The organism is Acidisoma sp. S159 (assembly GCF_009766125.1).
Lineage (GTDB): Bacteria > Pseudomonadota > Alphaproteobacteria > Acetobacterales > Acetobacteraceae > Acidisoma.
The window spans coordinates 412,530-470,200 of the sequence record NZ_LMUG01000067.1; the positions used below are offsets into that span (position 1 = coordinate 412,530).

General features: G+C 61.5%; 53 protein-coding genes (2 of these 53 cut by a window edge). 33 read left to right on the forward strand and 20 right to left on the reverse strand.

Annotated elements, in window-relative coordinates; genetic code table 11:
* From GSQ92_RS24600 to GSQ92_RS24615, 4 genes are all read right to left on the reverse strand, one after another.
* A protein-coding gene (locus GSQ92_RS24600) for an ABC transporter permease (protein ID WP_158802446.1) crosses the window boundary here: on the reverse strand, window positions 1-529 show its 5' portion. It extends 431 nt beyond the left edge of the window; 529 of the gene's 960 nt are visible here — the first part of the coding sequence; it begins with the start codon at window positions 527-529; the stop codon falls past the left edge of the window.
* Window positions 513-2,015: a sugar ABC transporter ATP-binding protein gene (locus tag GSQ92_RS24605; RefSeq protein ID WP_158802445.1), complete on the reverse strand. Its 1,503-nt coding sequence runs from the start codon at window positions 2,013-2,015 to the stop codon at window positions 513-515. The genes GSQ92_RS24600 and GSQ92_RS24605 overlap by 17 nt, the downstream gene beginning before the upstream one ends.
* A gap of 46 nt (window positions 2,016-2,061) precedes the next feature.
* On the reverse strand, window positions 2,062-3,105 hold the full coding sequence (locus GSQ92_RS24610; protein WP_158802444.1) for a sugar ABC transporter substrate-binding protein: 1,044 nt from the start codon (window positions 3,103-3,105) through the stop codon (window positions 2,062-2,064).
* Window positions 3,106-3,197: 92 nt separating this feature from the next.
* Entirely contained in the window at window positions 3,198-3,893 is a 696-nt protein-coding gene (locus GSQ92_RS24615; protein WP_158802443.1) for a GntR family transcriptional regulator, read from the reverse strand.
* A 196-nt stretch (window positions 3,894-4,089) separates the two neighbouring features.
* Between GSQ92_RS24615 and GSQ92_RS24620 the strand changes: the two genes are divergently transcribed.
* On the forward strand, window positions 4,090-4,497 hold the full coding sequence (locus GSQ92_RS24620) for a hypothetical protein (RefSeq protein WP_158802442.1): 408 nt from the start codon (window positions 4,090-4,092) through the stop codon (window positions 4,495-4,497).
* 668 nt (window positions 4,498-5,165) lie between these two features.
* Here the strand turns inward: GSQ92_RS24620 and GSQ92_RS24625 are convergent.
* The gene (locus GSQ92_RS24625) at window positions 5,166-5,876 is read right to left on the reverse strand and encodes a M24 family metallopeptidase (protein ID WP_158802441.1); all 711 of its coding nucleotides are present in this window, start codon (window positions 5,874-5,876) and stop codon (window positions 5,166-5,168) included.
* Window positions 5,877-6,308: 432 nt separating this feature from the next.
* Between GSQ92_RS24625 and GSQ92_RS24630 the strand changes: the two genes are divergently transcribed.
* The 8 genes from GSQ92_RS24630 to GSQ92_RS24665 all read left to right on the forward strand — a co-directional run bounded on the left by GSQ92_RS24630 (window position 6,309) and on the right by GSQ92_RS24665 (window position 16,056).
* Window positions 6,309-7,370 carry an agmatinase family protein gene (locus tag GSQ92_RS24630; RefSeq protein WP_158802440.1) on the forward strand — a complete coding sequence of 354 codons (1,062 nt, stop codon included), beginning with the start codon at window positions 6,309-6,311 and terminating at the stop codon, window positions 7,368-7,370.
* 73 nt (window positions 7,371-7,443) lie between these two features.
* Entirely contained in the window at window positions 7,444-9,024 is a 1,581-nt protein-coding gene (locus tag GSQ92_RS24635) for an ABC transporter substrate-binding protein (protein ID WP_159014174.1), read from the forward strand.
* A 5-nt stretch (window positions 9,025-9,029) separates the two neighbouring features.
* Window positions 9,030-9,902, forward strand: a complete 873-nt coding sequence (locus tag GSQ92_RS24640) for an ABC transporter permease (RefSeq protein WP_158802438.1) — start codon at window positions 9,030-9,032, stop codon at window positions 9,900-9,902.
* 1 nt (window position 9,903) lies between these two features.
* Window positions 9,904-10,893: an ABC transporter permease gene (locus GSQ92_RS24645; RefSeq protein WP_158802437.1), complete on the forward strand. Its 990-nt coding sequence runs from the start codon at window positions 9,904-9,906 to the stop codon at window positions 10,891-10,893.
* 86 nt (window positions 10,894-10,979) lie between these two features.
* Window positions 10,980-13,007 carry an ABC transporter ATP-binding protein gene (locus GSQ92_RS24650; RefSeq protein ID WP_216856930.1) on the forward strand — a complete coding sequence of 676 codons (2,028 nt, stop codon included), beginning with the start codon at window positions 10,980-10,982 and terminating at the stop codon, window positions 13,005-13,007.
* Between the two features lie 38 nt (window positions 13,008-13,045).
* Window positions 13,046-13,822, forward strand: a complete 777-nt coding sequence (locus GSQ92_RS24655) for a glutamine amidotransferase (RefSeq protein WP_158802436.1) — start codon at window positions 13,046-13,048, stop codon at window positions 13,820-13,822.
* Between the two features lie 98 nt (window positions 13,823-13,920).
* Entirely contained in the window at window positions 13,921-14,703 is a 783-nt protein-coding gene (locus GSQ92_RS24660) for a glutamine amidotransferase (RefSeq protein WP_158802435.1), read from the forward strand.
* Window positions 14,704-14,847: 144 nt separating this feature from the next.
* Complete coding sequence (locus GSQ92_RS24665) at window positions 14,848-16,056, forward strand: PfkB family carbohydrate kinase (RefSeq protein WP_159014176.1); 1,209 nt, start codon at window positions 14,848-14,850, stop codon at window positions 16,054-16,056.
* Window positions 16,057-16,759: 703 nt separating this feature from the next.
* Here the strand turns inward: GSQ92_RS24665 and GSQ92_RS24670 are convergent.
* Entirely contained in the window at window positions 16,760-17,827 is a 1,068-nt protein-coding gene (locus GSQ92_RS24670; protein ID WP_159014178.1) for a hypothetical protein, read from the reverse strand.
* Window positions 17,828-18,026: 199 nt separating this feature from the next.
* Between GSQ92_RS24670 and GSQ92_RS24675 the strand changes: the two genes are divergently transcribed.
* The 6 genes from GSQ92_RS24675 (at window position 18,027) to GSQ92_RS24700 (ending at window position 22,985) form a co-directional block, all read left to right on the forward strand.
* Entirely contained in the window at window positions 18,027-18,620 is a 594-nt protein-coding gene (locus GSQ92_RS24675; protein WP_158802432.1) for a sigma-70 family RNA polymerase sigma factor, read from the forward strand.
* Window positions 18,617-19,327, forward strand: coding sequence for an anti-sigma factor domain-containing protein (locus tag GSQ92_RS24680; protein ID WP_158802431.1), 711 nt, complete (start codon window positions 18,617-18,619; stop codon window positions 19,325-19,327). Before GSQ92_RS24675 ends, GSQ92_RS24680 begins: the two co-directional genes overlap by 4 nt.
* Before the next feature lie 282 nt (window positions 19,328-19,609).
* The gene (locus GSQ92_RS31870; RefSeq protein WP_371418588.1) at window positions 19,610-19,915 is read left to right on the forward strand and encodes a response regulator; all 306 of its coding nucleotides are present in this window, start codon (window positions 19,610-19,612) and stop codon (window positions 19,913-19,915) included.
* Between the two features lie 237 nt (window positions 19,916-20,152).
* On the forward strand, window positions 20,153-21,079 hold the full coding sequence (locus tag GSQ92_RS24690; RefSeq protein ID WP_216849893.1) for a class I SAM-dependent methyltransferase: 927 nt from the start codon (window positions 20,153-20,155) through the stop codon (window positions 21,077-21,079).
* Between the two features lie 233 nt (window positions 21,080-21,312).
* Entirely contained in the window at window positions 21,313-22,365 is a 1,053-nt protein-coding gene (locus tag GSQ92_RS24695; protein ID WP_158801464.1) for a dipeptidase, read from the forward strand.
* 188 nt (window positions 22,366-22,553) lie between these two features.
* Window positions 22,554-22,985, forward strand: coding sequence for a VOC family protein (locus GSQ92_RS24700; protein WP_216849892.1), 432 nt, complete (start codon window positions 22,554-22,556; stop codon window positions 22,983-22,985).
* 430 nt (window positions 22,986-23,415) lie between these two features.
* Here GSQ92_RS24700 and GSQ92_RS24705 read toward each other — a convergent pair whose 3' ends face one another.
* Genes GSQ92_RS24705 through GSQ92_RS24725 form a run of 5 tightly spaced genes read right to left on the reverse strand, consistent with a single transcriptional unit; the run spans window position 23,416 to window position 29,027 of the window.
* Window positions 23,416-24,786 (reverse strand): aminotransferase, encoded by a 1,371-nt coding sequence (locus GSQ92_RS24705; protein WP_158801460.1) that lies wholly within the window; start codon window positions 24,784-24,786, stop codon window positions 23,416-23,418.
* Window positions 24,787-24,824: 38 nt separating this feature from the next.
* Window positions 24,825-25,910, reverse strand: a complete 1,086-nt coding sequence (locus tag GSQ92_RS24710; RefSeq protein WP_158801458.1) for an ABC transporter ATP-binding protein — start codon at window positions 25,908-25,910, stop codon at window positions 24,825-24,827.
* Between the two features lie 5 nt (window positions 25,911-25,915).
* Window positions 25,916-26,764, reverse strand: a complete 849-nt coding sequence (locus tag GSQ92_RS24715) for a carbohydrate ABC transporter permease (RefSeq protein WP_158801456.1) — start codon at window positions 26,762-26,764, stop codon at window positions 25,916-25,918.
* Entirely contained in the window at window positions 26,761-27,732 is a 972-nt protein-coding gene (locus GSQ92_RS24720; protein WP_216849891.1) for a carbohydrate ABC transporter permease, read from the reverse strand. Before GSQ92_RS24720 ends, GSQ92_RS24715 begins: the two co-directional genes overlap by 4 nt.
* Window positions 27,729-29,027 (reverse strand): extracellular solute-binding protein, encoded by a 1,299-nt coding sequence (locus GSQ92_RS24725; RefSeq protein ID WP_158801454.1) that lies wholly within the window; start codon window positions 29,025-29,027, stop codon window positions 27,729-27,731. Before GSQ92_RS24725 ends, GSQ92_RS24720 begins: the two co-directional genes overlap by 4 nt.
* 417 nt (window positions 29,028-29,444) lie before the next feature.
* On the opposite strand from GSQ92_RS24725, the gene GSQ92_RS24730 reads away from it, so the two are divergent.
* Entirely contained in the window at window positions 29,445-30,350 is a 906-nt protein-coding gene (locus tag GSQ92_RS24730) for an ROK family protein (protein ID WP_159014180.1), read from the forward strand.
* Between the two features lie 143 nt (window positions 30,351-30,493).
* Here the strand turns inward: GSQ92_RS24730 and GSQ92_RS24735 are convergent, their stop codons facing one another.
* Together GSQ92_RS24735 and GSQ92_RS24740 are read right to left on the reverse strand one after the other, a co-directional pair.
* Window positions 30,494-31,759, reverse strand: a complete 1,266-nt coding sequence (locus tag GSQ92_RS24735; RefSeq protein WP_158801450.1) for a serine protease — start codon at window positions 31,757-31,759, stop codon at window positions 30,494-30,496.
* A 136-nt stretch (window positions 31,760-31,895) separates the two neighbouring features.
* Window positions 31,896-32,462, reverse strand: coding sequence for a TetR/AcrR family transcriptional regulator (locus GSQ92_RS24740; protein WP_254065472.1), 567 nt, complete (start codon window positions 32,460-32,462; stop codon window positions 31,896-31,898).
* A gap of 171 nt (window positions 32,463-32,633) precedes the next feature.
* Here GSQ92_RS24740 and GSQ92_RS24745 point away from each other — a divergent pair, with 171 nt between their 5' ends.
* A complete protein-coding gene (locus GSQ92_RS24745) occupies window positions 32,634-33,962 on the forward strand; it encodes an amidase (protein ID WP_254065471.1) in 1,329 nt (442 codons plus the stop codon).
* 301 nt (window positions 33,963-34,263) lie between these two features.
* On the forward strand, window positions 34,264-34,824 hold the full coding sequence (locus GSQ92_RS24750) for a cytochrome b (protein WP_174246615.1): 561 nt from the start codon (window positions 34,264-34,266) through the stop codon (window positions 34,822-34,824).
* Window positions 34,825-34,959: 135 nt separating this feature from the next.
* Here the strand turns inward: GSQ92_RS24750 and GSQ92_RS24755 are convergent, their stop codons facing one another.
* Window positions 34,960-35,334 (reverse strand): LysR substrate-binding domain-containing protein, encoded by a 375-nt coding sequence (locus GSQ92_RS24755; RefSeq protein WP_158801446.1) that lies wholly within the window; start codon window positions 35,332-35,334, stop codon window positions 34,960-34,962.
* A gap of 19 nt (window positions 35,335-35,353) precedes the next feature.
* On the opposite strand from GSQ92_RS24755, the gene GSQ92_RS24760 reads away from it, so the two are divergent.
* Complete coding sequence (locus GSQ92_RS24760; protein ID WP_158801444.1) at window positions 35,354-35,512, forward strand: hypothetical protein; 159 nt, start codon at window positions 35,354-35,356, stop codon at window positions 35,510-35,512.
* Window positions 35,513-36,178: 666 nt separating this feature from the next.
* Here GSQ92_RS24760 and GSQ92_RS24765 read toward each other — a convergent pair.
* Window positions 36,179-36,994 (reverse strand): hypothetical protein, encoded by an 816-nt coding sequence (locus GSQ92_RS24765; protein WP_158801440.1) that lies wholly within the window; start codon window positions 36,992-36,994, stop codon window positions 36,179-36,181.
* 126 nt (window positions 36,995-37,120) lie between these two features.
* Between GSQ92_RS24765 and GSQ92_RS24770 the strand changes: the two genes are divergently transcribed.
* The 4 genes from GSQ92_RS24770 to GSQ92_RS24785 all read left to right on the forward strand — a co-directional run bounded on the left by GSQ92_RS24770 (window position 37,121) and on the right by GSQ92_RS24785 (window position 41,676).
* Complete coding sequence (locus GSQ92_RS24770; RefSeq protein ID WP_159014182.1) at window positions 37,121-37,939, forward strand: IclR family transcriptional regulator; 819 nt, start codon at window positions 37,121-37,123, stop codon at window positions 37,937-37,939.
* 76 nt (window positions 37,940-38,015) lie between these two features.
* The gene (locus GSQ92_RS24775; RefSeq protein WP_158801436.1) at window positions 38,016-39,743 is read left to right on the forward strand and encodes a thiamine pyrophosphate-binding protein; all 1,728 of its coding nucleotides are present in this window, start codon (window positions 38,016-38,018) and stop codon (window positions 39,741-39,743) included.
* A gap of 58 nt (window positions 39,744-39,801) precedes the next feature.
* Complete coding sequence (locus tag GSQ92_RS24780) at window positions 39,802-40,716, forward strand: SMP-30/gluconolactonase/LRE family protein (protein ID WP_158801434.1); 915 nt, start codon at window positions 39,802-39,804, stop codon at window positions 40,714-40,716.
* A 42-nt stretch (window positions 40,717-40,758) separates the two neighbouring features.
* Window positions 40,759-41,676 carry a cyclase family protein gene (locus GSQ92_RS24785; protein WP_159014184.1) on the forward strand — a complete coding sequence of 306 codons (918 nt, stop codon included), beginning with the start codon at window positions 40,759-40,761 and terminating at the stop codon, window positions 41,674-41,676.
* Window positions 41,677-41,826: 150 nt separating this feature from the next.
* Here the strand turns inward: GSQ92_RS24785 and GSQ92_RS24790 are convergent, their stop codons facing one another.
* The gene (locus GSQ92_RS24790) at window positions 41,827-42,564 is read right to left on the reverse strand and encodes an IclR family transcriptional regulator (protein ID WP_158801430.1); all 738 of its coding nucleotides are present in this window, start codon (window positions 42,562-42,564) and stop codon (window positions 41,827-41,829) included.
* Between the two features lie 235 nt (window positions 42,565-42,799).
* Here GSQ92_RS24790 and GSQ92_RS24795 point away from each other — a divergent pair, with 235 nt between their 5' ends.
* Genes GSQ92_RS24795 through GSQ92_RS24835 form a run of 9 tightly spaced genes read left to right on the forward strand, consistent with a single transcriptional unit; the run spans window position 42,800 to window position 51,559 of the window.
* A complete protein-coding gene (locus tag GSQ92_RS24795; protein ID WP_158801428.1) occupies window positions 42,800-44,518 on the forward strand; it encodes an ABC transporter substrate-binding protein in 1,719 nt (572 codons plus the stop codon).
* Between the two features lie 21 nt (window positions 44,519-44,539).
* Window positions 44,540-45,493: an ABC transporter permease gene (locus GSQ92_RS24800; protein WP_158801426.1), complete on the forward strand. Its 954-nt coding sequence runs from the start codon at window positions 44,540-44,542 to the stop codon at window positions 45,491-45,493.
* A complete protein-coding gene (locus GSQ92_RS24805) occupies window positions 45,490-46,383 on the forward strand; it encodes an ABC transporter permease (RefSeq protein WP_158801424.1) in 894 nt (297 codons plus the stop codon). The genes GSQ92_RS24800 and GSQ92_RS24805 overlap by 4 nt, the downstream gene beginning before the upstream one ends.
* Window positions 46,380-47,357, forward strand: coding sequence for an ABC transporter ATP-binding protein (locus tag GSQ92_RS24810; RefSeq protein ID WP_158801422.1), 978 nt, complete (start codon window positions 46,380-46,382; stop codon window positions 47,355-47,357). The genes GSQ92_RS24805 and GSQ92_RS24810 overlap by 4 nt, the downstream gene beginning before the upstream one ends.
* The gene (locus GSQ92_RS24815) at window positions 47,350-48,336 is read left to right on the forward strand and encodes an oligopeptide/dipeptide ABC transporter ATP-binding protein (protein ID WP_158801420.1); all 987 of its coding nucleotides are present in this window, start codon (window positions 47,350-47,352) and stop codon (window positions 48,334-48,336) included. Before GSQ92_RS24810 ends, GSQ92_RS24815 begins: the two co-directional genes overlap by 8 nt.
* Entirely contained in the window at window positions 48,333-48,530 is a 198-nt protein-coding gene (locus GSQ92_RS24820) for a hypothetical protein (RefSeq protein ID WP_158801418.1), read from the forward strand. Before GSQ92_RS24815 ends, GSQ92_RS24820 begins: the two co-directional genes overlap by 4 nt.
* A gap of 7 nt (window positions 48,531-48,537) precedes the next feature.
* Window positions 48,538-49,956, forward strand: coding sequence for an amidase (locus tag GSQ92_RS24825; RefSeq protein WP_158801416.1), 1,419 nt, complete (start codon window positions 48,538-48,540; stop codon window positions 49,954-49,956).
* Entirely contained in the window at window positions 49,953-50,867 is a 915-nt protein-coding gene (locus tag GSQ92_RS24830; RefSeq protein ID WP_158801414.1) for an NAD(P)-dependent oxidoreductase, read from the forward strand. Before GSQ92_RS24825 ends, GSQ92_RS24830 begins: the two co-directional genes overlap by 4 nt.
* Window positions 50,864-51,559 (forward strand): HpcH/HpaI aldolase/citrate lyase family protein, encoded by a 696-nt coding sequence (locus GSQ92_RS24835; RefSeq protein ID WP_158801412.1) that lies wholly within the window; start codon window positions 50,864-50,866, stop codon window positions 51,557-51,559. The genes GSQ92_RS24830 and GSQ92_RS24835 overlap by 4 nt, the downstream gene beginning before the upstream one ends.
* A gap of 240 nt (window positions 51,560-51,799) precedes the next feature.
* On the opposite strand, the gene GSQ92_RS24840 is transcribed toward GSQ92_RS24835, so the two are convergent.
* Both GSQ92_RS24840 and GSQ92_RS24845 read right to left on the reverse strand, forming a co-directional pair.
* On the reverse strand, window positions 51,800-52,108 hold the full coding sequence (locus GSQ92_RS24840) for an MFS transporter (protein ID WP_216849890.1): 309 nt from the start codon (window positions 52,106-52,108) through the stop codon (window positions 51,800-51,802).
* 245 nt (window positions 52,109-52,353) lie between these two features.
* Window positions 52,354-53,052: an SDR family NAD(P)-dependent oxidoreductase gene (locus tag GSQ92_RS24845; protein WP_158801410.1), complete on the reverse strand. Its 699-nt coding sequence runs from the start codon at window positions 53,050-53,052 to the stop codon at window positions 52,354-52,356.
* Between the two features lie 146 nt (window positions 53,053-53,198).
* On the opposite strand from GSQ92_RS24845, the gene GSQ92_RS24850 reads away from it, so the two are divergent.
* Window positions 53,199-54,095, forward strand: coding sequence for a LysR family transcriptional regulator (locus tag GSQ92_RS24850; RefSeq protein WP_158801408.1), 897 nt, complete (start codon window positions 53,199-53,201; stop codon window positions 54,093-54,095).
* 194 nt (window positions 54,096-54,289) lie between these two features.
* On the opposite strand, the gene GSQ92_RS24855 is transcribed toward GSQ92_RS24850, so the two are convergent.
* Window positions 54,290-56,038 carry a hydantoinase B/oxoprolinase family protein gene (locus GSQ92_RS24855; RefSeq protein WP_158801406.1) on the reverse strand — a complete coding sequence of 583 codons (1,749 nt, stop codon included), beginning with the start codon at window positions 56,036-56,038 and terminating at the stop codon, window positions 54,290-54,292.
* Window positions 56,035-57,671, reverse strand: the 3' portion of a protein-coding gene (locus tag GSQ92_RS24860) for a hydantoinase/oxoprolinase family protein (RefSeq protein ID WP_158801404.1). The gene runs 424 nt beyond the window's last position; only the last 1,637 of its 2,061 coding nucleotides appear in the window; its start codon lies off the right edge, out of view; it ends in the stop codon at window positions 56,035-56,037. The genes GSQ92_RS24855 and GSQ92_RS24860 overlap by 4 nt, the downstream gene beginning before the upstream one ends.

Consider the following 57,671-nt stretch of genomic DNA (forward strand, 5'->3'; position numbering starts at 1 on the left):
TCCAGCCAGTCGCCAGTGCGGCGCAGACAAGCAGGACCAAAGGCACTGGGAGGAGTGCCGGGCCGCCATTCGTCAGAAAGGCCGTGAGGCCGGCGGGCACGGTGCCCCCGGGACTCGGCAGGATCACAAGTGCGACGCCCTGGAAAATCGACATGGTCGCGAGCGTCGCCAGAATTGGGGGCAGTCGTAGCCTCACGACGAGGATTGCGTTTGCCAAACCTCCGCCGGCCGCCGCGACCATCGCAAGGAGCACCGCGCCGATGGGACTTGTCGAAAAGGTGAGAGCCGCGATCGCGCCGGACACGCTCATCATTGGCCCGAGCGACAAATCGATTCCGTTGGTCAGCACGACAAAGAATTGGCCGAGGGCAACAAGAACCAAAGGCAATGCGTTCATGCAAAGCGTCTTCAGGTCGAACGCGCTGAAATGCCCACCCTTCAGCAAGAAGTCCACGACAAAGAGCACAATGAACGTCACGGTTGCGCCGAATGCACCCTGCCGGGCCGCGCCACTAGGCCGCGGCCCCATCGCGGACCTCCTGCCCAATCGAGGCCCGTACGATGGCTTCGGCGGTAAGGCCGTATCCAGAGAGCTCTGCATTGATGCGGCCATCAATCATCACCAAGACACGATGCCCCAGCTCGACGAGCTCATGTGCGTCGGTAGAATAGAGCAAGACGCCGACGCCAGACGCGGCGAGATCGACGACGATGTCATAAATCTGGGTTTTCGTGCCGATATCGACCCCGCGCGTGACGTCGTTCAGCAACAATACCGTTGGTTTGGTCAGCAGCCATTTCTGCAGCAGGACCTTTTGTTGATTGCCACCGCTCAGCGCGCCAACGGGCTCGGCGCCGGAAGCCGCTCTGATCTTCAGTCTATCGATCGACTGGGAAAGGATTTGCTGTTCGCGCTTGTGATCAATGAGCCCCATCCAACTCGACAAGCGGCGCAGGATCGCGAGCGAGAGGTTGACGGCAATGCTCTTGTGCAACAGCAGGCCCTCCACCTTGCGCTCCTGCGGTACGTAGGCGATGCGGCGGCGGATGGCGTCCGATGGTTTTCGCAGATCACATCTCTTGCCCGCTACGGTGATCGTGCCGCTTATCAATGGATGGTCACCGAAGAGGCTCTTCAGCAGCGCGTCCTGACCCTGGCCGACGAGGCCGCCGACGCCCAGGATTTCGCCGGGCGCCAGCTGTAGCCCGACGCCATGCAGAACGTCACTTTCAAGTCCTTCGGCTTGCAGCAAATCCGTTCCGCCTGATGCCGGACGCTTGCGGGGAAAGGCTATTCCCAGAGGGCGGCCTGTCATTAATTCGACTGCTCGATCGTGTGAGACATCCTCGACGGCGGAATGAGCGACTAGCTCACCGTTCCGCATGATCGCGACTCTCTGGCAAAATGATTCAATCTCCTCCCAGCGATGTGAGATAAACAGAATGATCGTGCCGCGCTCCCGCTCTGCGGCTACGATGCCGGCGAGCCACTTTACTTCCGGGGCGCCGAGTGCGGCCGTGGCCTCGTCCAATAACAATACCTTTGGCCTGCGCGTGACGGCGCGGATGATTTCGACCATTTGTTGCTGACCGAGCGTAAGTTCGCCCACTATCGACGACGCGCGAACCGGTACATCGAAGCGATCGAGCGTCTCCTGGCCTTCGCGCAGGCGACGCGCTTTGTCGATGCTGCCCCAGGAACGGATGGGTGGCTTGAGAAGGCTAAGGTTCTCCCCAACGGTGAGGCTTCTGATCAGTGTGAGTTCCTGGAATACGCTGACAATGCCACGGGCCAGGGCAGACCGCGGGCTCAGCCCTGTAACCGACGCTCCTTCAAGGCGAACCACGCCCTGGTCCGGGCGGATGATCCCGCCCGCGATCTTCATCAGGCTCGACTTGCCAGCGCCATTTTCCCCGACCAGGCCCAAAACGGCGCCGGAGGTAGCGTCGAGCGTCACGTCGCGCACCGCCCTGGTCGCTCCGAAGCTCTTTTCGATGGATTGCAGCACTAGCATGATGACGGCCTCAGCTCAGTGCGGGGCGCGGCCCCGCTCCCGAGTTTTACTTGCCGAGCGAGTCTTCGATGGTGAGTGGCTTGAGGCCAGAGCCAGGGATGTCGATATCGTCGTAGACTGTGGGCGGAAGGTTGGAAAACACATTGACCCCTTCCTTGAGCTGCGCTGTTGTCAGGGTCGGGATGCCGACATTGATGAGTTTTTCGGGAGGCGGATTCTTGTTCAGCACATCCACCGCGACCTTCAACGCATAGGCACCAAGTGTCGGCGGATCGCCAACGGAAATGCCTTCCAGGCCCTGGTCCTTGTATTTCAACATCGAGAGACGCCAGCCGTTCGAACCTTCCCCCGTCATCGGAACGAAAGTTCGGTGCGTGTTAAGGAATGCTTGGACAACGCCATAATCCCCCGCCTGGTTGATGATGCCGTCGATCGATGGGTGAGCTGGAAGAACCTTCATGATTTCCGCTTGTGAAACACTGTCGTCCCACTTGCCGTAGACTTCCGCTACGATATGGATGCCTGGATACTTCTTGAAAGCATCCGTCGCGCCTTGGTATTCTGCTCGATCGCCTTCGAAGCCAGGCACGCCGCGATTCATGATGATATCGCCCTTGCCCTTCAGTGTATCGGCCATCCACTGGCCCATGATTCCACCGAATTTGACGAAATCGACACCGACTTTATACGCGGAGGGTGCCGTCACCGCATGGTCGAAATCGACCACCACGATACCTTGCTTGGCTGCTTCCTCAAGCACGGGGTTCAATGCGGATTCCGAGGCGGGGTCAACCAGGATGGCATCGACTTTCTGGGAAATCATATCATCGATCGCGGCGATCTGTGCCTGAACGTCGGTTCCCGAGTTGACGACTGTCAGCGTCACCTGACCGTCGTAGTATTTTCTCGCATAGGCCTTGGTGAGATTGACCATCTGAACTCGCCACTGATTCCCAATGTAGGAATTGCTAAGGGCGATGTGATAAATCTTATCAGCCGCTTTCGCGGGAACCGCGGCAAGCGCGGATGTCAAAGCGCCGGCGCAGGCCAAGGACAGCAGCGTCGAGCGCCGTATTGATTCGTTGGACATTCATCCCTCCTTTTGACTCGAGCGTGTTCCTCGAGTTCTATGTGTTTTCGTTCCATCTTCGGTGAGCTAGCGAGCGCGGGGTTCTCCTTTGATCAATCGCCAGTGATGAGGCGTTCGAGCTCGTGGCGGGAGCGCTCGATATGGGCACGCATCAAATCGGATGACCGCTGCGGGTCGCGTTTGGCGATCGCCTCGACTATCACGGCATGCTCTGCAAGAGCCGGGGTCGCGTCCACGATTCCGTGGTGCAAATAGAGATGCGCTAGCCTGTGGTGGCTGTGCAAACGATGGATGGCATCCGAAAGGAACCGATTTCGCGCCGCCCTCGCGATGATCGCGTGAAATGCGGCATTGCCGGCAGTGAACTCCGCGAATCTGGCATAGACTTCTCCGGTCGGCGCCACCCGCATCAAAGCTTCAGCGTGCTTAAGCTCGATGAGTTCGTCATCGGTTCTTTCTTTGGCAGCCTCGCCAGCCGCAAAAGGCTCAAGTTGAAGTCTAACGTCGTAGAGGTTGTTGAAAGAGCTTTTTGTAAGCAGCGGCTCCGTTCGGAAGCGCCCGTTCTCGCGTTTGGATACCAGCCCATCGCTCTCGAGCCGCGCCAGCGCTTCCCGGATCGGCGTTTGGGATACCCCTAGGTCCCGAGCAAGCACGTCGATCGCCATCCAGCTTTCTGGCGCGATGTGACGATCGAGAATGAGCCCCCTGAGCGTCTCGTAAGCGTGCTCGGCCAGGATCCGCCGATCCAGCGGCTTGGAATCAACGGCGCGGGCTACACCCAAGATCATGAACGGACTTCGATCCCGAACAGTGTCTCGATAGCCACGCTTTTATCGAACGACGAGCCGATCATGTCAAGGATACCCTATAGGGTATAGGTGTAGGTCGCCGAGCTTTGTGTGAGAAAGACTCCCACATCAATGAATCGTGCTGACACTTACTGTGCCGCGACGCCCATCTCGGTATCCTGCCAGGAGATAAGCGATGACGGGACGCAAAAGGCCCCTTTATGCAGAGAACGATCTAGCGCTGGCGCGTGCGCTGGGGGTGTTGAGCATTGGCTTAGGCCTCGTCGACGTGTTCGCCCGTCGTGCGGTATCGGAAAAGACCGGAGTTCGAAACGAGGCGTTGGTGGGCCTCTATGGCTTGCGCGAGATCGCAACAGGCATCGGCCTATTGGCGGCCCGCGATCCCGTGATCTGGGTATGGGCGCGCGTTGGCGGCGACGCGCTGGACATGGGCACGCTTGCTTCCGGCATCACGCCGCGCAATCCACGACGAAATGGTGCGCTGGCGGGCTTGCTGATGGTGGCAGCCGTCACGGTGTTGGACCTTGCGCTCGCTGGTCGTCTACATTGTGTCGCGGAACGTGGGGCTGATCCGGCATCATGAGCACAAAACGCCGATCCATATCGAGTGTGACCGCGTCGGCGATTGCAGTGGCGTCGCTGCTCGCCCTCGCTGGATGCTACGGTCCTGGCATGGGAGGATACGGCGCCCCGGACTATGAGGGTGGAGCCCCCAATTATGGCCCGGACTATGGTCCGCCTGGATTTGTCGGCGACTACGGCGGAGGTTGCTGGAATTGCGGTTATGGCGGTGGGAACCGTCGGCCGCCGCCTCCGCCACCTGGGTCCCCTCACTATGGCGGTCAGGGCCGCCCTCCGCCGCTCAATGCAGGCCTGCCTCCGAGGCCGCCTCCGGGCGTGCCCATACATCCAATCGGGCCGCCCCCCGCAGCGGCTCCGTTTAATCCGGTAAATCAGCGGAATGGTCAGCCACTCATTCCTCAGGCGCCGCCTCCGATAAGGTAGGCGGCATTGTTGTCTCCGAGGTGAGATCGACGGCGTCTGTTGCCGTCACGATGATGCTGTCATTTGCGTTTGTTCCATGAAAAGGCGGTCAGAGCTTCAGCACTGGCGATAGTGGTCGGCTGGATGCGGACATGTTGGGTAGCTCGAAGAGGGCTTCTCAGGTAGTGCCATCATACTTTGCGCGATCTGATGTCTCGCAATATTTCGCGCCGACGCCGGTTCGTTGGAGCGAGTCACACCTTTAGGCTAAAGGAGGCAGAGTGTTCCTGCGTTATCGAAAAGGTAGACCTCCTCGTATTTGAAAGCCAAGGGTCGCCCGGGCCTTGCAATATGTGGCTCAAAGGTCAGAAGCGGGCTGCTCCCCAATGGCTGACCGCAGTTTGCGTCGATGAAGGCGCGGTTTGTGACGTCGGCTCCGATGCTATGGCCGAAATTCCCCAGGAAATCCAAGTTCTCGTAACCGCGATTGGCGACTTCCCTGGCGACCAGAAAATGAAGTTCCTGAAACGTCATTTCTGGCCGTGCTTCCGCCCGGATGAGCGAATGAAGGGCGGCTTCCGTTGCCATCCCGTCTGCTTCCTCATATCCCGCTGCCTCGGGCGTAACGATATCACCGTCCCTCAGGAAATAGCTTCGCGCACAATCTCCCCATCGGCCGTCAATCTCCGGATGAAGATCGATCGTAATCATTCCGTCAGCACCGATCGCTACCTCGCCCGGAGCGTAGACATCGCCTTCAACCGAAAGGCGCAAATTCTCACCCGCCAGGACGTATGCCGGCGTCGTATACCACCAGTATCCGGTAGCTCCGGCGGCATCCATCAGACGCCGGCATGCGCTCGCCAGAGAAGCCTCTGTAGCACCAGTCTTGATCTCGCTTTGAACGGCGATCAGCGTGTCACGCGCCGAAAGTTGTGCTCGCCTGTGCGCGCGCAACTCCGTGTCGGAAAGTTTCATCTTGTTTTCCTCGTCGGGCCGTTGACCAGTTGCATGGGTCAGAGAGCGATCTTCGTCAACTCAGTTTACCGGCGATGATATCGCGCGACATCGAATGCCCCCCAAAGTCAGGGCCTGTAAGGGCTTAGGCCTCTATGAGAGGTCCGTGATTTAAAATTGAAGAACTTTCAATAACTTTCTGTTGTCAGAAGATGAGAAACTTGACTTATATGCTTGGCACTGTCTGGAGAAGCTTGGAGCTCTACGGGTTGCCAATCATAACATTTGGCTCCGTTTCGCCTTGAACGTACTGATTATGAAAAACTTTCAATGAGTCAACATCAGTTAACCAGTTTGCGTTGAGGCGAGTGCCTCGCACGCGGGCTTCGAATGATCGAGCGAGAGCAGGGAAAAAGCATGGTTGGCGAAACCGGCCCCGTCGGACCGCGGAGAGTGACTCGCTATGAATGGGAACCTTCTTACGTCGGGATACAGACGTTCCTGAAGCTGCCGCTGTGTCTTTCGCCCGAGGATCTTCGGGCCGGCGCGATCGACATAGCAATTGGCGGTATTCCGTGGGACGGTACGAACACCGCGAGAGCTGGGACTCATCTCGGCCCGCAAGCGATCCGTCGTTGCGACAACGCGTGGTCGCCGCCCTTCAATCGTCCGTCGCAGACGGTTCGGGTCGACGCATTCCAGCATTTTGTAATGGCTGACTACGGCGACGCCCAAGTTGTGCCCGGCAATACCGAAATGACCTTTGCGAATATCCGCAGTTTTGTCGGGGAAATCCTTGATGCGGGCGCACTTCCGATTCTCCTCGGGGGCGACCATGCCATCACCGGCCCGATCGTTTCCGCCGTGGCGAAGAAATATGGACCAGGCAAGGTCGGCGTCATCCAGTTGGATGCTCACAGCGACACCGCTCCGACGCCCCAGGGTCATATCATGAACCATGGCAACCAGATGTGGGAACTTGTGCAGAGCGGCGACGTACGGGGTTCCGATTTCGTGCAAATCGGCATGCGCGGTGGTTGGCCCGATCCTTCAGTGACGGCTTGGATGCAAGAGCAGGGGATGAAGACGCATTACATGGCCGAAGTCCTTCACCGGGGGTTCGACACCGTACTTGATGAAGCCATCGCAGAGGCAAAAAGCGGCGCGGAACATTATTTCCTGACGGTTGATATCGACTGTGCCGATCCAGCTTATGCACCGGGCACTGGGTCACCGGAGCCGGGCGGGTTCACCAGTCATCAGATGTTGCGGGCGGTGCGGCGAATCGCGCACGAGGTCGGCTTGGTGGGTATGGATGTCGTCGAGGTTAGTCCGCCCTATGACGTCGGAAACAATATCACGGCGCTGCTCGCGCATCGGTGCGTGCTAGAGGCGATCACCGGCCTGGCGATGCGCCGCCTTGGAATCACGCAAGCGGATTATCTTGACCCGCGCGCCGCTGGCGGACCAGCGGTCGATGGCCGGATAGATCGTATCGGCTCAGGTGGCCGCTAGCGGCGAGCAAGCGAGCCAAACGAATCGCATAGAATACACATCGAAGCTGGCGAACAGTAACGGAGGCTATAGAATGCTCAACCGGCACACACTCGTTCCACTTACCGCCGTTGCAGGTGTCGCGCTTCTGACCGCCGTTGGGTCGAACGGAGCGCTAAGCGCCACGCCGGATCCGAACACAACATTGCGGCTCGGCTACTATGAGGACATTCAAAGTCCCGACCCGGACGTCCAATACGACATCCCCGGCATGGAACTTGTGAACAATACCTATGAGGGCTTGGTTCAATATGCCCCGGGAAACAGCACGAAGATCATTCCCTGGCTTGCAACGAGCTGGACGACCTCGCCGGACAACACAGTATACACCCTTCATCTGCGGCATGGTGTAACCTTCCACGACGGTACACCCTTCGATTCGGCGGCTGCCAAAGCCAGTTTTGAGCGCCGGATCAAGATGAACCAGGGGACGCTGTATCAGGTCCAGGACATCAAGAGCATGGCGACGCCTGATCCCTATACGCTGGTGATCACGCTCGGCAAGACGGTGTCCGCATTCATGGACTATTTGGCCTCAGCCTATGGCACGAAGATGATCAGCCCGACGGCGATCAGTGCCAATAGCAAGGGTAACGATCTAGGTCAGCATTGGCTTGCTACACACGATGCTGGCACCGGACCCTACACCATCACGCAATTCACGCTCGGGCAGCAATACGTTGAGCAGGCTTACCCGAAATGGTGGGGAAGCGCACCCTACTACAAAACCGTCATCTATAAGCTGATTCCCGATGCTGGCAGCCAGGTTCTCCAGCTGAGAGGGGGCGATCTGGACATCCTCCACCAGCAGCCAGGCGCAACGGTGGACAAGTTCAAACACATCTCCGGCTATCAGGTTCAGGTCTTTCCGGTTTTCCTGAAGACCTGGATGCACGTCAACCCGAACCGGCTGCCTTTCTCCGATCCCGCATTGAGGAAGGTTCTGGGGCAGGCCATCAATCGCGCGCTTCTCACCAGGATTTTCTTCGGCAATTACGGCACGACATCGACGAGCATGTATCCGGCAGGTATGCTGCCGCCCGCGCTCGGCGCCGATCCGCAGCCGTACGATCCGAGCAAACTGAAGGCGTTGGTTGCCAAACTGTCGGCTGCCGACCGCGGCGTCAGTCTCGTGTATCTTTCTGGGCACGGGGCGGATATTGGCCGGATCTCCGATGGTGTTGGAAGCGAACTAAGCCAGGCTGGATTGAAGGTGACGGTGACGGAAATTACCGTGGCTCAGCTGTTTAATTACCCGTCAGAGAATCCCAAAACCGTGCCGCAGCTCTTCATCGGCAGTGAGAACCCGGATTCCGCTTCGCCAGACACCTGGGCGCGCTCGTATATGTATAAGGGTGCCGCGCTCAACTACTTCGCGGGTTCGGTTCCGGAAGCAGATCAGGCCATGGACAAGGGCCTGAGCGACACGAACGAGCAGCAACTTCTGGTGGATTACGGGCGGGCCGGTGACATCATCCACGATGCGGGAACCTTTATAACCATCGCCGATGCCGATGACACGTTCATTGCCCGCGCCGGCATCACCGGCTGGGCGCATCAGCTCGAATGCACGACCTGCATCAACCTCGCAACTCTGCGCCCATCGGCAAAATGACGGCTTTGGCTATCCGTTCCCAGCCGCGGCCTCCTCTCCGGCGGGCCTTCGGCTGGGCACTCCGACTAAAGCTCAATGGCGGGGGACTGGGCTGGGTCGAGCGCGTCGTGCTCTGCCTTGCGGCGCTGCTCGTGCTGATGCTGATCGTCCTGCCACCGCTATTGCCCTATGATCCGACTGCTCTGGTCGATCAGCCGCTTCTTGGTCCGAGCTGGGCCCATCCCTTCGGAATGGACGACCTTGGGAGAGACCTGCTCTCCCGGGTGATCTACGGGATGCGCATGAGCCTAACGTCCGCGACTCTCGTGATCGCATCCGGCGTCGTCGTGGGCGGCCTTATTGGCCTGGTAGCCGGTATGGCGGGTGGCTTGTTGGATGCCGCCCTGATGCGCCTCACTGACCTCTTCCTGGCGCTTCCGGGACCCTTACTTGTACTGGCGATCGTCGCGGCGCTTGGGCCGAGCCTTGAGCACACCTTAATCGGTGTCGCTGTCGTGTGGTGGCCTTGGTATGCGCGGGTGGTGCGGGGCCAGGTGCGCGCGACGGTCGGCATGGCGCATGTGGAGACCGCGCGTTTGGTCGGCCTCGGGCGCCTGCGAATTGCCCTGCGCCACGTGTTACCGCACGCCTTCGGACCGGTCATCGTCACCGCATCGCTCGACGTCGGAAATGTGATCTTGCTTCTCGCCAGCCTCTCCTTTCTCGGCCTGGGATCACCCGACCCAGCATCCGAGTTGGGTGCCATGACGGCTCGCGGGCTGACCTATCTACTGACCAATTGGTGGGTCGCGGTCATTCCCGCGGCCGCCGTCTTCCTGCTGACATTCATCGCAAACTTTGCCGGTGATGGTGTCCGTGATCTGATGGAGCGACGCTGACGTGATTCGCCTGATTGCTGGGCGCCTCGCCGCACTGATCGGAATCCTGCTGGCACTCACGCTGGTAGTCTTCATCATTGACACAACCGTGCCTACGGATCCGGTTGCGGCCAACCTGGGTGCGGGTGCCAGTCAAACGCTCATCAAGGCAACGCGTCACGCGCTCGGCTACGATCAGCCGGTCTATGTTCAATATTTTCGCTTTCTCGAACGCATTCTCCATGGCGACTTGGGCACATCGCTGCGGACCCATAACGCGATAACGGCGGATCTCGCCCAGTTCGCGCCCGCGACAATCGAGCTGTCGCTTGTCGCGGCGATCTGGATCTTCGTCCTATCGCTGGCGCTTGGTCTGTGGTCGGCATCCGGTAGGCGGGGTGCCGAGACGATCCGCGTGGTAATGGTGAGTTTCGCATCAGCCCCGACCTTCTTTCTCGGGATAGTCTTTGTGCTGGCCCTCTACAGCTGGCTCGGCTTGCTGCCGGCCTCGGGTCGCACGACGGCGGGTGTTGCAACAGGATTCGTGCTGATTTCCGACTTCTTCACGGGTAAGTTCGGTGGCTACATGGATGGACTTAGGCACGTACTGATGCCGTCCCTCGTTATAGCGCTCGGGCCATCCGTCGCGATCGGACGTGTTCTGCGCGGCGCCTTACTGGATGCGATGCGGCAGGACCATGTACGCACGGCACGCTCCAAGGGAATCTCCGAATGGGCCGTCCTGCTGCGTCACGCGCTACGGAATGCTCTCACGCCGGTTCTTTCGATGGCCGGTTTGCAGCTGGGCCTTGTCTTGACTGGCGTGATCGTCGTTGAGACGGTCTTTGCCTGGCCTGGTCTCGGTCTTTACACCTCCGCGGCTCTGGTCAACTCGGACTTCCCAGCTGTCATTGGCGTAACGCTGGTTCTCGGCGCGATCTATGTGATCATCAACGCCGCCGTGGATGTCCTGCAAGTGGTTGCCGACCCTCGGCTGAAGCAAGCGCGGTGACGTTGCTGTCCCAATCCGAGAGGCCGGCCGAAACCGTCGCAAGCAACGGGCCGCGTCAGCCCGTGGCCGTCATCCAGGATCTTCAAGTGGCTTTTCGCAGCCGGCAGGGAAGGGTGCAGGCTTTACGCTCCGTTTCGCTTGAGATCGCCGCGGGCGAGGTCATCGCCGTCGTGGGAGAGTCGGGTTCGGGTAAGAGTGTGCTTGGGCAGTCAATTCTGGGTCTGGTCGCGCGAACGCCGGGGGCCGAGATCTCCGGAAGTGTACGCATCGCGGGCGTCGACATGCTTGCTGCTGATGACCGGGCCCGGCGCGCTGTGCAGCGCCATCTTCTGGGCGCAGTCTTCCAAGACCCGCTTACCTCCTTGAACCCGACGACCAAGATCGGCGCCCAGCTGACAGAGCGAGGGATCAGGCGAGCGCGCGCTTTGGCGAATCTCGGCGATGCCGGAGTGCCCTCGGCGGCCTCCAGGGCGGGCCAATTTCCACACGAACTTTCTGGGGGCTTGCGCCAGCGTGTCGCGATCGCGATGGCTTTGGGTGCGGCACCGGCGGAGCCGCATAAGGCTGTGCCGACGGACGTCCCTGTTTACGGCCTCGGCAACGCGACAGGTACTCCGCAGTTGATCGTCGCGGATGAACCGACTACGGCTTTGGATGTCAGCGTGCAGGCTCAAATCGTGTTGCTCTTCGATCGACTTCGACGAGAGCATGGATGCGCGGTGCTATTCGTGACTCACGACCTCGGCGTTGCTGCTTCGATCGCCGATCGAATCGTCGTGCTATACGCCGGGCGGATTTGCGAGGTAGGGCCTGCCGCCGATATCCTGGGCGGGCCGACGCACTGGTATACAAAGGCACTTCTGGCGGCTCGTATATCGGTGGACACGCCGGCGGGAGCACCGATACTTGCCATTCCTGGAGCGCCACCCAATCCGGCCGCGCCGCCGCCGGGTTGTCCTTTCGCGCCGCGTTGTCCAAACGCCCAAGACGACTGCCGCGCTACGATGCCAGATCTGACCCCACGCCCAGCTTCTGATGGAGCCGGCATGGCGTCCTGCTTTCACCCGCAACCGCTACGCCCCGTTGCCGATCGCGTTGCCGACGCCGCGGCACATCGGATAATTAAGTCGCCAAGCCCGCGTGACGGAGCACCTTTTCCAATCGACGAGGAAATGGCGCTCGAGCTGAGGCAAGTGTCGAAACGGTTCGTGGTCGCCGGCGGGCGGCTGGGACTAGGCGGACAGGATGTTTATGCTGTTGCCGATGTAAGTCTCGCCATTCCATCCGGCGGATCGCTCGCGCTCGTCGGTGAGAGTGGCTGCGGAAAGACAACGACACTTAGAATTGCCTGCGGTCTCATTCGGCCCGATGCCGGCGAAGTGAGATGGGGAACCAGGGCGGGGCGTCCTCAGCTCGTTTTCCAGGACGCCGGTAGCTCGCTCACGCCCTGGATGACGATCGGCGCGCTGCTTGACGAACAATTCGGGCGGCGGGGCATCCCTCGGAGAGAGCGCCGTGATGCAAGCCTCGCACTTCTCGAACGCGTCGGTCTAGATGCGCGCGCCGCAGGTGCCAAAGCCCGTAACCTATCCGGCGGCCAGCGCCAGCGTGCCGCAATTGCACGAGCCCTCGCATCCGAGCCTCGCCTTCTTATCTGCGACGAGCCTGTCAGCGCTCTGGATGCATCGTTGGCGATACGTGTTCTAGAACTTCTGCAGGCGCTTCGTTCCGAACTTGGCGTGGCATTGCTGACCGTGACTCACGACCTTGGGGTCGCCCGTCGGATCGCAGAAGATCTTGCCGTCATGTATCGTGGGGAGATCGTGGAACAGGGCCCCGTTGAAGCTGTCTTCGCCAGGCCCGCGCATCCCTATACAGAGGGCTTGCTCGCCGCGATTCCCACGACGGAGCCCGGGCGGCTATCCCCGAAGCTCGCCGGAGAGCCACCGAGCCCGATCGGCCGCGTCACCGGCTGCGCATTCCAGCCCCGCTGCCCCTTTGCGCAGGCTCGTTGCCTCATAGACAAGCCGCTGCTGCGCGAACTCGGGGGCGGTCGTCGTTGCGCATGCCACTTCGCGGAACAGGTTGACGGTTTTCCAGGTCTGCGAAACTGAACAGCCACAAGGCGCCCCCTCTCAGAAGGACCGTATAGATGACGAAGACGAAAGTGCTGTTGGTTGGCGAAAGTTGGGTCAGCGCCGCGACTCACTACAAAGGGTTTGACCAGTTCAGCAGCGTGACATTCCACCTCGGCGCGGAGCCGCTGGTGACCGCGCTGCGGGACAGCCCCTTCGAGCTCACATACATGACGTCCCACGACGCCGCCGAGAAATTTCCTTTCACGAGCGAAGGGCTAGCCGAATACGGCGCGGTCATTCTGTCGGATGTCGGGGCCAATACATTGCTCCTACCTCCGGCGGTTTGGATGCAAGGCAAGCCGATGCTGAATCGTCTCAAACTGATACGGGATTGGACGCAGCAAGGTGGCGGATTGATGATGATCGGCGGATACCTCAGCTTCCAAGGTATCGACGGCCGTGCCCGCTGGCGTCGAACTCCGGTGGAAGACGCGCTTCCCGTTACGTGTCTTCCATACGACGACCGAATTGAAGTGCCGGAGGGGTTTGTGCCGGAGATCGTTGGCGCTGACGACCACCCGGTGCTGCGCGGTCTCGGCCGGGATTGGCCCCTTCTATTGGGAGCAAATGAAGTTGAAGCCCGGACAGATCCCGCCGTGGAACTTCTCGCCCGGTTGCCGGCATCGGAGGGTGGCCATCCCCTCCTCGTGATCGGCCGCTATGGAAAAGGCCGCACCATGGCCTGGATGTCGGATATCGGGCCGCATTGGGTTCCCGACGCATTTACTAAGTGGGAAGGATTCTCGAAGCTGTGGATCAATTCCCTGTCGTGGTTGACGGCCAGCTCATAGCAAACGGCGACACGCACCTCTGATCCAACAAGCTTCGCAGCGTTGTCATGAGTGGGCGGATGATTGGTTTGCGCACATAAAATTTGGAGTTGAGAGCAATGCCATCGCGAAAGATCCTGCTCGCCGGCGAGTCCTGGGTGACATACAAGGTCGAAGCCAAAGGCTTTTCATCCTATGCGACAAGCACCTATGGCGAAGGACAGGCAGAGATTGTAGCGGCTCTGAAGACCGCAGGGCATGAGGTGACCTTCATTCCGAATCACCTGGCAGTGAATGACTTCCCTTGGAATGTCGAGGCGCTGGCGCCTTACGACGTTGTGATGCTCAGCGACATCTCCGCGGACACGCTCCAGATACATCCCGATTGCTTCGACCATTGCCTCCGCACTCCAGATCGGCTCCGGGTCATCCGCGACTGGGTGAAACTTGGCGGCGGCCTGGTAATGGTGGGTGGCTACCTTTCCTTTTCCGGGCTCGAAGGGAAGGGTCACTACCAGGCAACGCCTTTGGCCGATGCTTTGCCGGTTGAGATGCTCGGCTACGACGATCGCATCGAAACGCCTGAGGGCGTGACACCCGTTGTCGGTGGTACTCATGCCATTCTAAATGGGGTTCTGGGAGACTGGCCGCATTTCCTTGGCTACAATCGCCTCAAGGCAAAAGCCGATGCCCAGGTGCTGATGAGCGTAGAAAACGACCCATTTCTTATTGTCGGGAACTTCGGGCGCGGGCGTGCGGCAGCCTTTGCATCGGATTGCTCCGCGCATTGGGGCAGTCCGGAGTTCCTTGCCTGGGAGCATTATGGAAGGTTCTGGGGCCAATTGGTCGACTGGCTCGGGGTTTCAAGCACGGCCGAGAAATCCGCGGATCAACAAACGTAAGCCCAATCGCCTAGCGACGGTGGATAAGACGTGCAGCGGGCATGACAAAGAAGGCGACTCGATGATCGTGCCGCGCATTGCGCTCGACCACCTCACCAATCCGCAAACCCTGGCAACCGTCTCTTGAAGCGGCGCAGGGCCACCATGCTGAATGTGGCTCGGCTTGCAGATGTCTCCGTCGGCACAGTGTTCAATGTGCTGAACAATACCGTCCCTGTGCGTGCGGTGACACGCGAGAAAGTTGAAGCCGCAATACGCACCCTGAACTTCCAGCCAACGACACTCACACTACCTCCTATCAAACACGTCGATCCTCTTGTCCACGCTCAAAATGTTAATGTGCCTCAGCTTATCGTCGTAGGTGCTGCGAGCGTCGACTACACAGCGACCCTGTCGGTACTCCCTCACCGCAATGATCGCAGCACCGCCCGCAGCATAGAGAAGTCGCTTGGCGGCCCGGCTGCCAACACCGCTGCCTTTGCCGCGGCACTTACCGATCAGTTCCCAGTCGGCACCGAGTTGGTCACCACACTTGGAGACGACGCTGACAGCTACTGGGCACTTGCGGAGCTCGCGCGGAAGAACGTGGGCACAGCGGCGGTACGGCGTCAAGTGAACCAGCGTATCAGCCGATGCATCGTTCTGGTGGAAAAGAATGGGTCCCGCACGATACTAAATGAGCCGGTAGTATTGCTGGAATCCGATCTCAGCCCCTACCTCAGGCGCGTGACGAAGCGAGAGCGATGCCTGCATGTCGATGGCTCGCAGGTCGATCATATGCTGAAGATGGTTTTAGATATAGGTAGAACCGGAGCCATTCTCAGCCTACAAATGACTGATCTTCCCACCGTTTCCCAAACTGCGAACCATCTGGCAACACTAATCAGGCATTTCGATTTAGTCTTTCTCAATCGTGACGTCGTACAGGAAGCGACGCAGTGCCGGGGCGGTCTGACGCCCGTAGTCGAGGCCACGCTCTCCCTTGTGCGCGGCGCTCGTCCAAAAGGCATCATGATCCTTACGCTGGGAAAAGACGGCGCGTTGGTTATATTCCCCGACCGGCGTGAACCGACCCACGTCCCTGGACTGGTTGCTCATGTGATCGACACCACGGGCGCCGGTGACGCTTTCACCGGTGCATTTCTTTCTGTCTGGCTGAACACGCGTGACGCAGTCCAGGCTGCTCGCTATGGCAATGCCGCTGGTGCGTTTGCCGTGTCTGTTGAGGGAACGCAGAATTCGGTTCCGACAGCGGGTCTCCTCAAAAGGTTGCTGGAAGTTGCAGTAAAAGCTCCACTGGATTTAGATGGGGTTTTGCGCTACAGGCGTGTAGATAATCCTCTGCGCGTCTGAGCGTCATTCCTGTTCATCGAACAATTTGGACGGTCGTTCTGACAATGTGGCTGGTGCCGCAGCAGTCTCGCTGGCTTTGCCCGACCGCCCGGAAGCCGCACAGCAGCCGACGAGGGATACGTTCGTGTTGCTGGGCTGTGCTAATAAGGCGCGGTCCTGTATAGGGACGGGCGAATTAAAGTTCGTATTGCCGGCGGGTCATCAGATCTTTTCGCGCAGGTTGTAGCCATGTGGAACTGGAGATTGCTGGGCGCTTGGCCGGGCCCGGGGCAAAGTGAACCCGGCCCCGGCAAGCAGACCTCCCCTGCCGATGACAACAGAGCCGCCGAAACGCTCTCAAACCTATCACCGATCAACCGACACCGCATCATGGTTGATGCGAACGCAGGCCGATGACCACGAAACGAGTCGCGTGTAGAGGCGAGGCACCCGCGCAAAGAAAGGCCGTCAGGGAACATGGCGGCCGCTGCTGAATGCTTGCGCGATGCTGACGACTGTCTGAAGCAAATGTGGGCGCTGAATGAGGGTAGGGCTTTGAAGAGTAGACTGACCAGCTCCAGTTGCGACTACGAAGCCCCGCCCGATGAGGGGCGGGGCTTCGCTTCTCTGCTCGCAGAGGCCGGATGATCCTCGAACAATTGGGCCGGCTTAGGTTGTGCCTGATGAAGGTGACCCAGCTACTACGACATCCTTCGCATGACGATCACGCGTTATGCCCGAGCCCCGCGTCGAATGTGGGTGGCCCCGCGATTACTCCTGGGGTGGCGTTTCCGATCGGCGTCATCGATGTGATCGCCGTACCGAGGCCGAGCGTCTTATCGACCGCGGCGGCCGCACCCGCTGTCAGCGTGAGCGCTCCTTTTGTCCCAAGGTTGAAGACGGCCAAATTGCCTGCGGACTTCCCGTTAAGCGAGACGTTAGCGTCCACGACGTCGTTCCGCGTATCGATGAAGAAGTCGCTTAGGCTGACCATGCCCACCAGATTCCCGAGCGCTAGGCCACTACCCTGATGCAGAATAAGGTCGCCTGCCGCGTTTTCGGAGCCACCGGTAATCGGAAAGTTCGCCACGGGCAGCAGCCCGCTAAGATCCAGACTGGCAAAACCCAGCGTCTTGACGGCCACTCCAAGCTCGGCGAGCGTCGAAGCAGATCCCAAGGTAACCGCCGTGTCGCCGCCGACGATGGGCGCTGTTCCCCCAAGTGGGGGCGGCGGCATTGGCGAAATGAACTGCAGCGAGGGGGTTCCAATTGAATATGGGTTGATGAGAGGCGAAACGATGGCGGTTCCGATCGTTGTGGATGACGTTATGGCGCTGGTGCCCAGGGTCTGATCTACTGCCCCGGCGGCGGCCGAGGTGAGGGTGAGGGTCGGGCCGAATACTCCTGAACCGAGGTCAAAGACAGGCAGGTTGCCGGCCAGCTCTCCGTCTAGGGTCACATTGGCGTCAATCACTCCGTTCTGCGTATCGACCGTGAAGTCGGTCAGCCCGACGGTGCCAGTGCTGTCTTTCAGTTCGAGACCGCTCCCCTGATGCGTGACGACTTCTCCGCCGTTGAGAAGATCACGTGTTCCCCCAGTGATCGGGAAGTTCGCGACCGGCGTACCGCCGGAGGATGTCACAGTCGCGGTGCCAAGCTGTTCGACACTCACCCCAAGCGACGTTAAGGTTCCAGCCGAAGTGAGGTAAACGGATGTCTTTCCGGTGAGAATAGGCTGCTCGTTCAAGCTCGACAGTAGATAGCCAAAGGGGTTGTTGGTCGTGATCGACATGAGAACTCCTGGGGTTGCTCGTCTTGTTGCTTGGGAACCGAGAACGAACCGGCGATGATGATCAGCCGATGACCGGGTCACTAACGGCCCGGAATGCCAGCTCGGACCTTCCGATCTCTCTCGGGTTGAGAGCGTCTGTTTGGATGCGGCCTCACGTTTATGTGAAAAGACTTCAGCTTTGATAGACCGGGTACGTAGCGTGGCGGGACCGGACGGCATCGCCCCGGAGGTGACTGGCCGGGCTGACTCGTTCAGGGACGAGACCGACGAGCTGACGGTTTTGCTGCTGCGCTGCTTCGATGGCGATCGCGCTTCTCTCCGCGAGATCTACGACCGACAGGCGCCGCGACTGCGTGCCTTGGCCATCCGCATCACGGGCGACGGCATGCTGGCAGATGATGTGCTGCACGACGTGTTCGTGCGCCTCATGGTTGCCCCTCATCGCTTCGATCGGGAGCGGGGGTCTGGCGCCGCCTTTCTGACAATGGTGACGCGGTTTGCCGCCATGGAAATGATGCGTGGCCGCCGCCGCGAGCCGGTGATGGGCGGCCAGGCCGGACAGGCCGAGGATGAGGCGGCTGCCACTCTTGCCACCTTGCGAGCCAACGACAGGAGGCCGCTCGCGGAGTGCCTCGAACGGCTCGAACCGCGCACGAGACGCATGATCTTGCTGGCCTTCTGCGAAGGCTATTCCCACGCCGAGCTTTCGAAGCGGTTCGCTATGCCTTTGGGAACAGCGAAGTCTTTGCTCCGGCGGGGGCTGCTCGCTTTGCGACGGTGCCTCGACCAATGACTGACAAGCGCGAAAACCGGACCCTGCTTGCAGCGGAATATGTTCTGGGGATGCTGCCTGACGAGCGCCGTCGCGCGGTCGAGCGGCTCGCAAACCGTGATCCGGCGTTGGCAGAAGAGATTGCCGGCTGGCAGCAGGAGTTCGAGCCGCTCGCTGAGCTGGACTCGCCGAGACCTCCTGCCGCTCATCTTTGGGATCGGATCGAAGCGACGCTGGAGGATCGGGTCGTGCACGCCCCGCCTTCCCGCAGGTCTGAAGCGCGAGACTGGGCGACCAGTCTTGCACGCCGTCTCTCCTTCTGGCGTGCGGGGGCCATCGGCGCCGGCGTCGTCGCGGTCTGCGCCGCGCTGCTCCTCTGGCGCGTGGAAGCGACGATGCCGATTGCGGTTGGGCTGATGCTGCCCCAGGGCACGACGGGTGAAGCCGTGCGGGTGGCCGTGACGGCATCTGACCGTATCTATGTAAGCCCGCGCTCAACACTCCCGGTCCCGCCAGGCCGCCGGTTAGACCTTTGGGCCAAGCCCCTCGAGGCGAAGGCGCCTCAACTGCTGGGAGAGATACCTGCCACGGGCGGGGCTCTGCGCTTCGGCGGCCTGCCGAGTGACGTTACGACCGTCATGATTACCAGCGATCTTGCGACGCCGGGTGCCGCGACGATTCCCGGTCAGACCCTGTTCCTCGGTGTCCTGGCGGCGACCCGCTTCTAGAATCGGCTGACGCGTCGGGGCTTACGCGCGGTTCGCAGACTGGCAAGTCACGGTAGGGTGATGCCCTACGGGAGACCTGCCGGGGGCTGGGCACCGCCCAATATGTCCCGTTCTGAGGAATTATGCCGCTCTCGTGTATGGCGATGCCGCGCCATGCCCCCTTTGATACAAATCAGCGCCTGCGCGATTGACACATTTACGGATCCAAGGGGAAGTCACGTGGAGGCCCTACGCATCTTGCTCGTTGAAGACGAGCCCCTGATCCGCATAGTGGCAGCGGAGATGCTCCGAGATGAAGGCTTCGACGTCGAAGAAGCCTCCAGCGGCGACGCCGCCGCCCTTCGCTTGGTAGGGCCAGAGTTCTTCGATGTGTTGTTCACCGATGTGCAAATGCCCGGTCAAATGGACGGCATCCACGTCGCATTGCACGCCAGAACCCATCACCCTCCGATCATCTTGATCATAGTCTCCGGCTTTGCGCCGCAGGTCCAAGATCGCCTCAAGGGGTTTGATCCTGCGGCTATGTTCTTCGCAAAGCCCTATAGGTCGCGAGATATTGTCAGTAGCATTCGGCGGCTGGCCGCCTAGCAAGCAATTGAGGTTCGGCGCCCAGGGGCTTCATAATACGCGATAGAGAGGGACGAACCTGGACGCCGAAGGCGATAGACGGGTGAGCGGTTTCTCGCTTCTGCCTCGCAGTCCGGCATAGTCACCAGTCGCGCCCTGGGCGCCCACCACAGCAGGCTGTCGGCCCCCCCCCGGCCTCACTAAAACTATGCCGCCCGAATTGCACTGCGGTATTCACGGTCTGGCGACTTCAGGGTTTTGTGTGGCTTACTCGATCGGAAATATGCGCGCGCTTCATCGTATCAGGAAATTCCGGCGTGTGGTATTCCATACACGTGTTTTATCGTTTCTTGTACGGTAGGAGGTGTCGCGATGAATCCGAACAAAGCACTTTGGGAGAAGGGTGACTTCACTCAGATCGCAGCAACGATGCGCGACAGTGGTGAGGAGTTGGTTCAAGATCTCGGCGTGACCAGCGGCATGGAAGTACTTGACCTGGGCTGTGGCGACGGCACTACAGCGGTGCCGACCGCTAAGCTAGGCGCGAATGTGCTCGGGGTCGACATTGCGGGCAACCTCGTCGCCGCCGGCAATGCGCGCGCGGCACAGGCAGGTCTTGCCAATTTGCGGTTCCAGGAAGGTGACGCATCGGACCTCAGCGACATCGCGGACGGGCGGTTTGATCTGGTCGTGACCATGTTCGGGGCGATGTTTGCTCCACGGCCGTTCGACGTCGCGCGCGAGATGGTGCGGGTGACCAAGTCAGGCGGCCGGATAGCGATGGGCAATTGGATCCCCGGGGATCCCACGCTGGTGGCGCAAATTCTGAAGATCAGCGCGGCCTACGCGGCCCCGCCACCTGAAGGCTTCGTCAGCCCGGTCACCTGGGGCGTCCAGACCAATGTTCAGGAGCGGTTCGGCGCAGCAGGCGTCGCACCTAACCAGATTGCGTGCGAACGAGCGAACTATGTGTTTCGATATCCAGGACCGCCAGCGGAGTTCCTCGACGCTTTCCGGCTTTACTATGGCCCGACCATGAACGCTTTCGCCGCGGCCGCCAACGAAGGGCGATCCGATGAGCTACGCAACGAACTGGTCAAACTATTCGAAGCTCAGAATCAAGGCGGACCGAATAAAACGGTGATCCCAGCAACATTCCTGAAGGTCATAGTCCACAAGCCCTAGGATCCGAGTCAGAATGGGCGTCGCTAGCACAATCGGAACATGAGACTCGGCATGTGATCGCCCAGTCTGACTCATGAAGGTCAATTCTCCCAATAGTCCGCTTCCCATCGTATCTGTGATGTTCGCGATATCGCACTTGTTGTGAAAGCCAGAGATAGCCGCGCCTAATCCTCTGCGGCCTCGCGGCTGTTGTGCAAATCGATTAACCTCTGGTATTGACAATGGACTGAACCATGTGCCGGAACATTCCAATCTTTGACGGCCATAACGACGCCTTGCTTAGGTTGTTCCAGCTTGCTGACCCAATCGCCGCTTTCCGGCATCGCGGTGACGACGGCCATCTCGATATCGTGCGGGCCAAGGCTGGCGGATTTGCCGGCGGGATATTCGCATGCTTCGTGCCTTCGGCAGGCGAAGAGGATGCGGGCGTCGTCTTGACCGATGGCGGCTACACTATGGCCATGCCCGAACCGCTTAGTCTCATGAATGCCCGGGCGCACACAGATGCGATGATCGCTTGCGCCGACCGGATCGTGACCGAACTCTTCGACCAGGTCAGGCTGTGCCGGAGCGTGTCGGAGATTCGCCGTTGCATGGATGATGGCGTCCTGGCAATGACGCTGCATCTCGAAGGTGCTGAGGCAATCGGCGAAGACCTCGACGGCTTTGAACACTATTACAGCCTCGGCGTCCGCTCGATCGGCCCTGTCTGGAGCCGGCGCAACTGCTTCGGGACGGGCGTGCCCTTCCGATATCCAGGTGGCCCGGCCATCGGGCCAGGTCTGACGGAAGCGGGGCTGGCACTCGTGCGGGCCTGCGACGAGCGCGGCATCATGTTGGACCTGTCGCATCTGAATGCCGCCGGGTTCTGGGACGTAGCGCGCACTAGCCGAGCGCCCCTGGTAGCGACGCATTCCAACGCGCATGCGGTTTGTCCTGTGCCGCGCAATCTTACGGATGACCAACTACGGGTGATCCGGGATAGCGGCGGCCTGGTCGGCGTCAGCCTGTCAGTTTGTGACCTTCGACCAGACGGACACAATGATCCGCTGACTCCGCTTGACGTTGTCATCCGGCACATGGACCACCTGTTGAGCATCCTGGGGCCGGACGGGGTCGCAATAGGCTCAGACTTTGATGGCGCCGTCATGCCCGCCGCCATCGGAGACGCCGGCGGGCTGAAGCGCTTGGTCGCGGCAATGGATGAACATGGTTACGACGAGAACCTGGTTGCCAAGCTGTGTCATGTCAATTGGCTTGCCCTCCTGGAGCGCTGTTGGCATTGAGAAGCCGGGCAAGAAGGGTTGACGCAGTTCCAGGTTGTCGCGGGGACTGGAAAGTGACTTCCGGGGATGTAGCAGAAGCCCTGTTATGGTAAATCGGGCAGGTTGAACCACGTTGCTCTTTGATGGTGCACCTCCTATTAGGGGAGATGTCCTCAAGTGCTCTGCCCATCGGCTTTACCTGGGCTACAATGGTTCCAGAGTTGTTAGTCAGCGACCTGAACAGAAGCTTGCACTTCTGGTGCGATCTGTGCGGTTTCGTCGTGGCTTACGATCGTCCTGAAGATCGATTTGCTTACCTCGATCGTTCTGGATGTCAGATCATGCTGGAAGAGACCATGGCGCCAGGCCGACACTGGACCACCGCCCCACTGGAGCAGCCATTTGGCCGAGGCATCAATTTCCAGATCACTGTGAATGACGTCAAACCGATTTTGGCCGCTTTGCTCAGCGCACAGTGGCCTCTTTTTCTTGGCTTGGAGGAGATCTGGTATCGAGCGGGGTCGAGCGAAGTAGGTTCCCAACAGTTTCTAGTGCAAGACCCAGACGGCTACCTTGTGCGTTTTTCGCAAGGTCTCGGCTTACGGCCCGCAATTAAGGCAGTGTTTCCTGATAGAGGATGATCCGCTGAAACCGTGAGGCATCTGGTTTTCGGCGGTTGCACCGGCGGTGCGATCCGCACAGAAGTGGCCGGCGCGATGCGCGATCTCCTCCAACTCACCAACGGCACGATCATCGTCACAGGCGCCCAATCGGTTTTTGCACGAGACTTGCATGTTCATAAACCGCCGGATCGATTTGCTCCCAGCAATAGCAGCCACGGCAATCAGTTGGTCCGGCAGGACAGTCCAGACGGGACTGATCCGACCCCTTACATCCTTCGCCAGATACGGGCGGTCGAAATAGCTAACGGAAGCTGATAATCATCCATCTCGCGCGCCAATCGTTGGCAAATCCCGACCAATGAGTGGATCAAAGTCTTGTGGCGAGTTGGGCTGGAAAATTTGAGCGCGCGCTCGGCAGGACCAGCCCCTGGTTTCTCCTGGCAGAGGACTACGTGACTTTCCGCTCAAGTTCCCTAAGGCTGGCTGAGAACTTCTCCGCAATTTCGTCGACCTCTGCCTCTTGGATGATGAGTGGTGGCGACATGCCGAGCGTGTCTCCCATGCACCGAACGATAAGGCCGTTCTTGAAGGCAATGCGGTCGAATGCCGGTCCGACTTTCATGGAGGGTGAGAATGGCGCACGGGTCGCCTTGTCCTGTACGATCTCAACGCCAATCATGAGACCGGCGCCGCGGATGTCGCCCACGATCGAAGACGAGGTGAGTTGATCGACATGTCCACGCAGCCGCGTGGACATGCTGCGGACATGCGCCACCACATCCATCTCCTCATAGATGGCAATCGCTTCCAGTGCGACGGCGACTCCGACCGGGTGGCCTGAGTTGGTGAAGCCATGGCCGAACATGCCGCCATTTTTGTTGAAGGTCACAAGCGCATCGTAGATCTCGGGCGCGATGACGACAGCCGCAATTGGGAAGTGTCCAGAAGAAAGGCCCTTGGCCAGCGACATCATATGAGGTTGCATACTAACGGTATCACGCCCAAACCAATTGCCTGTGCGGGCAAAGCCGCAGACGATCTCATCGCCCAAGGTGAGAATGTCGTATTTGTCGAGCACGTTTTTGATTCTTGCGAAATAATCTGCAGGAGGCACGACGATACCTCCGCCCGCCATCACCGGCTCGGCGATGAAGGCGGCAATGCTATCTGGCCCCTCCGCCAGGATCTGCGCCTCTAGGGTGTCGCAGAGGCGCTGCACGAAAGCATTGTCGTCCTCATCGGGTTGCTGCACGCGATAGGGATGGGGGGCGAGCGTGTGAATGAAGCCAGGGATCGGCAGACCGAACTCGCGGTGCATGAAATCAAGCCCGCACATGGAGCCGGCGGCGATGGTTGAGCCGTGGAAGGCGCGATCCCGGGCGATCACCTTCCGCTTTGTCGGCTTGCCCCGGACCGTGTGGTACAACCAGGCAAGCTTGACCATCGTCTCGTTGGCCTCGGACCCTGAGGTCACGAAGTAGGCACGACCGCCCGCCATGCCTGTGATATCGACGAGCTTCTCGGCTAGCGCCGCCGCAGCCTGCGTCGTGCGACCATAGAATGTGTGATAAAAACCGAGCTTCTTGCCCTGAGCGAAAGCTGCGTTGGTCAGCCGTTCGTTAGCAAAACCCAGGGAGGCACACCAAAGGCCCGCCATGGCGTCGAGGTAGGTATTGCCGTCCGAATCCTGGATTCTTGCGCCTTCCCCGGAGGTGATGACAATTGGACCCTCCGTCTCGAATGCCGTTGGGTTGGTCTGCGAATGGATGTGGAAATTCACATCCTGGGCGAATGTCGAATTTGGAAGATGCGTGTCCATTTGAATCTCCGGCTTGGGGTGCAAAGGGGTACGAAAGCTCAGCCAGGTCCATTGGCCGTTATACGGCCGCCCGTATTGCTGTCGAAAAGCAGCAAATGCCGGGCGTCGAGGTCGAGATGCACCAGTTGTCCTCGCTCGATACGCGCAAAGCCGTTCAGGCGGGCGGTGATCGTACCGCCTTGCCAATCGAGCGTAACATGCGTGGAGGGACCTACGGGCTGCACCAACCGCACAGTTGCAGGAATACCATGATCCGCGAGGCGGACATGTTCAGCCCGTATGCCGATATCAATCTTCGTACCGTCCGGCGCACCGGCGTAGAGACCAGGCGCGAGTCCGAGTAGTTCGGCACCAATCCGCAACGATACCCCGGTGCTAGCGCGCGCGAGAACGCCCTGGAAGAGTTCGATCTGAGGACTGCCGATGAACGTCGCAACATATCGGTTGGCCGGGCTCGCATAGATCTCCTCTGGCGTCCCGAGTTGTTCGATCCGGCCCCGGTTCATCACCGCGATGCGGTCGGAAATTGACATCGCCTCCTCCTGGTCGTGCGTCACGAAAATGGAGGTGACTCCTAGGCGCTGATGCAGTTCCTTTACTTCCGCCCGCATCCGCACACGGAGCGACGCGTCGAGGTTGGAGAACGGCTCGTCGAAGAGGAAGACCTTCGGCTCCCGCACCAGCGCGCGGCCGATGGCAACCCGCTGTTGCTGGCCGCCAGAGAGCTGGGCAGGCAGCCGATCCAGCACATGGCTAAGTTCGAGCGAGGCAGCGACCTCTTCGACCCGGGCACGGATCTCCGGCCGGCGCAACCCACGGACCCGCAGCGTAAAGCCGATATTCTCCGCGACCGACATATGCGGATAGAGCGCATAGTTCTGGAATACCATGGCGATGTCGCGTTGTACAGGCGAAAGTTCATTGACGCGGCGGCCCTCCATCCGGATGTCGCCGGTCGTCGGATCATCTAGGCCCGCTATGAGGTTGAGGGTGGTCGTCTTCCCGCAGCCCGAGGCACCGAGAAGAGTCACAAACTCTCCTTGCTCAATGGAGAGATTGACGTCATGGCACACGGTGACAGGTCCGTAAGATTTGCCGATAGCCTCGAGTTCAACATGGGGCATCACAACTATCCCTTCAGCATGCCATCGGCGAAGCCGCGCACGATATGGTTGCGGAAGAGGATCGCGAGCAGGATGACAGGCGCGACGCTGATAACGGCGGCGGCCATCATCTGGCCGAACACTGTCTGGTACTGACCTGCAAAGGCGGCAATCACAAGAGGCACGGTCTGCGCATTCTGTCGTGTCAATATCAGCGCGAAGAAGAACTCGTTCCAGGATTCGATAAAGGCGAATACGGCGGCGGCGCAGAGCGGCGGAATGGAGATTGGCAGCACGATCATCCAGAAGGTGCGGATAAGTCCGGCACCGTCTACCGCCGCAGCCCGCTCCAAGCCGGCAGGAACGCCGAGGAAGAAACCTCTGAGAATCCAGATTACGATGGGCAGGTTGAACGACAGGTAGACCACGATCAGCGCGAAACGCGTATCGATTAACCCAAGGCGGCTGATCACGATGAAGAGCGGGATTGCTATTGCAATGGCGGGCAGCATCTGAGTCGCCAGGATTAGCAGTACAACGGCGCCCGAGCGCGGTACCGAAAGCCGCGCCAGCGCATAGGCCGCCGGCGCACCAAGGGCGAGCGCCACAGCTGTCGTGAAGGCGGCGACGATGAAGGAATTTAGCATGCCGCGGCCGAGCGTCGCGGCTGAACCCATGACAGTGATGTAGTTGTCCAAGGTCCAGTGCACGAAAGAGATATCGGGGGGCTGATCGATCAGGGACAGCTGCGGCAGGATACTCGACAGCAGCAGCCAAGCAATCGGGGCTATTGACCAGGTCACGAAGACGGCAAGCCCCACGATTACACCAGCATCGGCCACGCGCGGGCCGAAGGACGAACGGAGCAGGCTCATGCCGTAGTGCCCTTCCGGGACGGCTGCAGCAGCCATATATACAATAACGCTAGCACGAAGCTCATCGCGAAAATGACGTTCGCGATGGCCGCTCCCGAGCCAATGTTGAGGAAGTTGAACGTTACCCGATAGGCTAGGAAGTTGAGAAGGACGGTGCCGTCCGCCGGGCCACCACGCGTCAGCACGAACACCAAGTCGAAAACACGCAGAGACCAGATCGTCTGTAGTACGACCACGATGGTGATCGTGCTGCGGAGGCTTGGTAGCGTCACGAAGCGGAAGCGCTGCCAGCCACTGGCACCGTCCAGAATTGCGGCACGGTAGAGGATTTTCGGGATGCGCTGAAGCCCGGCTAGGAATAGCAGCGCGATGAACGGCACAGATTTCCAGACGTCGACAAGCAGCAGAAGCGTCAGAGCCCTCACCGGCTGTCCCAGCCACACCACGTAGTGGTCGATCAGCCCAAGCGACTTAAGAACGGCATTCAGGACACCGTAATTCGCGTTGAGGATCCACTTCCATAAAACAGCGTTGGCGACCGGCGCGATGGCCCATGGAATGATGAGTAATATGCGCAGAATTCCGTGGCGGCCAAAGCGGTGGTTCAAGAGCAAGGCCGCTCCCAGGCCTATAGTGGTTACGAGAATGACCTCGCCTAGTGAAAAAAGAATGGTGTTGCGCAAAGCCAGTGCGAAGCTGCCGTCTGAAATCAGGTCGATATAGTTATCCCATCCTATCCAATGCACATGCATATGCCCGGAAGCGAGCCGCACATGCTGCATGGCCAGAATGAGCGATCGCAGAATGGGATAGCCGAGGATGGCAGCGAGTATCAGGAGTGCCGGTGTCACAAACAGGATGCCGACACCCCTGCGCCGCTGCTCAAAAGTGCCGGAAACAGGGGGGCCGGCAAGAGGGGCCCGCGATGGCGCGTCAGGCCGAACGACAGCCAGCTTCGCAGTGATCACTGATTCTGCTTGACAATTTTTGCGACGAGGTCACTGGCGTTCGCCATGGCAATTTTTGCCGTTTGGCGTCCCTGCAACGCTTTCTGGATCTCGGTCCCGATTGCCTGGGTAATCTGATTGTAGTTCTGAGTCACGAAGCTGTCGTATGGGTGCTTCGCCTGCTCCAGCACCACGGCGGCGTTAGGAAGCGCTTTCTGCACCTCGGGATCCGACAGCACCGAGATGCGAATTGGAAGCCAGCCTGTGTCGATCGCCTGGCGCTTCTGCACCTCCGGACTCAGGTAGAAATCAACCAGCTTGGTGGCGAGATCGGGGTTCTTACAGGAGGCGGTGACGGTCCATGCGTCGGTGCCATCGATCGAAGCGGTGCCCGCGGGGCCCGCGGGCAACACAGCGCCCCCCAACTTGCCGATGATCTTGGACTGCTTCGGATCCTGGGCGGGCTTCCACATATAGGGCCAATTCATCATCATCGATGCGCGACCCGAGAGGAGTACGTTCGTAGCGTCGTTGATCCCGGCATAGGAAATCGATCCAGGGTCGGTTCCGAGCTTCATCAGATCCAGCATCATCTGGAGGGCCATGACACCCGCATCCGAGTTGAAGGCGGGCGTGCCATCTTTATTGTACATCGTCCCGCCAGCCTGCTGCAGAAAGCACATCCAATATGAGGTCGTGCCGCCGATGCCGGCAGAGTCGCCGTAATCAAGCACCCAGCCGTAGCGGCCGTCGCGCGTCAGTTCCTTTGTGTAGCGTTTGAGATCGTCCCAGGTCTGGGGAGGTCCCTTGAGCCCGGCGATCTCCAGATGCTCGGTGTTATAGAACAGCGTGAGCAGCGAGAGCGTGAAGACGGCGCCATAGCGCTTGCCGTCCCAGGTCACCGTCTTGAAGCTCGACGGCGGCATATCGGCCGTGGTGCTCGCCGGCAGCGTGTCAGCATAGGGCACAATCGAATCTATGAATTCCGGTACCCAGCCGCACATGTAGACGAGGTCCCAGTCCGACGTGCCGGACGCAAAGGCGGTCGCCATACGGTCATGGAGCTGAGGCCAGGCCAGCAATTCATATTTTACGCGAGCATCGTTCGCTTTCTGCCAGGCGGCAAAAGCCGCTTCGGAAAACTTTGCAGCGCCTGGGGGTGAGGGGTCAGGCGGGAGGGGCGCAAAGACGTCGAGCCCGGTATCTGCCGCATAGCCAGTTCTGACCCCGAATTCAGAGAGGACCCCGGCGGCGGCTACCCCTGCCGCGCCGTGCAACAGAGTGCGGCGGGAAAGCAAAAGAGAGTCATCACTCATAGCCATCTCCTGTTGAAGGGGTTGGATAGCGGCGACAACTGGCGTTCTTGTTGGGCTCAGGATGGGCGCGGCGGCTTTGCTACGTCAAGCGTATTTGTTAAAGCGACTTACAAATTTTAGGACCCGCTGATGTCCCTGCGTGCGACCAATGTAAGCCACGGGAAACTAGTCAACCTCTGGGTAGTATTCGAGACGATCCGGCTGCACGGTCCGCTTTCCCGTTCTGACATCGCGCGCCTAACTACCTTGTCTAAGCCCAGCGTTTCGAGCCTGGTCGACGAACTGGACGGGCTGGGACTTATCCGTGAGGGCGCGCTGCGAACTGGCGGCGTAGGCAAACCATCGACGCCGCTCGACCTCAATCCGGAAGGCGCCTTCACCCTTGGCCTCCACCTCGATTACGGCCGGGCCACGGTTGTGCTGACCGATCTCATCGGCGGCGTCCGCCATCGGGAAGTCTGGGCGCTTGACACTTCTGATCAGCTCCGGACCCTCAGGACCATCGCCCGCCAGATCAAGGGACTGCTGAAAAAAGGCAAGATCGATCGATCGCGTCTGATGGGAATGGGACTCGTGATGCCTGGCCCTTTCGGCGTGGCAGGACTCTCACCGACACGCCTGCCGGGATGGGACGGAGTTGCAGTCCGGGCAGCGCTGGAAGCAGACCTGAGAATGCCGGTGATGCTTGCCAATGACGGAACAGGTGCCGCCATGGCTGAGTGGCGTTTCGGCGTGGCAAAGGGCCACGAGAACTTCGTGTATGTCTTTATCGGCAATGGAATAGGTACAGGCCTAGTCGTCAACGGCAGGCTCGTAGGCGGCGAAGATGGCAATGCGGGAGAAATCGCGCATGTCGTCGTGAGGCCAGAGGGCCACGAATGCATCTGCGGCAAGCACGGTTGTTTGGAAACCTATATTTCACTCGACTCGGCTCTGCATCATTTTAGGCGAAACGGCGTGATTTTAAGTTCGATGGAAGAGTTCGAAAGGTGCGTGGGGCCCGGAGACACGCTTGTTGAGGAATGGCTCGCGGAAGCAATCGGGCCCCTACGGCTCGGCATTAACCTGATCGAGAACCTGTTCAACCCAGAGGCAATTTATCTTGGCGGCGACTTCCCGTCGTGGCTGCTTGACCTGTTCATGGCGCGAATACTGCCTCTACCAATCTCCGTGAATAGCAGCCACTCGCAGCAGACTAGGCTGCGCCGCGCGGCTCTTGGTCAGGACGCGGCAGCTATCGGCGCGGCCGCACTTGCCGTCGCGGCCTCACTTAATCCTGACTATCTTCAGCGCGTCCAAGCACGGCCCGAGTACGAAGTTTGAGCACAGTTCGTGTCGGCGCAGCGTCCTCCTCAGTATTGAAGAAATACCGGCTACGATCTGAAGCCGCCGCCCGGAACCTCACTCGTCGCGCGCATCCCCGACAGGCAACGGCTCCAGGCATCCGCACTGCCGGGACCGTTGATTCACGTCCACAGTACCAAGCTGGGCACGCCTCCAATGTCGGCACTAACGCCATGAAGCGCCGAGAGGGAGGTGCCGGCGAAGGTCACCTCTTCACGACTTCCGTTGCCCGGGGAGAGGGTAACCGTAGCGCCGGTGACCGCGCCCAAACCGGCGCTCGCGGTGAGCGCTAATGCCGATAGACCCGGGATGTAGCCGAACATGATGTCTTCATCAGCCCCATGGAAATTCTGCAAGAAGTCCCAGGTCGCTCCAGGCACGTATCCGTTCTGAACGAAGGTTGTGTGACCATTCCCACCATCCTGATCGATGTTCAACCCGCTCCCGGCGTCGAGCACGCTCGTTCCGACGCTTGAACCGATGAGGAGGTCGTTACCGGAGCCGGTGGCCACAAGCGGGTCGGCCGCATTCACCGCGGCAATCTTCACGCTATCGGACCCGTTATAGGAATAGGCATCGGTATGAGACAGGAAGCTCAGGGGGCCGCTATAGGAATCGGACGTAATATTCGTCGTTGCCTCATTCTGCGTCGAGTCCATCTGAGTGAATAGAACTATCGGAGATGATACCGGGAGCGTGCTTGCGGCAGGAGTCGCCGGCATGCTGGGCTCCGGGCTAGGAGTCGAAGGGAGCTCCACTCCGTCCGCCGCCTCCCATTCCTGGATCTCGGTTAAGTCGGCAGAAGTCAGCTGCACGAAAATGCCTTGTGCCCCGTCGCCGGACGAGACTAGGCCAACGACCTCCGGCACGTTACCCGGGCCTTCAACCCAGACTGGCCCACCACTCGAACCCTCTCCCAGAGAGCTGCCGACGAGCAGCGCGTAGTGTGGGTCCTGCGTCACGGCCTGAACACTGTTCACCAATACGCCGCCAGCGGATGCCGGATAGCCTGTAACATTGACAATCCCCCCTGCGTAATCCGGGTCGATTGTCATCTTACCGATGTTCGTGAACGGGGTTGCAAGCACTAAAAGGGCGAAGTCCAGCTGCGACTGCTGTTCCGATATTAGGTCCGACGGGTCATAGACTTTATTGAAGGTTCCTCCCACCACGGCACTGGAGCCAAAAGGCGCGGTGCCATCGTTAGCGCCCGGCGTTACTTCGATATTCGAGGCGGAGCCGACATTGGTGCTCCAAACAACATGCGCCGCTGTTAGAACCGCGTTCGGTGCGATAAGGACACCCGATCCCTGAAATTCATCCTGGCCAATAGTGTCGGTAATCTCGACCACAGTATCATAAGGGTACTGAGAAGAACTGAAGGACATGGGACTTCCCTGCGTTGTTCACGCTATTGGAACGCGAAAGCAATGTGGCACGAGTTGAGACGGGTTCCAACCCGGGGGCGTGCCGCGGGCCTTTAATGAGCCGAGAACCAGACCCGCTCCAAGGTCTGCGGAACTTTCAGGGCGGGATCAAGCCGGACTCGCGAAAGCTATCGATCAGCGCATCGAAAAGTTTTAGGTCTGCGCGGCTCCGCGCCATCAATTGCGCGCCCGCAACGGCGGCGAAGATCGCGCGAGCCCTTGTTTCACGCTTGCTGGCGGGAACGGAAGCAGCGGCGAGCATCCTGGTAAGCCACGCGACGTTAACATCGGCGAAAGCCTGCACCTCAGCCTTCACGGTGTCCGGCAGATCATCATATTCGGCCGCCATAAAACTGCAGAGGCACATTCGATTATCCTCCTCGAGCGATCGGCGAAAAAGTCCTGGATAGGCCTGGAAGGCCTCTCGCGGATCGCCGTTCGCCCGTGAAAGAGCTTCAAGATTTGCAGCCGTGTCCTGCCAGTAGCGTTTCGCCACTGCTGCACCTAAATCAGCCTTGCTGGGGAAGTGGTGGTAAATGCTTGCGGCCTTGATGCCGACCTCAGCCCCGATTTCGCGAAAGTTCAGCCCACCATAACCATGTGCCTGGGCCGTCCGTCTCGCCGCCTCAAGGATCGACTCTCTCGCATTCTCGCTCATCTTCATCCATCCGATTCCTACCAATTGGTAGGTAGGGGTTGACAGTCGAAATGTAAAGGTAGATGACCTGCCTACCAATCGACAGGTAGAACCAAAACTGTGAACGATATAATCCACATGGATGCTAGTCACATCGCCGAACTCATCGCCAAACGGGAGCTTTCGCCCGTTGAGGTCATGCAGGCGCATCTCGATCGCATTGCCGAGGTCAATCCCAGGGTGAATGCCATTGTGACGGTGGCCGATGGCTCACTGGACGCTGCCAAAAAAGCCGAGGCAGCGGTCAAGCCGGACGCTCGATTGGGTCCGCTCCATGGCGTTCCGTTCACGGTCAAGGATGGAATCGACACGGCGGGCGTGCTGACACAGCGCGGTTCGCCGATCTTTAAAGGACGCGTGCCCGGTACCGATGCCACTGTCGTAGCTAGGCTGAAGGCCGCCGGCGCCATCCTCATCGCAAAGACGAACCCGCCGGAATTCTCTTACTCGATCGAAACGGACAATTTGCTGACTGGCCAAACGAACAACCCGTGGAACCTCGATTACACCCCGGGCGGGTCGAGCGGTGGTGAATCCGCTGCCATCGCAGCAGGCATGTCGCCACTCGGCGTGGGCAGTGATCTGTCGATCTCATTGCGCGGCCCGGCAGCGCATACCGGTATCGTCGGATTTAAAGCTACTCATGGTCGAATGCCGATGACAGGCCACTGGCCCCGGGTGCCGCGTCGCGTCTGGCACATCGGTCCGATGGCACGTTCGATTCGCGATGTGGCGCTCGCTTATTCTTTGATGGCGGGCCCCGACGGCGCCGACGGCTTCTCAATCAGCTCGCCGAGCTTCGATACAGGGGTGGGCACGAAACCGACCCGTCAGATTCGTGTGGGCTGGCTAGCCTCTCCGGGTTTCTTCGGACCGACCGATCCAGAGGTGGTCGCGACCGTAAAGGCAGCGGCTTATGCGCTGGGTAATGCCGGCTGCCACGTTGAAGAGGTCCGGTTACCCGTGCTCGAGCAGACCGATGCCAACAACGTCCTCTGGCAGCTCCAACAGATGGAAGCCCGGCCCGAGTTTGAGAAGGTCACCGCCGGCCACGAGGCCCAGATCTTTAGGCATGCCAAATTGGTCCTCGACACACCTGACACCCCAATAGCCGACTTTGTCGCTGCCGAGCAGGCGGTGGAGCGCCTCCGCGACAGCTTCGCCGACTATTTCCAGCGATATGATGCGCTGCTCTGCCCGGTGACCCCGTTCCCGGCGACCAAGCATGGCCTCGCAGACCTCGCGATCGCTGGCGAAACGGTTTCCCCGTTCCACGTGATGAGTGCCACATCACCGTTCAGCCTGACCGGCATGCCGGCCCTGTCGATGCGATTCGGAACAAGCCACGACGGCCTTCCAATTGGCGTGCAAATCGTCTCTTCCTGGTTGGCGGAATCGACAGTACTTAGGGTCGCCTCGCTCCTCGAGGAGATAAGCCCCGTCCGTAACCTTCACCCCGCCCTCTAACGCCACAGGGGCGGGGTCCTACCGCCCCTTTGGAAGGAGCATCGAAACACGAAGGGTGAGCGTCGATACGCAGGTCGCTCATCGATATTTGGTAGTGCTGCCTTGTAAAGGTCACTCAGCTACAAGAAGCGCTTTTGAGCAAAGTTGTGTTTTTGAGGCTGCCGGTTGAAAGCGAAGGTCCACTATTCGAATCCGGTGGCTCTGCTGTTCCGTCCGCTGGCCGGCGCTTGTTGCTAAATACGATCTGAAAGGCTTCTCGACATCACCAATATGCAACGGAATCGCCGAAAGCTGGAGAGTCATGACCGATCCATCCCAAATTGCATTTGCCCGCTTTACGCCGGTTGCTCAGGCCCTGCATTGGATCACCGCATTGCTGGTGTTTCTTACGGTTCCCTTAGCATGGGTGATGGTCAATATGCCTTCAACAGCCCATATCGCAGGCCAGTTGTTCACCCTGCACGAGTCAATCGGAATCACAATTCTGATGATCATCGTCGTCCGTTTGATTTGGCGGTCTCGCCATCCCGCACCGCCTTTGCCTCAGGGCTTCGCTCGCTGGGACAGGCTTGCGGCTCGTGCGTCACATTCGTTGCTCTACGTGATTCTGATAGGGATGCCCGTCAGTGGGTACTTAATGAATGCCACGGGTGGTTTTCCAGTCGGCTTCTACTGGCTATTTAATTTACCGGGCTTGCCAAAGACGCAGGAACTGTCGGACTTTGGGTTCCAGCTCCATGTCGTTGTAGGTCAATGGCTGGTCTACGCGTTGGTCATCCTCCATGTCAGCGCCACGGTGTGGCATGTTGCCGTGAAGAAAGACGGTACCTTGGAGCGCATGCTGCCTAAACAGAAATCGTAAGGCAGGAACTCATCGCGCATTGTTGGGTTTTGCCCGCGGCTTCCGCGGTGCCAACTGGTCGGTTCTGGCTTTTGCTGATTCCGTGGGTTGTGGTCGGATGTCCCAGGGAGCCTGTCCCCTGAACCGTGCCACCAGCTATTGCATCGTCGCGCGGCCTTTCGGGGCGACCCTGCCGCTCTGTGGATACATCACATAAATTCCGAGGTCGGGCGGCGGTGGAAGGTCCAAAGCTACTTCGACCACTTCCCCATTCCTCAGAGCTTCGGCGATGAGAAAAAAGGGCTGGTAAATCATGCCCAGCCCAGCAATGGCCGCGTTGCGCAATGCTTCCCCGTTATTCGCCCCCAACGGCCCTCTAACCGGCACGGTCGTTTTGCCATCCTTGCCGAAATGCCAGCGGTCCGCGCTGGTCGTACTCGACAAGGTGTTATGCAGGCAGGCGTGCGCCGCGAGATCGGCCGCATTCTTGGGCGCTCTGTGCGCCGCAAGATAACTCGGCGCGGCGCACATCTTCGGGCATCAGCGTTTCATGGCACAGACCGACATAGGTGGCCTTGTCTTCAGTAAGGTCGCGGAGGTCGTCGAGTTGCTGACGACTGACGTCATCCCGCAGATCCAGGGTTATGGCCAGCGGCGCCAGCGGCTGCAATCGGCGCAACCGTCTGTCGATCCCGCTGTTAGGATCTAGGGACATGAGTATCCAAGAAGCGAAATCGACGCTGACGAAAACTTGAGGAGCCGAATCTCTGGGGTCACGCTACGCGTGAGACAGCTCGAGCGGGTCGGCCGGTTCTACCAAGACATCATCGGATTGGAATTGGTAGAACGCGAAGCCACAATGGTTCTGCTTGGCCGTTATGACCAGACCTTTCTGACGTTGCCGCACTGTCCGAATGCCGTGCCGGATGACTGCAAAACCGCAGGGCCGTCGGACTAATCCGGAGCGCCACAACGGATGCGTGGGGAGCTTGGAAGGCACCAGCGCGGATTGGCATTGGCCATGTCCACCTCCGGGCCGGCGCCGTGCAAGCTGCGGCTCGTTACTATGCGGAGACACTGAATCTTGCGGTCACGAGAAGTGGTCCGCAGGCAAGTTTCATGTTGTGGGACGGCTATCATCATCACTTCGCCTTCTACACATGGGAGAGTGCAGGTGCCGTCCAGCGTAATCCAAATATGTCGGGCTTGCATTCGATTGCGCTGGAGACAAGTCAGAAAGCTTCGTTTGAGGACCCCTGGGGAAATCAAATCATTTCAGCCAAAGCATAAAATAAATATCGATCCTGAACATCCCCCAGCTGGATATCCGCTTGCCAATGGTGACGTTATTTCTATTCGAAAGATAGATCGTCACTCAGCTTGAATGGCTTTGCATGAGCCGCGAGACGAAACTAGGCACGCCCTCGCCGATTCGCGCACCTGCCGCCAGTGCCGTGTCGTTGACCACGGAGATGATCCCGGTCTCCCAGGTCGAGCGAGCCTCGCCGATGCGAGCCGTTGCCGCGGAGACGGTGGCTGCGGCTATTCCAAGCGCCGAGAGGGCGGGCAGGCGGCCTAGGCCGGCCCGATCGATTCCGCCTCCGGCATCGTTGTAGACCGCCGCTCGGACAGGAAACTTGATGGCGGTTGCTGGCATTCCGCCGAGTAGTCCGCCGTGCGAGCCGGTCACCACGATGCTTCCGATGTCCGAAGCCGCAACAAGAGAATTCGAATCGAGCCCCCAGACGGGGGTCACGCCGGGCAGTAGCAGGCTTCGTGCCTCGGACAGGTCGAGCCGGGCAGGGGGCGCCGGCTTGGCCCGTAGCATCTGCTCCGCTGTCCATTCCGCCGAGCGGCCGGGGCGGCAGCCGAGACGGGCGGCGGTCTGGTTCACGGTGCTGACGATGCCGCGCGCCCGCATATCGGTGGCGTCGCCGATCCGCGCGGAACTATGGCTGACTGCGGCTGCTGCCAGGCCATGCGTGTCGAGCAAGGCGAGGCCCGCGATGCCGGCTTCATCGAGGCCGATGCCAGCATCGTTCAGGATAATCCCGCGCAAGCCGAATTCGGCCGCCACAGCCGCAGCATAAACACCGCCATGTGATCCTGCGACGACCACGCTTCCCGCCGCCCCCGGGCCAAGCGACGTCACGCTATGAAGCGTGAGGATGCGGGGCTCGTTATCGACCAATGGCGCTTACTCCTGCGCGGCGGCGGCGGCGGCGCGGCCCGCTTGATCAAAGTTGCGAAAGGATTTGGCAGCCAGCGGCCGGGATGGTAGGTCTTGTCGCACCTGTTGGAAATGGAATTCCACTCAGTGGACGATCCGGCCCGGAACCAGAGCATCGAGCGCGCCACCGCGATCTTGCGGGCGGTCGCCGCAGGCGACCCGAGCGGCAGCCGTTCTTCTGATATCGCCGCAGCGACCGGCCTCTCCCGCTCCACGACCCATCGGCTATTGGCCGCGATGGTGACGGCGGGGTTGATCGAGCAAGAAGCCACGGGACTGTTTCATCTCGGCTGGGATCTCTTCGCCTTCGGAACCAAGGCGGCGAGCCGCCGGGGTCTCGTCGATCTTATCCAGCCAATCCTTGACCGCCTGGCCGAGCGGACCTCGGACACCGTCTTCCTCTCGGTGCGCAGCAATGCGGAATCGCTCTGCATCGATCGCCGGGAGGGAAGCTTTCCCATCCGCACGCTCACTCTTTCAGTCGGTGACCGCCGGCCGCTTGGGGTCGGTGCCGGTAGTCTCGCTCTGCTGGCCTGCCTGACCGATGCGGAGATCGAGACCACTGTTTCCGCTAATCACGCTCGGCTCGAAGCCTATGCCGGCTTCGACGCGACGACGCTGCACGAGCTCGTGGCCCAAACCCGCCGGCAGGGCTACGCCTTCAACAACGGGCGGATCCTGGCGGGCATGAGCGCGGTCGGCGTCGCGGTGACCGGCGATCACGGTGAGCCGGTGGTGGCGCTCAGCGTCGCCGCGATCGACAGCCGGATGCTACCGGAGCGGCGCGAGAATATCGCGGCCCTGCTGCGGACGGAGGCGCGGGCCCTGTCCGAGGAACTCGGGCGCCTGACCCAAGGTCTCGGCTCCGCCGGCCTGCGGCAGCTGCTGCCAGCACGGCACCGCTAGAATCGCAGGTCGGGAGACGGGTTTTGAATAATGGCGGCCCCAACCCTGGCACCGGAGACCTGCGGTGCGTCCAGAGATGACCGACAATGAAATGACAGGCGGCGAGGCGATCGCTCGCTCGATCATAGCGCATGGCGGCGGCCCGATGTTCGGCATGGGCGGCTTCCAGCTTCTGCCCTTCTACGACGCGGCGCGGCGGCTCGGGCTCGACCACTACCTGATCAACGACGAGCGGGCGGCGGCATTCATCGCCGATGCCTACGCGAAGGTCTCCGGCCGTGTCGGCCTGGTGGACGCGACCCTTGGCCCGGGTGCCACGAATCTCGTCACCGGCCTGGTCGAGGCGCTGAATGCGGGCTCCCCGATGGTTGCGATCATCGGTGATGCCCATCGCGACCACGCCGGCAAGAACATGACGCAGGAGGCCCGGCAGCTCGACATCCTGCGCCCCGCGGCGAAGGAGGTGCTGCGCGTCGAGTCGATGCAGCGGATCCCGGAACTCGTGCGCCGGGCCTTCGCCATTGCGACCAGCGGCCGGCCGGGCCCGGTCGTCGTCTCGATCCCGGAAGACATCTGCCACGCGCGTTGCGGCTACGAGCCCGAGGCCTTCGTGGCGGATCCGATTTATCAGGCGGCGCCCGCGCTGCGAATGCGGCCGGATGCAACGACCTTGGCAAAGGCGGCGCGCCGTCTCGCCGAGGCGAAGCGTCCGTTGCTGCTGGCCGGGGGCGGCGTGCATCTCAGCGGTGCGGCGGCGGAGGTTTCTCGCTTTGCGGAGCTGCTGAACCTGCCGGTCGCCCATACCCTGACGGGCAAAGGCGCGATCGCCTGCACGGATCCGCTGAGTGCCGGGCTGTTCGGCCGCTACGACCGGATCGCGAATGGTCTGATCGCCGAGGCCGATCTTCTGCTCGTGGTCGGCTGCAAGCTCGGCGAGATCGCCACCAAGCGCTACGTGCTGCCGCCGGCGACGGCGCGCGTGATCCATATCGACATCGTTGCCGAGGAGATCGGCCGCACCCTTTCGCCGGAAATGGCGCTTTGGGGCGATGCACGGGAGACCCTGCGGGATTTGCGGGAGTCCCTGAAGGCAGACGCACCTCGCGTTCGGGAGCGCCAGAGGAGCTACGCCGCCGAGATTGCGAAACGGATGGAGGATTGGCGGCGGCTCGCGGCGCCGCGCTACGAATCTGAAGAGATTCCGATCGGCATGGGCCGACTGATGGGCGAGCTCAACCGGGCGCTGCCGGGCGACGGCATCCTGGTCGCCGATGGTGGCTTCGCGGCGCATTGGGGCGGGTTGCTGTTTGACACCAAGCAGCCCGGCCGGGGTTTCGTTCCGGATCGTGGCTTTGCTTCCATCGGCTACGGCCTGCCCGGCGCGATCGGTGCCGCGCTGGGGGCGCCCGGCAGACCTGTCGTCGCTCTCACCGGCGATGGCGGGTTCAACATGATGGCGGGGGAGCTGGAGACAGTCCGGCGGCTGGGCTTGCCGATCACGATCATCATCGTCAACAACGCGGCCTCCGGCTACGTGAAGGCGTTGCAGCACCTGATGTACGGCGCCGGCTCCTACCATGCCTCCGACCTCGCGGAGACCAACTACGCGGAAGTCGCGCGTGCCTTCGGCTGCCGCGGGCTGCGAGTGACGCAGCCGGGGGAGCTGGCCGGGGCTTTGGCACAGTCATTGCGTGGCGATGGTCCTACGGTGATCGACGTCGTTGTGACGCGCGATCCGGCGCAAATGCTGCCTGCGGCGGATAGCCGTGCGATGCAGATTCGCCCTGGTGACCGTGTCGCCTGAGGGCGCGGATCCGCGGAAACGGCGCTGCGTCGCACCGGCGCTTGGGGAGATCTGACCGATGTTCGCGGCGCCTCCCTCCCTGGAAACTGAGGTCTTCGCGGAACTGCCCGCGATCTACAGGCAGCCGAGATCCAGCCGATGGACGGAGGCGAATCGCGGCGGTGCCGCCGTGCACTCTTTCCTGGAAGGCCCGTCCTTCGATCGGGACGGCAATCTTTATGTTGTCGATATCGCCCATGGGCGGATCTTCCGCGTATCGCCGGATGGAAGGTTCGATCTGGTCGCCGAATACGACGGCGAGCCGAACGGGCTGAAGATTCACCGCGACGGGCGCATCTTTGTCGCGGATTACCGGAACGGGCTCATGTTGCTCGATGCCGAGAAGGGCAGCGTGACGCCGATTCTCCACGGCCGGTGGTCGGAACACTTCAAGGGCATCAACGACCTGTTCTTCGCCGCCAATGGCGATTTGTATTTCACCGATCAGGGCCAGACGGGTCTGCAGGATGCCACGGGGAGGGTCTATCGGCTGACCGCGGACGGGCGGCTCGACAAGCTGATCGACACTGTGCCGAGCCCCAATGGTTTGGTGACAGATGCGGCTGGGACCGCGCTGCTGGTCGCGGTGACTCGCGGGAATTGCATCTGGCGGATTCCGCTTCTGCCGGATGGCACGACGACCAAGGTGGGCCTCTTCATCCAGCTTTCCGGCGGGCTTGGCGGCCCGGATGGGCTGGCGGTGGATGCAGCCGGAAATCTCGCGGTTGCGCATGCCGGCCTCGGTTCCGTCTGGATCTTCGATCCCTTTGGAGAACCGCTCTGGCGTATCAGATCCTGCACCGGACGGCTCACGACCAATCTCGCCTATGGCGGCGCGGACGGCCGCAGTCTGTTCGTCACCGAATCCGAGACGGGAACCATCTTGCGCGCCAAACTTCCTGTAGAGGGAAAGCCGATGTTCTCGCATCGATGAGCGTTCCAGCATTCGCGGATCTGCCCCGGCCGGGCGACCGGCTTGCCTCTCGCCTGGGGCGTGTGGGGCGCCGAGGATCAGCTCGGCACACTCAACAACATCGACGCCGAGACCACGGCAGCGGCAGCGGCGCTCGTACGGCGCGGCCTGCGCTTCAATCTTAACCTGCCGCTGCATGTCCCGCTCGGCGAGGTTGGGCCGCTTGCGCATCGGCACCGCACCGCACCGGCGCAAACCCTGATCTGCGCCAGCCTTGCGGGGCTCACCGTCCGGGACGACCGGGTCGATGGACTATATCCGCAGGGATCGACGCAATGGGATGGACTCTGCCACATCGGCGATCCGATCCACGGCTTTTACAACGGCGTGCGACCGGAGGAGATTACGCAGCGCGAGGGCACGAAGCTCGGGATCGAGCATTATGTGCGGTTCGGGATCGCAACGCGCGGGGTGATGGTCGATCTTCCTCGTTATTTCGCTCGCATCGGTCGTGCCTGGTCCTCAATGGGCAGCCTAACCGCTTCGGCGGCCGACCTCGTGGCGGCATTGGAGCAGACCGGTACGGTCCTGGGGCGTGGCGATGTGCTACTGGTTCGCACGGGATGGGTTGAGGCTTTCCGCGCGGCGCAGGATGGAGCGGAGCGTGACGCCCTGTTCCGCAATCGGACCTATTCGGGTCTCGCCGCCGACAGCGCGATGTGGGAATTTCTGTGGGATAGCGGAGTGGCGGCCGTCGCGTCCGACTGTGTCACGGTCGAGACTTGGCCCATTCATGAGGGTAAACCGAGTCTGCATCTTGCCATCGCTCGTCTCGGACTGGTCTTGGGCGAGCTGTTCGACCTCGACAGCCTTGCGGAGGAATGCGCGCGGAGCGGCGTGCAAACCTGCTTCTTCGTGTCCTCGCCGCTCAACTTGCGTGGCGGCGTGGGCTCGCCGGCCAATGCCATGGCGATGGTGTGACGCTTGTGGGTGTGGGTCTAGCGATCTAAAGATTCGTCATGGCACGCGAGGGCGTGCCACCCACGCCTGCCTTCGTCACGCAAAGGCGTGGATGCTCGGCCTTCGCCGAGCATGACGTGGTGGAAATGAGCATGGTTCAAACATGCAGCTCTAACCAGCGTGGGCCAGCGGCACGCCGGATAGGCCGGCGGAAGCGCGTCGCGCCGCGGCGGCGATGTGCTCGACATGCTCCATCATCGCCGCGCGGTTCCAGCGAAAGATAGGCCCGGAAACAGCCAGCGACGCGACGACGGACTCATGATGCTGGATCGGCGCCGCCACGCCTGCGATTCCGCTGTTCCACGAGCCTTCCGCCATCGCCCAGCCCTGCTTCCGAACCAATGCGAGCTCGGCACGGAGTTCGCGTTCCGCGTCGTCGCTCAAGGCGAGCCCGTTGATATACGCGCTCTGGAACGCAGGCGCGGTAAAGGCGAGCAATACGAGCCCCGTCGCTCCGAAATGCAGTGGCACCACGAAGCCTACGGGAACGACGCGGCGGATCGACTTGCCGCTCTGCACTTCGCAGATGCAGATGCGCTGATCTCCGGCGCGGACATGCAGCGACACCGTTTCCTCGACGGCATCGCGCAGCTTCTCCATCTCGGGCACCAGAAGCTGCAGAAGGTGAGTCGGCCGGGCCGCGTAGCTGAGTTCAAGAAGCCGGCTGCCGAGCCCATAACCATTGGCCTGGCCCTCGGGTTGTAGATAGCGGCGCTGCGCGAGGCTGCGCATCAGCCGGCTGACCGTTGGCAACGGCAGGTTGATTTGCCGTGCAACGACGGCCGGCCCCGTGCCAGGGCTGGCGGCGACAATGTCGAGGATTGCGGTGATCCGATCCAGTGTACGCATCGTCTACAGCAAACTCCGCTTCTACTTTTACGTGCTTCGGACTGGCGCAATATTCGCGTCACCGGGGCAGTCGTCTCGCCAAGCTCAGAAATCAGTTCCCAAGAATCGCGCAGAATTCGACGAGATGCTTGCGAGCCTCCGCGCATCTTGCCTATCATGATCATGGAGCGAAAGTCACGCTCATACAGTGAGAGTCCAGGCTGGCGCGACTACCGTGTGAACTGGGAGGCTTGAAATGACCCGCAGCGTCGACGGCGCATTGACCGATCTGGTTCACGGCAAACTTTCCCGCCGAGATTTCGCGGCGCACGCCGCGGCACTCGGGCTTTCGGTCACGGCGATCTCCGCCCTGCTGAGAAGCGCACCGGCCGAGGCAGCGGCCTCGGATGCGGTCTTTCCGATAACTGGTCCCATGCAGGATGGTTCGGGTGGCACGCTGGTGGTGGGTCAGGAATCGAATTGGGATGTGCTCGATCCATGTCTTGGCACCGGAGCGGTGACATGGCGCACCTGCCTCTATCAAATCTACGAATCGCTTGTGGCCCGCGAGATGGACAATCCGTCCGGGCTTTCCGATCCGATCGTGCCCGGCATCACGAAATCGATTGATCGCTCGTCCGACGGCAAGACCTACACATTTCATCTCCAGGATGGCGTGACCTTCAGCGACGGCACGCCTTTCGACGCCGCGGCGGTGATGTGGAATGTCGAGCGGCAGTGGGATCAGAGCAAGCTCGGGCGCAAGAACGCTCCGCAATTCGACACCACGGCGGCGGCCGTGCGGTCGTGGTTCTGGAATCCGGCCCAGATGGTCAGCATGACCTCACCTAATCCGGGTACCGTTGTGTTCGAGCTCGCCAAGCCTTTCGCACCCTTCGTGAGCGGCATGCCGGAGTCTGGCCTCGGCACGATGGGTATGAGCAGTCCGGCGGTTTGGAAGACAGGCGGGACGGCGGCGATCGCGGCGCATCCTATCGGCACCGGACCGTTCCTGTTCGAGAGTCAATCTCCGGGCGATCAGCTCAACATAGTCAAGAACCCAAAATACTGGAATCCGGCAGGCGCAGCGAAAGCCGACAGGATCATCTTCAAGGCGCTAACCGACCCATCGACGCGCGTCGCGGCGCTTCGCGGCGGTGATGCGCATGTGATCTTCGCGCCGCCAACCGAGGAAATCGCGTCGCTCCAGCGCGAGGGCTTTATCGTGACGGCCCGAGCCAACCCGCATCTGTGGTATATGCAACTCAATGCGCATGAGCCCTATTGGAAGGATCGCCGCGTGCGGCAGGCCTTCTTCATGTCCATCAACCGCAACGCTATGGCAAAGCGGCTGATGCGCGGCACGGCACTGCCCGCCGTTAGCATCAACGGCAGAACCTGCCCGTCCTGGACCGATCAGGCGGGCTATCCCGAGCATAATATAAAAGCGGCGAAGCAACTTCTTGCGGATGCCGGCTTGGAGAAAGGCTTCGAGACTACCTTTCAGATTCCGACGGGTGGATCAGGAGAGATGGATCCGGTCGGGATGGCGGAATGGATCGCCAGAGATGCGGCGCAAGTCGGCATCAAGATCAAGCTGCAGACGATGGAATGGATCAGCTATCTGCACGCCTGGGCAGGCGGCATGACGGCCGGCATCGGCATGAACCAGCAGTCCTGGGGCATGACCTCGATATACTGGCCGAATCTGCCGCTGCGCACGACTTCGGCGCTGAATGTCGGCCATCAGCCCGATACGCGTTTCGATGTTCTGCTCGACCAAGCCAATTCCTCGCTCGACGATGAGACAGCCATCGCGAAATATCGTGCCGTCGATGCGCTGAACGCACAGGAGATGTGGCTGCTGCCAATCGTCAATGATCTAGCGCCGGTCGTGATTTCGCCGAAGGTTCGGAACTTCGTGCATTCCTCCGACTGGTGGTGGGACTTCAAGAAAGTCTGGGTGCAGAGCTAGCGACGTCAGGACCGCTGGGCAGTGCTCGCCTATACCGCCCAGCGTGTCCTCTCGATTATTCCGACGCTGATCGGCGTCTCGCTCGTAACCTTTGGCCTGTTGCATCTGGTACCGGGCGGTCCGGCGCTCGCAATGCTGGGCATGGCGGCTTCGGATCCCAAAGCGGTCGCGGCGGTCACGAAGGAACTGGGTCTCGACCGGTCGCTGCCGGAGCAATACTGGATCTGGCTTAAGCGCGCGGTCACTGGAAACTTCGGCACTTCGACCGAATTCCACGTGCCGGTGACGGCGCTGCTGTTTCCGAAGCTGGAGCATACTTTGATCCTGACAGCGGGCAGCCTCTTCTATGCTGTCGTGCTCGGCCTGATGGTTGGGATAACGACGGCGCTCTACCACCGCAGCCTGTACGATCGTCTCGCGATGCTGCTGACCTTGATTGGTGCCAGCGCACCGGTGTTCTGGATTGGGCTGCTGCTGATCTATCTCTTCGCCATCCGGCTCGGCTGGCTACCGGCGCTTGGCATGGCCTCGCCGCTCGGGCCTCCGACGGTTCTCGGCGTTCTCAAACATCTGATCCTGCCGGCTTTCGCGAATTCGATCATCTCGCTCGCCGTCATCGCCCGCATCGTGCGTTCGGGAATGATGGAGGCGCTTGTGCAGCCCTATATCCTGGCGGCCCGGGCGCGAGGTCTGCCGCGATGGCGGCAGGTAGTGGTGCATGCCTTCCGCAATGTGCTACCCGACGCGATCAATATTACCGGGCTGCAGGTGGGCTTCCTGTTCGGTGGAGCTCTTTTCGTGGAAGTCGTCTTCGGCTGGCCCGGCCTGGGCTATCTGATCTATTCCTCGATCCAGGCGCGCGACTACGTGACGCTGCAGGCGGCGGTACTGATCGTCTCGGCCGCCTTCATTTTCGTCAATCTCGTCGCGGATCTCGCCCGTATGGCGCTCGATCCACGAGAAGCGCGATCGTGAGCGCCGCGACCACGGCGCCGGCCGTAACGGGAGAACTGCCGCGATCGGCCCGGCGGCAGGCATTGGCCGCCTTTATGCGCGACCGCATGGCGGTGGTAGGGGTTGTCGTGCTGCTCCTCGCGGTCATCGTGACGGTCCTCGCGCCGCTGATCTCGCCTTACGATCCGACTGAGGGCGACGACGACAACATCCTCGTGCCGCCCTTTTCGCCGGGGCATATCCTGGGAACCGATACACAGGGGCGGGACATGCTGGCTCGTATCCTCTTTGGTGCCCGGCTCGCCTTTCCGGAAGCCATTATTCCCGTCGCCGTCGCGGGGATCATCGGCCTCATTCTCGGGATGATCGGTGGATACTACCACCGCACCGTTGGCGAAGCGGTGATGCGTGTTCTGGACGTCTTGTTCGCGATACCGATGGTGCTGCTCGCCATCGCGATCGCGGCGGCGCTCGGCAGCGGGCTGCCGACGGTGGTGCTGTCGATGTCCATCGTCATCACGCCCTATATCGCGCGTGTCGTCAGCACGACCACCGCTCAGCTTCGTTCCGCGACTTTTGTGGAAGCCGCGCGCGTCTCCGGCTTTGGTGACGGGCGCATTTTTTGGCGCGAAATTCTGCCGCATGTGATTCCCGCTGTCGTCGTCTACGGCACGACGAATATGGGCGCGATGGTCGTCTTCGCGGCCGGCTTCGGTTTCCTCGGCCTTGGCGCACAGCCGCCGACGCCCGACTGGGGCGCCATGATCGCCGATGGCATGCATTCGCTCGACAGCGCGCCATGGGTTTCCACCGTGCCCGGTATCGCCATCGTGATCATCGCCCTGGCGTTCAACTACGTGGGCGACGGCCTGCGCGTGGCGCTCGATCCCCGGCTGCGGACCCGGTTGTGACTGCGCTGCTGGAGGTCTCGGGCCTGACGGTGCGTTTCGGATCGCCGTCGGGCGAGGTGCATGCCGTGGAGGATGTCTCCTTCGCCATCTCATCCGGCGAATCCCTGGGCATTGTCGGTGAATCCGGTTCCGGCAAGACCGTGACCTGCATGTCGCTGTCCTGGCTGCTGCCCTCGCCGCCGACGCGCTATGTCGGTGGCCGGATCACCTTCAAGGGCGAGGAGTTGCGGCCGCATCAGGAGAAGCGGCTGCGGCATATACGAGGGAGGGGGATCGGCATGATCTTCCAGAACTCGCGCCTGTCCTTCGATCCGGCATACAGAATGGGTGCGCAGATAGCGGAGGTGTTGCGCGCGCACTTGCCGCAGCCCTGGCGGGAGTTGCGGCCGGAGGTCATCCAGACGCTACAGAGCTGCAACATCGCCGATGCCGAGGCGGTGCTGGACAAGTATCCGCATGAGGTCAGCGGCGGTGTGGCGCAGCGTGTCAGCATCGCGCTCGCTCTGCTTATCCGGCCCGACCTTCTGGTCGCCGATGAGCCGACGACGTCTCTCGATCTCCTCAGCCAGATCGAGGTGCTCGCGCTGCTGGAGAAGCTGCGTCGGGAGACCGGGCTCGCGATGATCCTGGTGAGCCACGATCTCAGCGTGGTGCGCCGCATCGCGGATCGCGTCGTCATCATGTATGCTGGCCGCATCGTCGAGCAGGGTCCGGCCGAGGCGATCTTCTCGGATCCCCGGCATCCTTACACGCAGGGCCTGCTGTTCTCGGCGTTGCAGAAGCGCGAGGGCGGACGGTTGTTCGAGCTGCCGGGAACGCCGCCGGATCTTGCGGCGCTGCCTTCGGGATGCAGCTTCCGGCCGCGCTGCCCGCATGCTTTCGCGGCATGCGAGGAGATGCCGGCGCTTCTGCCGGCGGGCCCCGCGCGCGAGGCACGCTGCCACCTCCTCGACCCGGCAGCGCGACGTGACTGACGCGCCGCTGCTGGAACTCGAGGCGGTGACGGCGACTTATGGCCGGGGTGGCGGACGGGCGGGCGCCTCCCGGGCACTCGATGCCGTGGGTTTGCGTGTGATGCAGGATCGCTCGCTCGGGGTTATCGGTGACTCCGGTGCTGGCAAGACGACGCTGTGCCGCGTGGCGACGGGCCTCATGCGGCCCCTCTCCGGCGCGGTGCGCGTGGCCGGGATGGATCTTGCCCGGGCCTCGCGGGGGGATTGGCAAAGGGCGCGACGCCATATCGGCCTGGTTTTCCAGGACGCCCAGGGCTCCTTCAATCCGATGCGCCCGGTTATGGATGGGATCGGCATGCCGTTGCTGAGCTATGGTGCTCTCAGCGCTGCGGAGCTGCGGGGTGCCGTGGGTGCCGCGATGGAGCAGGTGGGGCTGCCACCGTCGCAGATGACGCGGTATCCGCATGAATTCTCCGGCGGACAAATCCAGCGCCTTGCCATCGCACGAGCCCTGACGACGCGGCCGCGCCTGCTGCTGCTCGACGAGCCGGTTTCGGCGCTGGATGTCTCCATTCGCGCGCAGATCCTCAATCTGCTGGTTGATCTCGCCGGTTCGCTGGGACTGACCTATGTCGTCATCAGCAGCGACCCGGCGGTGGTCCGCCATCTGACCGCCGAGGCGCTGGTGCTGTTTGGCGGCAAGGTCGTGGAGACGGCGACCACATCCGATCTGTTCGCAACGCCGCTGCATCCTTACACCGCGTCTCTTCTGGCGCTCCGTGATCCCGAGATCGCGCTGCGGGGCGGTGGCTTGGCGAAGGGCGACCGCGTTCAGGTCGTGGCGTCAGACGGCTGCCGCTTCGCGGGAGTCTGCAGCCTGGAGCAGCCGCAATGTCGCACAGTCGTGCCGATGTTGCTGCCGTTTGGGGCGGGACGTCAGGTAAGTTGTCACGGCCGCATTGCCGCCAGGGCTGGACCAGTAGAGGGAGCGCGAAGATGACGCAGCCGGAATTCGCCGTCACCGCCGAGGCGGTGCAGCGCTATGCGGAGATGATCGACATCAAGGTGAGTGCCGCAGAGGCCGCGACTCTGGCGGAGCAACTGGCCGGAGGTTTCGCGGGCCTCGCCGCGCTTTGGGCCGTGCATGTCACGGGCTTCGAGCCATCTGTCACGCTCCCGATCGATCATTGGTGAGGCGGAGATGAGCACCGAGACGGATACCGATCTCCCCTTCACGTCGCTGAGCGAGATCAGCGCGCGGCTCGAGAAGGGCGAGATCACCAGCGTGACGGTGACGCGGCTGATGCTCGACCGGATCGAGCGGCTCAATCCGAAGCTCAATTGCTTCATCACCGTGCTGGCCGAGTCGGCGCTGGCGCAGGCCGAGCGTATGGATCGACTGGCGCAAGCCGGGTTGCGCCTCGGACCGCTGCACGGCGTGCCGGTTGCCATCAAGGACAATATGGCGACACGCGGCATTCGGACCACGGCCGGATCTCGCATCCTGGCGGATTGGGTGCCGGATGAGGACGCGACCGTCGTGCAAAGGCTGAAGCAGGCTGGCGCGGTTATCCTCGGCAAGACCAATCTCTACGAATTCGCCTTTGGCGGCGTGCACGAGGATTACGGCGAAGTCCGCAATCCGTGGCAGACCGACCGGACTTGCAGCGCCTCCAGCAGCGGTCCCGCCTGCGTAGTCGCGGCCGGGCTTGCTTATGCGAGTCTGGGCACGGATACCGGCGGTTCCGTGCGCCTGCCAGCGGCCGCCTGCGGCATTGTCGGGCTGAAGCCGACCTATGGCGTTGTCAGCCGTGCGGGCGTGGTACCGGCGGGCTACAGCCTCGATCACGTCGGCCCCTTCGCGCGTACCGTGCGCGACACGGCGCTCGTGCAGAATGCCATCGCGGGCCCCGATGCGCGCGACCCCGCGGGTTCCCGCCGTCCCGTGGCGGATGTCACGGCGGATCTGGGGCTTGGGCTGCGTGGGATCGTCGCCGGTGTGCCGAAGCTGCAGGCGAGCGAGCTCATCGACCCGCAGATGCGCGCCGCCTGCGACGCCGCGATCGCCTCGCTGGCAGAGCAGGGCGCCCAGATCGTCGAGGTCGATCTGCCGGACCATCTGTTGTCGCGCACCATCATGTGGGCAATCGCGGCGTCCGAACTGGCCGAGAGCCACCGCGATTATCTCAAGACGCGGCCGCAGGACTACTCGCCGACCGTGCTGAGCCTGGTGCGGCAGGGCGCGTTTATGCCGGCGGTCGAATATGTTCACGCGCATCGGGTGCGTCAGAAGATCATCGCGGATTATCAGGCGGTGATGCGGTCGGTTGATGTGATCCTGATGCCGGTCGTGCCCTTCCCCGCCTGGCCGGTGGGCGCCGAGGAGGTGACGGTCGCGAACGTGCAGGAAAACCTCATGGGGTCGCTGACGCGCTATTGTCCGCCCTTCAACATCACCGGCCAGCCGGCGATTTCGGTGCCGGCCGGGTTCGACGGCGACGGCTTGCCGCTCGCGCTGCAAATCGCCGGACGCTGGCACGAAGAAGCGACAGTGCTGCGCGTCGCCCATGCCTATGAACAGGCGGCGGGCTGGTACCGTGCGAGGCCGCCATTCGCGTGACGGCGGGCGTCTTGGCAATGCGGGTCGGCATTCTCGGGCTGGGTGCCATGGGGAGCGCGATGGCGGCCCGACTGCTTTCCGCGGGCCACGAGGTTCGCGCCTACGACCCGGACGAGGCGGCGATGGCGGGCCTGGTGCGGCTGGGCGCGGAGCGGGCGGCGACGCCGTTCCAGGCCGCTACTGACTGCGAGGTTCTCCTGGTCATTGTGCGTGACGCCACGCAGGCCGAGGCGGCGCTCTTCGGCCCGGACGGCGCGGCCGCTGGCATACCCGGCGGCGCGACCGTGTGGCTCGCGAGCACCGTGCCGCCGGCTTTTGCCGAAGAGACCGCGAACCGGCTGCTGGCCTCGGCCACTCATCTGCTGGACGGGCCGGTCAGCGGCGGCGCGGCGGGGGCCGCCGCTGGAGAGCTCGCCGCCATCATCGCCGGAGATGAGGCGGCGATGGCCGCGGTCCGCCCGCTTCTGCCGGTGATCGCAAGGCACATCTTCGAGGTCAGCGGCCGCGCGGGCGACGCCTCCCGCGCCAAGATGGTCAATCAGCTTCTCACCGCGACGCATATCGTCGCGACGGCCGAGGCACTGACTCTTGGCATGACGTCGGGGCTCGACCCCGCGCTGCTCTATCGAATCATCTGTGCCTCGTCCGGCACTTCGAGAATGTTCGAGACGAAGGCACCGATCATGTTGAGCGGCGACGCGACGAGCGGGCCGCGGCTCGCGATCTTTGAGAAGGACCTCCAGATCATCCTCGCGGAGGCGGCCTCTCTCGCATGCGCGATACCGCTTGCACGTGCGGTTTCCCGCGTCGTCGCCTCGGCTCTGGCGAGCGAGGGGGGCGGGATTACGGACTCCAGCGTGATACAGGCTTACCGGCGGCAAAACGGTCAGGAATTTGGAGAATGGCCATGAGTCGGACATTCAAGCAGCGGCTGCTAGCGCGCGAACGCGTCGTGATGATGAACCCCGATCATCCTTCACCCAGTCTGGTGGAGTTCATCGGCGGCCTTGGCGCCGATGCCGTCATGATCGACATGGAGCAGGGCAGCCCGGGGGCGGAGCGCGTCGAGGACATGGCCCGCGCCGCTCGCGCCGCCGGGCTCTGCGCCCTGGTGCGGATCTTCGCGCCCGAGCCGTGGGTCATCGAGCGCTATATGCTGCGCGGCATTCACGGCATCGTCGTGCCGCGTGTGGAGACTGTGCCGCAGGCGCGCGAGGTCGTCGAATCGGTGCGATACTGCTTCCCGACCAACGCCGAAGACAAGATCGTCATCATGCAAGTGGAGACCGCCGGTCTTGCCGAGGCTCTTGACGCGCTGATCGAATTGCCTGGTATCGACGCCTATTTCATTGGGCCAGTCGATCTCGCGAAAAGTCTAGGCAAAGGCGGAGACTATCGCGACCCTGCCGTCATCGCGGTTATCGAAAGTCTCGTCGGGCGTTTGACCGCAGCTGGCAAGGCTGCCGGCATGCTTGTCACAGCGTCGGACGTCGGATTTTGGCGCGCGCGCGGGGTCACGCTTCTGTACAATCATCTGAACGAATATGCGAAACTCGGCGCGTCTTACTTTGAAGCGGCCGAAATGGCGAAGACGCTAGCCTAGTTTGTCAGCGATCAGAAATCCGAACAGAAGTTCCGGCCGCATCGCAGACTAAGTGCTTCAATCAGCATTGCACTCCGTACACCGCCCATGACCGCCCGCCGGTGCCACTCGCCACAATGGCGCCGAAGATGGCGACCCCGGTCGCGCCGCCCACCTGGCACGCTGTGTTCAGCACGGCCGATGCCGTCCCGGCCAGATGCCTTTCGACGCTGAACAAGATCGACGTGGTCAGGGCCGGCACTATCGTGGGCGCAAGTGGAATCGAGGAAGGCCAGTGAACAGGGCGAATCCGCTCAGGAACGCACGCTTGGCGCCGAATTTATCGCCAATCACGCCGGCCGACAGCAAGAAGCTGGCGAAGCCGAGCGTGTAGGCATAGATCACCCATTGCAGGGTGCTGACCTGGGCGCCCAGCTCCACGCCCATTTTGGGCAGCGCGACATTGACGATGGTGACGTCCAGCTGGACGATGATGAAGGCGAAGCTGCTGGCTAGCAGCACCGCCAGGGACGACTGTTGCACCGCCGCCGGGCTTGATGTTGGAGGCAAATCGGTTCCTATGGGCGTGCTGAAAATTGCCGGCCTGAATCCCAACTGCGTCGGTGGCGATGCATCGTTCAGCGTATCAGAGAGACGGCGCGGCCGCGGAAGCTGTCCTCTTGCGAAGAGAAGCTGAAGCGCACGGATGGTCAGTCTCTGCACCGGGTGAAAGGGGTCTGGAACATTCCAGGGTGCCTTTGCAGGAAGGCTAATGGAGCCCTTCGCGATAACCGCAAAGGCTCCATTGGACTCGCTTAGCGACCGGCGCTCTGGCCGCCGTCGACGTGCAGGATTTCTCCCGTGACGAACTCTGCCGAGTCCAGGAACACGACGGCGCTGGCGACTTCGCTTGCTTCGCCCATGCGGCCCAGCGGATGGAAAGTGCCCAGCATTTCGTGATTTTCCGTAGGATGCATCGGCGTCTTGGTAACGCCTGGCGCGACCGCGTTCACGCGGATGCCCTGCTTGGCATATTCAATCGCCAGCGCCCGGGTGACGGCGTTCAGGCCGCCCTTGGTCAGCGCCGCCAGCGCCATGTGCGCGCCAGTGATGCCGTTCTCGATGCTGGCGGTGACACTCACCACGTGGCCGCTCGAATGCTTTTCCATTTCGGCGATGGCCAGCTTGGTGATGTGGAAGAAGCCGGCCATGTTCACGTTCATGACGGCGTTATAGTCTTCAATGGTGTTCTCGGTGAAAGGCTTGCCGATGTAGATGCCAGCGTTGTTTACCAGCGTGTCGACCCGGCCAAACCGCGCGACCGCTTCGGAAATGATGCGCTGGGCGGTCGCGGGATCGCCGATATCACCTGCGACGGTCAGAATGTTCGGATTTTCAGACGGCTCGATCGTGCGCGAGGTCGCGACAATGCGGTAGTCGAGCCTTCGAAACGCCTTGACGATTTCAGCACCGATGCCCTGCGAAGCGCCGGTGACGATGACGACCTTAGCCATGATCTTGTCTTTCCAGGAAATATCTTGGCCGCGGTTCCGCATGGCATGGCGGTCGGCGGTCCAAGGTGTGAGGCCGGAATATTGTTTGTTTCGCCACCTGTGATAATCAGGCCTGGTTCGATTTCACCTTTCGGGAACCGCGAGAAATGGACACGATTGAGGCCTTGCGCCTTTTCGTCAGCATCGCCGAGACCGGCAGCCTGTCCGGAGCGGCTCGCCTCGAGTCCGTGGCCACATCGACGGTTACGGTCGCGCTGAAGCAGCTCGAGGAGCGGGCCGGAGCAAGCCTCATCACCCGGTCCACCAGGCGGTTGTCCTTCACTCACGAGGGGCGGCAATTCCTGTCTGACTCGCGACGTATCCTAGCCGACTGGGATGCGGCGATCGCGGGTGCGCACAATGGGCCATTGCGAGGCCCGATCAAGATCACCGCTCCGCAGGAATTTAGCTGGCACGGGCTAGCGCTTGTCGTCGACCGGTTTCTACTCGAACATCCGGAAGTAAAGATCACTCTGCATTTCGCGGACGATGTCGTCGATTTGGTAGGGCACGAAATCGACGTCGCCCTACGCTTCGGCCCGTTGACTGACTCGACCTTGAAAGCGCGCTTGCTGCTGCGGGTCAGCCGAGTCGTGTGCGCGGCGCCGGCCTACTGGAATGCGCGGGGCATGCCCCAGAAGCCGGATGATCTTGCGCAGCACAATTGCCTTGTACACGCACGCCCCGACGCACCGTCCGCCGCCTGGCCTTTCCTGGTTGATGGCAAGCCGATGTCGGTCCGCGTTCAAGGAGATCGCGTTGCCAACGACAGCGCGGCCCTTCGCGACTGGGCACTCGCGGGACGCGGCATCATCCGGAGAGGCGCTTTGGGTATCCGGAAGGAGTTGAGCGCCGGCCAGATCACGACCGCGCTTGATGTATTTTCGGTCGGCGAGGCGAACCTGTATGCTGTGACAACGGCAGGCTTGCTCAGCCAGCGGGTCATCGCGTTCATCGACTTTCTGGAGCAACAGTTCCTTACCGCAAATCCCGCCATGCGCTGACGTATTAGTCGTAGCCGGCCGTCTTTGTGGATGGATGCGAGAGTTGCACGGTCGTTAGTATCGGACGGGAGCTCGGGGAGCTTTCGCACGCTTTGAGAAGCGCCCCGATCCATGGTCCACGAACATACTGCCACGAACACTGATGACGGTGCGTCTCACCCAAAAGCCATGCATGAACAATCAATGCGCCTGTTTCATGGTCGTTTGGTTTTCGTTTCATAAGGTGGGAGATTAGTATTTTCTATTACGCTGGCCATCGGCCACAACGCGCGCGAATCGATCTGCGTGTAATATCCACGTAGATTATCCCTTTCAACGAGACTTTGCGGACGCGACACCGGATCGCCGTAGCCCCCGCCACCCGGCGTCAGCACTTCTACACGGTCACCCGCCGCGATCTGGATGTCTTGGTCCTTCGAGAGATGCTCGGGCGTATATACGACGCCGTTGCGATGAACGCGGACGATGTTCGGCGCGCCGTCTTTCCCACCCAGCACGCCGGGTGGTCCAAAGCGCCCGTGGTCCATGACGAAGCTGGCACGCGCCTCGCCGCGCAGCAACTCCACTTCGTAATGCACGCCAAACCCACCGCGATGCGCGCCCGCACCCCCTGAACCTTCTCGCAAGGCGAAGCGCCGAAAGAGAACGGGATAGTATTGTTCCAGCACTTCGACGGGCGTGGTCTTGGAAATGCCGATGGTCGAGCAACCATTCGTAAGGCCGTCATGCTGGGCGTTGCCGCCGTAGCCGCCGCCGGAGATCTGATACATCACGTAAGACGTGCCCTTCCCGGGATCGAAGCCTCCCAGCGCGAAGTTGCCGGAGGTGCCGGCGGGCGCAGCAGTCACCAGATCCGGGACAGCCTGAACCAGCGCCAGAAAGACCGCCTCCGCGATGCGTTGGGAAACCTCTGCCGCGCAGCCCGAGACCGGCCGCGGATACCGGGCGTCGAGGAAGGTGCCTTCAGGCCGCAACACGCGCAGCGGCTCGAACGCCCCGGCGTTCAGCGGCACATCCGGAAATACATGCCGCACGGCGAGATAAACAGACGAGAGCGTCGTCGCGAAAACCGAATTCATCGGGCCACGGCACGGCGCACTCGACCGCGAAAAGTCGAAACTCAAAACACCGTTCGCCTTGGTCATCGTCAGCGCGATGCGCAGCGGTTCATTGACGACACCATCTGAATCGATGGAGGCTTCGCTCTCGTAGCGCCCATCCGGCACGGTGGCGAGTTTCGCGCGCATAAGGCTGCTCGCGCGCTCACGCATTTCGCCGATGACGCTTTCCACGACGTCTCGGCCGTAGCGGGCGAGCAGCTCCGTCAATCGCCGCTCGCCCATCTTGAGCGCGGCCGCTTGTGCTTTGATATCGCCGATACGCTGGTCGGCTACCCGGATATTGGAGAGTATGATCGAGAGGATCTCCTGATCCAGGATCCCCTTCTTGAAGAGCTTCACGGGCGGCAGCCGAAGCCCTTCCTGTTCGGACTCCGTCGCGTGAGCGGAAAAGCCGCCAGGAGTCATGCCGCCGGTATCCGGCCAGTGTCCCGTATTCTGCAGCCAGCAGAACAATCCGCCCTCATGGAAGAAGGGCATGGCGAAGCGCACGTCCATCAGATGCGTGCCGCCGAGATAAGGGTCGTTGACGATATAGACGTCACCCGGCTCGGGTGCTGCCACACGGCCTTCGCGGATAAGGCGAATGATCTCCCCGGTCGAGGCTTGCATCACGCCGACGAATACCGGCAAGCCAAGCTCGCCCTGCGCGATGAGGGAACCGGTGTGGCGGTCGTAGATCCCGTCGGAACGATCGTCGGCCTCGGCAATAACCGGCGAGAAGGCGGAGCGGGAGAAGGCAAGGTCCATCTCGTTGCAGACCTGCTGCAATCCGGCCTCGATGACCGCCAGGGTCAGCGGATCGGTAGCGAAGCTCACGGTCATTGGTTTAGGCCTGCCAAGGTCATGATCCGAAGATTGCCAAAAGCATCGACGCGCATCCGCGCACCAGGCTCGACAAAGGTCGTGGCATCGGGTTGCTCAATAACGGCCGGTCCCGTTACGGCAGCACCCACGCTCAGCGCCTCGCGCCGGAAGATTGGTGTGTCAGCCCAGCGTCCGTCCGCGAAGACAGGCCGCGAACCCGTTCGCGCCGTCATCGCATCGCCGGTATTCGCCGAAAGTTCGAGAAGTGAGGAAATCGGAAACGGTTTGCGGCGGCCAGTGACGGAGGTATTGAGGTTCACAAGTGTTGCTCGGATCTCCGGCATGCGGATCTGGAAGCGCGCGAAGTAAGCCTCTTCGAAAAGCGATTGCAGTGTATCGCGTCCTATTGCCGCATCGGGTATCGCCACGCGGATGAGATGGGTCTGGCCGCGGAACTGCATATCCGCCGAATGGCGAATCTCGGTGAACTGGATCTCGCCTTGCTGGGCGGCATTGATCGCGACGCCGCGTTTCACCTGATCAGCCAACACGCGATGCACCGCCGCCATCTCGACTACGTCCAGCGCAACATTCACCGTATTCACGAAGTCCTGGCGCAGGTCGGCGACCAGGCAGCCCAGCGCATTGGTCAGCCCCGGCCGCGCCGGAATGAGCACTTCCGGAATGCCGAGTTCAGCCGCGAGCGCAACCGCATGCAGCGGCCCGGCGCCGCCGAAGGCGAACAGCGTCAGGTCGCGCGGATCTCGGCCGCGCGACAGGGACACCATCCGGATCGCTCCCACCATGTGGATATTGGCAAGTGCCACTACGGCCGCCGCCGCCTGATCCACGGACAAGCCCAGCGGCCGGGCAAGGATCGCCTCGAAGATGGCGCGTATGGTCTCGACGCTGACGGGATTCGCCGCCGTCATGAGCTTCGCGGCATCGAGGCGGCCGAGCACAAGGTTGGCGTCGGTAATGGTGGGCAGCGTGCCACCTCGCCCGTAGCAGATCGGACCAGGCGTCGAGCCGGCGCTGTTTGGCCCGACACGCAGCATTCCCGCCGCATCCAGCCAGGCGATGGAACCGCCGCCCGCGCCGATAGTGCGGACATCAACCATGGGCACATGGATCGGCAGCCCGTAATCGATGGTCAACTCAGCCGAAACCTCGGGGAGTCCGCCGCTGATGAGCGCAACATCGGTGGAGGTTCCGCCCATGTCGTAGGTCACAGCGTCACCCACCCCGGACTGGGTCAGCGTCACCGCGGCGGCGATGACGCCGGAGGCCGGGCCCGACATCACAGTCTTGGCGGCTTCCCGTGCCGCGAGCGGAGCAGCGATCGTGCCGCCATTGCCGTTCATGACCAGCAACTCATGGGTGAAGCCGTCCCGGCGCAGCCCTTGCACGAGGCGATCGAGGTAGCGGTCGAGCACCGGCTGCACGGCGGCATTGACCGAGGCGGTCGTGCCGCGCTCGTATTCCCGATACTCCGACAGCAGCGCGTGGCCGAGCGTGACGTAGCTGTTCGGCCAAAGCCGGGCCGCGATCTCCCCCGCGCGGCGCTCATGCGCCGGGTTGGCATAGGAATGGAGGAAATGGATGACGAGCGCCTCGCAGCCGGACTCCAGCAAATGCCGCACTGCCGCCT

Coding starts and splice junctions, on each gene's coding strand:
- GSQ92_RS24605 (WP_158802445.1), bottom strand. CDS start 2,015: ATGCTAGTGCTGCAATCCATCGAAAAGAGCTTCGGAGCGACCAGGGCG.
- GSQ92_RS24610 (WP_158802444.1), bottom strand. CDS start 3,105: ATGTCCAACGAATCAATACGGCGCTCGACGCTGCTGTCCTTGGCCTGC.
- GSQ92_RS24615 (WP_158802443.1), bottom strand. CDS start 3,893: ATGATCTTGGGTGTAGCCCGCGCCGTTGATTCCAAGCCGCTGGATCGG.
- GSQ92_RS24620 (WP_158802442.1), top strand. CDS start 4,090: ATGACGGGACGCAAAAGGCCCCTTTATGCAGAGAACGATCTAGCGCTG.
- GSQ92_RS24625 (WP_158802441.1), bottom strand. CDS start 5,876: ATGAAACTTTCCGACACGGAGTTGCGCGCGCACAGGCGAGCACAACTT.
- GSQ92_RS24635 (WP_159014174.1), top strand. CDS start 7,444: ATGCTCAACCGGCACACACTCGTTCCACTTACCGCCGTTGCAGGTGTC.
- GSQ92_RS24655 (WP_158802436.1), top strand. CDS start 13,046: ATGACGAAGACGAAAGTGCTGTTGGTTGGCGAAAGTTGGGTCAGCGCC.
- GSQ92_RS24660 (WP_158802435.1), top strand. CDS start 13,921: ATGCCATCGCGAAAGATCCTGCTCGCCGGCGAGTCCTGGGTGACATAC.
- GSQ92_RS24665 (WP_159014176.1), top strand. CDS start 14,848: ATGCTGAATGTGGCTCGGCTTGCAGATGTCTCCGTCGGCACAGTGTTC.
- GSQ92_RS24670 (WP_159014178.1), bottom strand. CDS start 17,827: ATGTCGATCACGACCAACAACCCCTTTGGCTATCTACTGTCGAGCTTG.
- GSQ92_RS24680 (WP_158802431.1), top strand. CDS start 18,617: ATGACTGACAAGCGCGAAAACCGGACCCTGCTTGCAGCGGAATATGTT.
- GSQ92_RS31870 (WP_371418588.1), top strand. CDS start 19,610: ATGCTCCGAGATGAAGGCTTCGACGTCGAAGAAGCCTCCAGCGGCGAC.
- GSQ92_RS24695 (WP_158801464.1), top strand. CDS start 21,313: ATGTGCCGGAACATTCCAATCTTTGACGGCCATAACGACGCCTTGCTT.
- GSQ92_RS24700 (WP_216849892.1), top strand. CDS start 22,554: ATGGTTCCAGAGTTGTTAGTCAGCGACCTGAACAGAAGCTTGCACTTC.
- GSQ92_RS24705 (WP_158801460.1), bottom strand. CDS start 24,786: ATGGACACGCATCTTCCAAATTCGACATTCGCCCAGGATGTGAATTTC.
- GSQ92_RS24710 (WP_158801458.1), bottom strand. CDS start 25,910: ATGCCCCATGTTGAACTCGAGGCTATCGGCAAATCTTACGGACCTGTC.
- GSQ92_RS24715 (WP_158801456.1), bottom strand. CDS start 26,764: ATGAGCCTGCTCCGTTCGTCCTTCGGCCCGCGCGTGGCCGATGCTGGT.
- GSQ92_RS24725 (WP_158801454.1), bottom strand. CDS start 29,027: ATGAGTGATGACTCTCTTTTGCTTTCCCGCCGCACTCTGTTGCACGGC.
- GSQ92_RS24735 (WP_158801450.1), bottom strand. CDS start 31,759: ATGTCCTTCAGTTCTTCTCAGTACCCTTATGATACTGTGGTCGAGATT.
- GSQ92_RS24740 (WP_254065472.1), bottom strand. CDS start 32,462: ATGAAGATGAGCGAGAATGCGAGAGAGTCGATCCTTGAGGCGGCGAGA.
- GSQ92_RS24745 (WP_254065471.1), top strand. CDS start 32,634: ATGCAGGCGCATCTCGATCGCATTGCCGAGGTCAATCCCAGGGTGAAT.
- GSQ92_RS24750 (WP_174246615.1), top strand. CDS start 34,264: ATGACCGATCCATCCCAAATTGCATTTGCCCGCTTTACGCCGGTTGCT.
- GSQ92_RS24755 (WP_158801446.1), bottom strand. CDS start 35,334: ATGTGCGCCGCGCCGAGTTATCTTGCGGCGCACAGAGCGCCCAAGAAT.
- GSQ92_RS24760 (WP_158801444.1), top strand. CDS start 35,354: ATGGCACAGACCGACATAGGTGGCCTTGTCTTCAGTAAGGTCGCGGAG.
- GSQ92_RS24775 (WP_158801436.1), top strand. CDS start 38,016: ATGACCGACAATGAAATGACAGGCGGCGAGGCGATCGCTCGCTCGATC.
- GSQ92_RS24780 (WP_158801434.1), top strand. CDS start 39,802: ATGTTCGCGGCGCCTCCCTCCCTGGAAACTGAGGTCTTCGCGGAACTG.
- GSQ92_RS24790 (WP_158801430.1), bottom strand. CDS start 42,564: ATGCGTACACTGGATCGGATCACCGCAATCCTCGACATTGTCGCCGCC.
- GSQ92_RS24795 (WP_158801428.1), top strand. CDS start 42,800: ATGACCCGCAGCGTCGACGGCGCATTGACCGATCTGGTTCACGGCAAA.
- GSQ92_RS24820 (WP_158801418.1), top strand. CDS start 48,333: ATGACGCAGCCGGAATTCGCCGTCACCGCCGAGGCGGTGCAGCGCTAT.
- GSQ92_RS24825 (WP_158801416.1), top strand. CDS start 48,538: ATGAGCACCGAGACGGATACCGATCTCCCCTTCACGTCGCTGAGCGAG.
- GSQ92_RS24835 (WP_158801412.1), top strand. CDS start 50,864: ATGAGTCGGACATTCAAGCAGCGGCTGCTAGCGCGCGAACGCGTCGTG.
- GSQ92_RS24845 (WP_158801410.1), bottom strand. CDS start 53,052: ATGGCTAAGGTCGTCATCGTCACCGGCGCTTCGCAGGGCATCGGTGCT.
- GSQ92_RS24850 (WP_158801408.1), top strand. CDS start 53,199: ATGGACACGATTGAGGCCTTGCGCCTTTTCGTCAGCATCGCCGAGACC.
- GSQ92_RS24855 (WP_158801406.1), bottom strand. CDS start 56,038: ATGACCGTGAGCTTCGCTACCGATCCGCTGACCCTGGCGGTCATCGAG.